At 60.3% G+C, this 56,311-nt stretch carries 55 protein-coding genes (1 of these 55 cut by a window edge); 31 read left to right on the top strand and 24 right to left on the bottom strand.

Annotation, left to right across the window (positions count from 1 at the left end):
• On the top strand, positions 1-564 hold the 3' portion of the coding sequence (trmA, locus tag QMZ29_RS01835; RefSeq protein ID WP_043140961.1) for a tRNA (uridine(54)-C5)-methyltransferase TrmA. 540 nt of this gene lie to the left of the window's left edge; only the last 564 of its 1,104 coding nucleotides appear in the window; its start codon lies beyond the left edge, outside the window; the stop codon is at positions 562-564.
• A 34-nt stretch (positions 565-598) separates the two neighbouring features.
• Here trmA and QMZ29_RS01830 read toward each other — a convergent pair whose 3' ends face one another.
• Both QMZ29_RS01830 and fabR read right to left on the bottom strand, forming a co-directional pair.
• Positions 599-970, bottom strand: a complete 372-nt coding sequence (locus QMZ29_RS01830) for a YijD family membrane protein (RefSeq protein WP_025304650.1) — start codon at positions 968-970, stop codon at positions 599-601.
• A gap of 15 nt (positions 971-985) precedes the next feature.
• Positions 986-1,618, bottom strand: coding sequence for an HTH-type transcriptional repressor FabR (gene fabR, locus QMZ29_RS01825; protein WP_004931044.1), 633 nt, complete (start codon positions 1,616-1,618; stop codon positions 986-988).
• Between the two features lie 218 nt (positions 1,619-1,836).
• On the opposite strand from fabR, the gene sthA reads away from it, so the two are divergent.
• Positions 1,837-3,234, top strand: coding sequence for a Si-specific NAD(P)(+) transhydrogenase (gene sthA / locus QMZ29_RS01820; RefSeq protein WP_004931047.1), 1,398 nt, complete (start codon positions 1,837-1,839; stop codon positions 3,232-3,234).
• Here the strand turns inward: sthA and oxyR are convergent.
• The gene (gene oxyR, locus QMZ29_RS01815; RefSeq protein WP_025304651.1) at positions 3,217-4,134 is read right to left on the bottom strand and encodes a DNA-binding transcriptional regulator OxyR; all 918 of its coding nucleotides are present in this window, start codon (positions 4,132-4,134) and stop codon (positions 3,217-3,219) included. The genes sthA and oxyR overlap by 18 nt on opposite strands.
• Positions 4,135-4,285: 151 nt before the next feature.
• Here oxyR and QMZ29_RS01810 point away from each other — a divergent pair, with 151 nt between their 5' ends.
• The 4 genes from QMZ29_RS01810 to QMZ29_RS01795 all read left to right on the top strand — a co-directional run bounded on the left by QMZ29_RS01810 (position 4,286) and on the right by QMZ29_RS01795 (position 7,275).
• Positions 4,286-5,017, top strand: a complete 732-nt coding sequence (locus QMZ29_RS01810; RefSeq protein ID WP_015379403.1) for a glutathione peroxidase — start codon at positions 4,286-4,288, stop codon at positions 5,015-5,017.
• A 72-nt stretch (positions 5,018-5,089) separates the two neighbouring features.
• A complete protein-coding gene (locus QMZ29_RS01805) occupies positions 5,090-6,538 on the top strand; it encodes a dihydrolipoyl dehydrogenase (RefSeq protein WP_261427560.1) in 1,449 nt (482 codons plus the stop codon).
• A gap of 163 nt (positions 6,539-6,701) precedes the next feature.
• Positions 6,702-6,962 carry a hypothetical protein gene (locus QMZ29_RS01800; protein WP_025304653.1) on the top strand — a complete coding sequence of 87 codons (261 nt, stop codon included), beginning with the start codon at positions 6,702-6,704 and terminating at the stop codon, positions 6,960-6,962.
• Positions 6,949-7,275 carry a type II toxin-antitoxin system HicB family antitoxin gene (locus QMZ29_RS01795; protein WP_019452249.1) on the top strand — a complete coding sequence of 109 codons (327 nt, stop codon included), beginning with the start codon at positions 6,949-6,951 and terminating at the stop codon, positions 7,273-7,275. The genes QMZ29_RS01800 and QMZ29_RS01795 overlap by 14 nt, the downstream gene beginning before the upstream one ends.
• Positions 7,276-7,311: 36 nt before the next feature.
• Here the strand turns inward: QMZ29_RS01795 and argH are convergent, their stop codons facing one another.
• The 4 genes from argH to argC all read right to left on the bottom strand — a co-directional run bounded on the left by argH (position 7,312) and on the right by argC (position 11,799).
• Entirely contained in the window at positions 7,312-8,685 is a 1,374-nt protein-coding gene (argH, locus tag QMZ29_RS01790; RefSeq protein ID WP_261427562.1) for an argininosuccinate lyase, read from the bottom strand.
• A gap of 69 nt (positions 8,686-8,754) precedes the next feature.
• Positions 8,755-9,975: an argininosuccinate synthase gene (locus QMZ29_RS01785; protein ID WP_004931061.1), complete on the bottom strand. Its 1,221-nt coding sequence runs from the start codon at positions 9,973-9,975 to the stop codon at positions 8,755-8,757.
• Positions 9,976-10,000: 25 nt separating this feature from the next.
• The gene (gene argB / locus QMZ29_RS01780; RefSeq protein WP_016929723.1) at positions 10,001-10,774 is read right to left on the bottom strand and encodes an acetylglutamate kinase; all 774 of its coding nucleotides are present in this window, start codon (positions 10,772-10,774) and stop codon (positions 10,001-10,003) included.
• Positions 10,775-10,794: 20 nt separating this feature from the next.
• Positions 10,795-11,799 carry an N-acetyl-gamma-glutamyl-phosphate reductase gene (argC, locus tag QMZ29_RS01775; RefSeq protein WP_025304655.1) on the bottom strand — a complete coding sequence of 335 codons (1,005 nt, stop codon included), beginning with the start codon at positions 11,797-11,799 and terminating at the stop codon, positions 10,795-10,797.
• Between the two features lie 216 nt (positions 11,800-12,015).
• Between argC and argE the strand changes: the two genes are divergently transcribed.
• Together argE and ppc are read left to right on the top strand one after the other, a co-directional pair.
• Complete coding sequence (gene argE, locus QMZ29_RS01770; protein ID WP_015379410.1) at positions 12,016-13,161, top strand: acetylornithine deacetylase; 1,146 nt, start codon at positions 12,016-12,018, stop codon at positions 13,159-13,161.
• Positions 13,162-13,419: 258 nt separating this feature from the next.
• Positions 13,420-16,056 (top strand): phosphoenolpyruvate carboxylase, encoded by a 2,637-nt coding sequence (gene ppc / locus QMZ29_RS01765; RefSeq protein WP_025304657.1) that lies wholly within the window; start codon positions 13,420-13,422, stop codon positions 16,054-16,056.
• A 107-nt stretch (positions 16,057-16,163) separates the two neighbouring features.
• On the opposite strand, the gene metF is transcribed toward ppc, so the two are convergent.
• The 3 genes from metF to metB form a co-directional block, all read right to left on the bottom strand.
• A complete protein-coding gene (gene metF / locus QMZ29_RS01760; RefSeq protein WP_261427565.1) occupies positions 16,164-17,060 on the bottom strand; it encodes a methylenetetrahydrofolate reductase in 897 nt (298 codons plus the stop codon).
• 229 nt (positions 17,061-17,289) lie between these two features.
• Complete coding sequence (locus QMZ29_RS01755) at positions 17,290-19,725, bottom strand: bifunctional aspartate kinase/homoserine dehydrogenase II (RefSeq protein ID WP_043140969.1); 2,436 nt, start codon at positions 19,723-19,725, stop codon at positions 17,290-17,292.
• Positions 19,726-19,727: 2 nt separating this feature from the next.
• On the bottom strand, positions 19,728-20,888 hold the full coding sequence (gene metB, locus QMZ29_RS01750; protein ID WP_025304659.1) for a cystathionine gamma-synthase: 1,161 nt from the start codon (positions 20,886-20,888) through the stop codon (positions 19,728-19,730).
• Positions 20,889-21,192: 304 nt separating this feature from the next.
• Between metB and metJ the strand changes: the two genes are divergently transcribed.
• Positions 21,193-21,510 carry a met regulon transcriptional regulator MetJ gene (metJ, locus tag QMZ29_RS01745; protein WP_006317756.1) on the top strand — a complete coding sequence of 106 codons (318 nt, stop codon included), beginning with the start codon at positions 21,193-21,195 and terminating at the stop codon, positions 21,508-21,510.
• 77 nt (positions 21,511-21,587) lie between these two features.
• Here the strand turns inward: metJ and rpmE are convergent, their stop codons facing one another.
• A complete protein-coding gene (rpmE, locus tag QMZ29_RS01740) occupies positions 21,588-21,803 on the bottom strand; it encodes a 50S ribosomal protein L31 (protein ID WP_004931078.1) in 216 nt (71 codons plus the stop codon).
• A 200-nt stretch (positions 21,804-22,003) separates the two neighbouring features.
• On the opposite strand from rpmE, the gene priA reads away from it, so the two are divergent.
• From priA to rraA, 7 genes are all read left to right on the top strand, one after another.
• Positions 22,004-24,199: a primosomal protein N' gene (gene priA, locus QMZ29_RS01735; protein WP_261427567.1), complete on the top strand. Its 2,196-nt coding sequence runs from the start codon at positions 22,004-22,006 to the stop codon at positions 24,197-24,199.
• A 291-nt stretch (positions 24,200-24,490) separates the two neighbouring features.
• On the top strand, positions 24,491-25,519 hold the full coding sequence (gene cytR / locus QMZ29_RS01730) for a DNA-binding transcriptional regulator CytR (RefSeq protein WP_282980716.1): 1,029 nt from the start codon (positions 24,491-24,493) through the stop codon (positions 25,517-25,519).
• A 65-nt stretch (positions 25,520-25,584) separates the two neighbouring features.
• Positions 25,585-26,502, top strand: coding sequence for a cell division protein FtsN (gene ftsN / locus QMZ29_RS01725; protein ID WP_261427568.1), 918 nt, complete (start codon positions 25,585-25,587; stop codon positions 26,500-26,502).
• A 102-nt stretch (positions 26,503-26,604) separates the two neighbouring features.
• Positions 26,605-27,135 (top strand): ATP-dependent protease subunit HslV, encoded by a 531-nt coding sequence (gene hslV, locus QMZ29_RS01720; protein ID WP_004931085.1) that lies wholly within the window; start codon positions 26,605-26,607, stop codon positions 27,133-27,135.
• A 12-nt stretch (positions 27,136-27,147) separates the two neighbouring features.
• Complete coding sequence (hslU, locus tag QMZ29_RS01715) at positions 27,148-28,482, top strand: ATP-dependent protease ATPase subunit HslU (protein WP_025304663.1); 1,335 nt, start codon at positions 27,148-27,150, stop codon at positions 28,480-28,482.
• 96 nt (positions 28,483-28,578) lie between these two features.
• Positions 28,579-29,496: a 1,4-dihydroxy-2-naphthoate polyprenyltransferase gene (locus QMZ29_RS01710; protein WP_015379416.1), complete on the top strand. Its 918-nt coding sequence runs from the start codon at positions 28,579-28,581 to the stop codon at positions 29,494-29,496.
• Positions 29,497-29,571: 75 nt separating this feature from the next.
• Positions 29,572-30,057, top strand: a complete 486-nt coding sequence (rraA, locus tag QMZ29_RS01705; protein WP_004931090.1) for a ribonuclease E activity regulator RraA — start codon at positions 29,572-29,574, stop codon at positions 30,055-30,057.
• Positions 30,058-30,117: 60 nt separating this feature from the next.
• Here the strand turns inward: rraA and zapB are convergent, their stop codons facing one another.
• A complete protein-coding gene (zapB, locus tag QMZ29_RS01700; RefSeq protein ID WP_004931092.1) occupies positions 30,118-30,357 on the bottom strand; it encodes a septal ring assembly protein ZapB in 240 nt (79 codons plus the stop codon).
• Positions 30,358-30,881: 524 nt separating this feature from the next.
• Between zapB and QMZ29_RS01695 the strand changes: the two genes are divergently transcribed.
• The 3 genes from QMZ29_RS01695 to glpX all read left to right on the top strand — a co-directional run bounded on the left by QMZ29_RS01695 (position 30,882) and on the right by glpX (position 34,419).
• Positions 30,882-31,727 carry an MIP/aquaporin family protein gene (locus tag QMZ29_RS01695; protein WP_004931095.1) on the top strand — a complete coding sequence of 282 codons (846 nt, stop codon included), beginning with the start codon at positions 30,882-30,884 and terminating at the stop codon, positions 31,725-31,727.
• 42 nt (positions 31,728-31,769) lie between these two features.
• Positions 31,770-33,278, top strand: coding sequence for a glycerol kinase GlpK (gene glpK / locus QMZ29_RS01690; protein WP_025304664.1), 1,509 nt, complete (start codon positions 31,770-31,772; stop codon positions 33,276-33,278).
• A 130-nt stretch (positions 33,279-33,408) separates the two neighbouring features.
• A complete protein-coding gene (gene glpX / locus QMZ29_RS01685) occupies positions 33,409-34,419 on the top strand; it encodes a class II fructose-bisphosphatase (RefSeq protein ID WP_025304665.1) in 1,011 nt (336 codons plus the stop codon).
• 40 nt (positions 34,420-34,459) lie between these two features.
• On the opposite strand, the gene tehA is transcribed toward glpX, so the two are convergent.
• Together tehA and emrD are read right to left on the bottom strand one after the other, a co-directional pair.
• On the bottom strand, positions 34,460-35,434 hold the full coding sequence (gene tehA, locus QMZ29_RS01680) for a dicarboxylate transporter/tellurite-resistance protein TehA (protein ID WP_147823559.1): 975 nt from the start codon (positions 35,432-35,434) through the stop codon (positions 34,460-34,462).
• A 135-nt stretch (positions 35,435-35,569) separates the two neighbouring features.
• On the bottom strand, positions 35,570-36,754 hold the full coding sequence (emrD, locus tag QMZ29_RS01675; RefSeq protein WP_261427569.1) for a multidrug efflux MFS transporter EmrD: 1,185 nt from the start codon (positions 36,752-36,754) through the stop codon (positions 35,570-35,572).
• A 297-nt stretch (positions 36,755-37,051) separates the two neighbouring features.
• Here emrD and QMZ29_RS01670 point away from each other — a divergent pair, with 297 nt between their 5' ends.
• Both QMZ29_RS01670 and fpr read left to right on the top strand, forming a co-directional pair.
• Positions 37,052-37,663, top strand: coding sequence for a helix-turn-helix transcriptional regulator (locus tag QMZ29_RS01670; RefSeq protein WP_141971941.1), 612 nt, complete (start codon positions 37,052-37,054; stop codon positions 37,661-37,663).
• Between the two features lie 3 nt (positions 37,664-37,666).
• Positions 37,667-38,413 (top strand): ferredoxin--NADP(+) reductase, encoded by a 747-nt coding sequence (gene fpr / locus QMZ29_RS01665; RefSeq protein ID WP_197781696.1) that lies wholly within the window; start codon positions 37,667-37,669, stop codon positions 38,411-38,413.
• A gap of 11 nt (positions 38,414-38,424) precedes the next feature.
• On the opposite strand, the gene QMZ29_RS01660 is transcribed toward fpr, so the two are convergent.
• Complete coding sequence (locus tag QMZ29_RS01660; protein ID WP_043140990.1) at positions 38,425-38,844, bottom strand: DUF805 domain-containing protein; 420 nt, start codon at positions 38,842-38,844, stop codon at positions 38,425-38,427.
• Positions 38,845-39,043: 199 nt separating this feature from the next.
• Here QMZ29_RS01660 and QMZ29_RS01655 point away from each other — a divergent pair, with 199 nt between their 5' ends.
• Together QMZ29_RS01655 and tpiA are read left to right on the top strand one after the other, a co-directional pair.
• Entirely contained in the window at positions 39,044-39,628 is a 585-nt protein-coding gene (locus QMZ29_RS01655) for a DUF1454 family protein (RefSeq protein ID WP_060435280.1), read from the top strand.
• Positions 39,629-39,755: 127 nt separating this feature from the next.
• Positions 39,756-40,523 (top strand): triose-phosphate isomerase, encoded by a 768-nt coding sequence (tpiA, locus tag QMZ29_RS01650; RefSeq protein ID WP_261427570.1) that lies wholly within the window; start codon positions 39,756-39,758, stop codon positions 40,521-40,523.
• Between the two features lie 65 nt (positions 40,524-40,588).
• On the opposite strand, the gene QMZ29_RS01645 is transcribed toward tpiA, so the two are convergent.
• The 4 genes from QMZ29_RS01645 to cpxP form a co-directional block, all read right to left on the bottom strand.
• Positions 40,589-41,578, bottom strand: coding sequence for a sulfate ABC transporter substrate-binding protein (locus QMZ29_RS01645; protein WP_043140999.1), 990 nt, complete (start codon positions 41,576-41,578; stop codon positions 40,589-40,591).
• A 183-nt stretch (positions 41,579-41,761) separates the two neighbouring features.
• Complete coding sequence (pfkA, locus tag QMZ29_RS01640) at positions 41,762-42,724, bottom strand: 6-phosphofructokinase (protein WP_004931116.1); 963 nt, start codon at positions 42,722-42,724, stop codon at positions 41,762-41,764.
• Between the two features lie 231 nt (positions 42,725-42,955).
• Positions 42,956-43,858 (bottom strand): CDF family cation-efflux transporter FieF, encoded by a 903-nt coding sequence (gene fieF / locus QMZ29_RS01635; RefSeq protein WP_025304670.1) that lies wholly within the window; start codon positions 43,856-43,858, stop codon positions 42,956-42,958.
• A gap of 131 nt (positions 43,859-43,989) precedes the next feature.
• Positions 43,990-44,469, bottom strand: coding sequence for a cell-envelope stress modulator CpxP (gene cpxP, locus QMZ29_RS01630; protein WP_004931122.1), 480 nt, complete (start codon positions 44,467-44,469; stop codon positions 43,990-43,992).
• 148 nt (positions 44,470-44,617) lie between these two features.
• On the opposite strand from cpxP, the gene cpxR reads away from it, so the two are divergent.
• From cpxR to QMZ29_RS01605, 5 genes are all read left to right on the top strand, one after another.
• On the top strand, positions 44,618-45,316 hold the full coding sequence (gene cpxR / locus QMZ29_RS01625; RefSeq protein ID WP_025304671.1) for an envelope stress response regulator transcription factor CpxR: 699 nt from the start codon (positions 44,618-44,620) through the stop codon (positions 45,314-45,316).
• On the top strand, positions 45,313-46,707 hold the full coding sequence (gene cpxA, locus QMZ29_RS01620; RefSeq protein ID WP_015379421.1) for an envelope stress sensor histidine kinase CpxA: 1,395 nt from the start codon (positions 45,313-45,315) through the stop codon (positions 46,705-46,707). Before cpxR ends, cpxA begins: the two co-directional genes overlap by 4 nt.
• Positions 46,708-46,750: 43 nt before the next feature.
• Complete coding sequence (gene trmL / locus QMZ29_RS01615) at positions 46,751-47,224, top strand: tRNA (uridine(34)/cytosine(34)/5-carboxymethylaminomethyluridine(34)-2'-O)-methyltransferase TrmL (RefSeq protein WP_025304673.1); 474 nt, start codon at positions 46,751-46,753, stop codon at positions 47,222-47,224.
• A gap of 50 nt (positions 47,225-47,274) precedes the next feature.
• Complete coding sequence (locus tag QMZ29_RS01610; RefSeq protein WP_261427571.1) at positions 47,275-48,048, top strand: CHAD domain-containing protein; 774 nt, start codon at positions 47,275-47,277, stop codon at positions 48,046-48,048.
• A gap of 103 nt (positions 48,049-48,151) precedes the next feature.
• Positions 48,152-48,823, top strand: a complete 672-nt coding sequence (locus QMZ29_RS01605) for a DUF3313 domain-containing protein (RefSeq protein WP_025304675.1) — start codon at positions 48,152-48,154, stop codon at positions 48,821-48,823.
• A 61-nt stretch (positions 48,824-48,884) separates the two neighbouring features.
• On the opposite strand, the gene cysE is transcribed toward QMZ29_RS01605, so the two are convergent.
• From cysE to QMZ29_RS01580, 5 genes are all read right to left on the bottom strand, one after another.
• Positions 48,885-49,706 (bottom strand): serine O-acetyltransferase, encoded by an 822-nt coding sequence (gene cysE, locus QMZ29_RS01600; RefSeq protein WP_025304676.1) that lies wholly within the window; start codon positions 49,704-49,706, stop codon positions 48,885-48,887.
• 106 nt (positions 49,707-49,812) lie between these two features.
• Positions 49,813-50,832, bottom strand: coding sequence for an NAD(P)H-dependent glycerol-3-phosphate dehydrogenase (gene gpsA, locus QMZ29_RS01595; RefSeq protein ID WP_060448503.1), 1,020 nt, complete (start codon positions 50,830-50,832; stop codon positions 49,813-49,815).
• The gene (secB, locus tag QMZ29_RS01590) at positions 50,832-51,302 is read right to left on the bottom strand and encodes a protein-export chaperone SecB (protein WP_025304678.1); all 471 of its coding nucleotides are present in this window, start codon (positions 51,300-51,302) and stop codon (positions 50,832-50,834) included. Before secB ends, gpsA begins: the two co-directional genes overlap by 1 nt.
• Before the next feature lie 57 nt (positions 51,303-51,359).
• Positions 51,360-51,608 (bottom strand): glutaredoxin 3, encoded by a 249-nt coding sequence (gene grxC, locus QMZ29_RS01585; protein WP_019452217.1) that lies wholly within the window; start codon positions 51,606-51,608, stop codon positions 51,360-51,362.
• 28 nt (positions 51,609-51,636) lie between these two features.
• The gene (locus tag QMZ29_RS01580) at positions 51,637-52,071 is read right to left on the bottom strand and encodes a rhodanese-like domain-containing protein (RefSeq protein ID WP_016929700.1); all 435 of its coding nucleotides are present in this window, start codon (positions 52,069-52,071) and stop codon (positions 51,637-51,639) included.
• A 297-nt stretch (positions 52,072-52,368) separates the two neighbouring features.
• Here QMZ29_RS01580 and gpmM point away from each other — a divergent pair, with 297 nt between their 5' ends.
• The 3 genes from gpmM to QMZ29_RS01565 are packed head-to-tail and all read left to right on the top strand — an operon-like array spanning position 52,369 to position 56,213.
• Positions 52,369-53,913 (top strand): 2,3-bisphosphoglycerate-independent phosphoglycerate mutase, encoded by a 1,545-nt coding sequence (gpmM, locus tag QMZ29_RS01575; protein WP_049295000.1) that lies wholly within the window; start codon positions 52,369-52,371, stop codon positions 53,911-53,913.
• A gap of 9 nt (positions 53,914-53,922) precedes the next feature.
• On the top strand, positions 53,923-55,257 hold the full coding sequence (gene envC, locus QMZ29_RS01570; RefSeq protein WP_025304680.1) for a murein hydrolase activator EnvC: 1,335 nt from the start codon (positions 53,923-53,925) through the stop codon (positions 55,255-55,257).
• A gap of 2 nt (positions 55,258-55,259) precedes the next feature.
• Complete coding sequence (locus QMZ29_RS01565) at positions 55,260-56,213, top strand: divergent polysaccharide deacetylase family protein (RefSeq protein ID WP_049205333.1); 954 nt, start codon at positions 55,260-55,262, stop codon at positions 56,211-56,213.
• Positions 56,214-56,311: the final 98 nt, after the last annotated feature.

Genomic DNA, 56,311 nt, shown 5'->3' with positions numbered 1-56,311 from the left:
TATCGTCAGGTGGAAAACAGCTTCACTCAGCCCAATGCGGCCATGAACGTGCAGATGCTGGAGTGGGCGTTGGCGGTCACCGCCGGTTCCAAAGGCGATTTGCTGGAGCTGTACTGTGGCAATGGCAACTTCTCGCTGGCGCTGGCGCGCAATTTCGAGCGCGTGCTGGCGACCGAGATCGCCAAGCCGTCGGTGGCGGCGGCGCAGTACAACATCGCCGCCAACCATATCGACAATGTGCAAATCATCCGCATGGCGGCAGAAGACTTCACTCAGGCGATGAACGGAGTACGCGAATTCAACCGGTTGAAAGGCATCGATCTGAGTGGTTACAACTGCGAGACGATTTTCGTCGATCCGCCGCGCAGCGGGCTGGACGAGGAAACGGTGAAGATGGTGCAGGCCTACCCGCGCATTCTGTATATTTCATGCAACCCGGAAACGCTGTGCGCCAACCTGGAAACGCTGCAGGCCACCCACCGGGTCAGCCGCCTGGCGCTGTTCGATCAGTTCCCGTATACCCATCACATGGAATGCGGTGTGTTGCTGGAAAAGCATCGCTGATACGACAGGGGCGCCATGATGGCGCCCCGTTTCATTACGATTCTTGAGTCGGCGCATCCGGCGCCTTGCGCGCCTTCAGTTTCATCCCGATCCACAGCACCAGCGCCACGCAGATCACCGACGGCAGGAAGTTGGAGCCGATCTGCGGATATTCGGCGCGCACGATGGCGCTGTACAGCAGCAGCCCCAGCAGGAAACAGGCCGCCGCCAGCTTCGGCATGCCGTCCGGCATGGCGCGGTTCAGGTAACGCTGATGCAGGCAGTACACCGCCAGCACCAACGCGATCAGCGGGAAGATCGAAAACGGCACCACCGAGCTGAACAGCGCAGCAAAGGAACCGTTGATCGAAAGGCCGGCAATTAACGCCAGCAGTAAGGTGCCATTTTCACGGCCTGGTTTTTCCATCATTTTTTACCTTTTTTATACGTGGGACACAGAAGCTTTTTCTTGTTCGCGACGATACCAGTAATACGCCCCTTTGGAGATCATCCGTAGCTGCAGCACCAGCCGTTCTTCCAGCTGCTGCCGCTGCTCGACGTCGATATCCAGCGCTTCCGCGCCGGCGCTGAACACGATGGTGACCATCGCTTCCGCCTGCGCTTCGGTAAAACTGCGCGGCATGTGGTTTTCCAATTCGAGGTAGTCCGCCAGTTCAGCGATGAAATGCTGGATCTCGCGCGCCACTGCCGCACGGAATGCCGCCGACGTGCCGGAGCGCTCACGCAGCAGCAGGCGGAAGGCGTTCGGGTTGTTGCCGATAAATTCCATAAAGGTGGACACCGAGGTGCGGATTACGCTGCCGCCCTTGGCGATGCGTTGGCGCGCCTGGCGCATCAACTGACGCAGCATCAGGCCGCTTTCGTCCACCATGGTCAGCCCCAGCTCGTCCACATCGCGGAAATGGCGATAAAACGACGTGGGCGCAATGCCCGCCTCGCGTGAAACTTCCCGCAGGCTCAGGCTGGCGAAGCTGCGTTCGGCGCTCAGCTGGCTGAAAGCGGCTTCGATCAGGGAACGACGAGTCCGTTCTTTTTGTTGTGCTCTGACGCCCATATGCATATCCGGATAGGTTCCATTTTCTCAGTCTAACGCCCTAGACTCGGCAATATAGCAAATTTTATTGCAACAGCATTTATACTAACGCGCTCTATCACACTTCCGCCCTGAGCCGATTGTGCTTTGACTCAAAAAGCCTAATGGTGATTGGGTGAGCAGCGCTATGATGTTAAGATACCGTTGTAATCTTGTATAAAAAAACAGGTCTCTCCTACATGCAACAGCACTATCAATTTGATGCCATTGTGATTGGCTCGGGCCCTGGTGGTGAAGGTGCCGCCATGGGGCTGGTGAAACAAGGCGCCCGCGTGGCCGTTATCGAACGGTACAATAACGTAGGCGGCGGATGTACCCACTGGGGCACCATCCCTTCCAAAGCCCTCCGCCACGCCGTCAGCCGCATTATCGAATTCAACCAGAACCCGCTTTACAACAACTCGCGCACGCTCAGCGCGACCTTCCCTGACATTTTACGCCACGCCGATAACGTCATCAGCCAGCAGACCCGAATGCGCCAAGGGTTCTATGAGCGGAACCAGTGCAAACTGTTCGCCGGCGACGCGCGCTTCATCGACGCCAACACCGTCAGCGTCAGCTACATGGACGGCACCCAGGACACCATCCGCGCCGATCACATCGTGATCGCCTGCGGCTCGCGTCCTTACCATCCGGCCAGCGTCGATTTCAACCATCCGCGCATCTACGACAGCGATTCCATTCTCGAGCTGAGCCATGAGCCACGCCACGTGATCATTTACGGCGCCGGGGTGATCGGCTGCGAGTATGCGTCCATCTTCCGCGGCCTGAACGTCAAGGTCGATCTGATCAACACCCGCGATCGTCTGCTGGCGTTCCTCGATCAGGAGATGTCGGATTCGCTCTCTTACCACTTCTGGAACAACGGCGTGGTGATCCGCCACAACGAAGAATTCGAGAAGATCGAAGGCACCGAAGACGGCGTGATCGTGCACCTGAAGTCCGGCAAGAAGGTGAAAGCGGACTGCCTGCTGTACGCCAACGGCCGTACCGGTAACACCGATTCGTTAGGGTTGGAGAACGTCGGCCTGGAGTCGGACAGCCGCGGGCTGCTGAAAGTGAACAGCATGTATCAAACCGCGCTGTCGCACATTTATGCGGTCGGTGACGTCATCGGCTATCCGAGTCTGGCTTCCGCCGCCTACGATCAGGGCCGCATCGCCGCGCAGGCGATCGCCTCCGGTGAAGCCAGCGGTCACTTAATCGAAGATATCCCGACCGGCATCTACACCATTCCGGAAATCAGCTCCGTCGGCAAAACCGAGCAGGAACTGACGGCGATGAAGGTGCCGTATGAAGTGGGCCGCGCCCAGTTCAAACATCTGGCGCGTGCGCAGATCGCCGGGATGAACGTCGGCAGCCTGAAGATCCTATTCCATCGCGACACCCTGCAGATCCTCGGGATCCACTGCTTCGGCGAACGTGCGGCGGAGATCATCCACATCGGTCAGGCGATCATGGAACAGAAAGGTGAAGGCAATACTATCGAGTATTTCGTTAATACGACCTTCAATTATCCGACCATGGCCGAAGCCTACCGGGTGGCAGCGCTTAACGGCTTAAACCGCCTGTTTTAACGCGTTGTCGATGTAGCCCTGCATGTGCTCGCGGATCGCTTCGGCCAACTGCTCATAACGGCTGCGCAGTGGGGAACCGGGGCGATACACCAACGCGATGGTGCGCTTCGGCTCCGGCTTGTAGCAATCCAGATAGCAGACGCCATCGCGCTCGCGCTGCGGCGGCACCGCCAGGGACGGCAGCAGGGTAATGCCGCTGCCGGCCGCGACCATATTGCGCAGCGTTTCCAGACTGGTGGCGCGGAAGTGGGTATCCTCGTCCGCGCCCGCCTGGAAGCAGAAGCCCATCGCCTGATCGCGCAGGCAGTGGCCATCTTCCAGCATCAGCAGCTTTTCTCCCGCCAAATCCGGCATCGCCACGCGCTCGCGCTGCGCCCACGGGTGATCGGAATACACCGCCAGCTTCATCGGTTCATCGAACAGAGGCACTTCGATAAACGCCTCGGTTTCCTTCACCAACGCCAGAATGGCGCAGTCCAGCTTGCCGCTGTCGAGTTGCGCCAGCAGTTGGTGGGTTTGCGCTTCGTGCAGGTACATTTCCAGTTTCGGGAAGGTTTTGTGCAGCGTCGGGATGATCTGCGGCAGCAGATAAGGCCCCACGGTCGGGATCAGACCGATGTGCAGCGGCCCGGACATGGCCTCGCCCTGCTGGCTGGCCATCTCCTTCAACACTTTCACTTCGCGCAGCACGGTACGCGCCTGCTCCACCAGCAACAGGCCCGCCTGGGTGAACAGTACCTTGCGGCTGGTGCGTTCGAGCAGCATGACGCCCAACTCGTCTTCCAGCTTGCGGATCTGCCCGCTCAGCGTGGGTTGGCTTACATGGCATGAATCGGCCGCGCGGCGGAAGTGCCGGTGCTCGGCCAAGGCGACCAGATACTCTAAATCACGAATATTCATTGTTTCCCTCCATTCCATGATAGCTCATGGCGATAGATAAGATAGCAATGAGCGATTAGATCTATCAAGCCCCAGCGACAATAATGTGTCCCAACGAAGCGATATCGCGCTAAATGCTAAAAATTACTTTTCCTAATTAAGGGGTTAATCAATGTTTACCAGTCAAGAAGGCAAGAAAGTTCCTCAGGTTACTTTCCACACCCGTCAGGGCGACCAATGGATTGATGTGACCACTGATGACCTATTCAAAAACAAAACCGTCATTGTTTTCTCGCTGCCGGGCGCGTTCACGCCGACCTGTTCTTCGAGCCACCTGCCGCGCTACAACGAACTGTCCAGCGTATTCAAGCAGCACGGCGTCGACAGCATTCTTTGCGTCTCCGTGAACGACACCTTCGTGATGAACGCCTGGAAAGCCGACCAACATGCGGAAAACATCACCTTCGTGCCGGACGGCAACGGTGAATTCACCAAAGGCATGAACATGCTGGTCGAGAAAGCGGACCTGGGCTTTGGCCCTCGTTCATGGCGCTACTCGATGCTGGTGCGCAACGGCGTGGTCGAGAAAATGTTCGTCGAGCCGAACAAGCCGGGCGACCCGTTTGAAGTGTCCGACGCCGACACCATGCTGAAATACCTGGCGCCGGAATTCAAAGTGCAGGAATCGGTCTCCCTGTTCACCAAACCGGGTTGCCCATTCTGCGCCAAAGCCAAACAGATGCTGCAAGAGCGCGGCATTCAGTATGAAGAGATCGTCCTGGGCAAAGACGCCACCACCGTTAGCCTGCGCGCCGTCAGCGGCCGCGCCACGGTGCCGCAGGTGTTCATCGGCGGCCGTCACATTGGCGGCAGCGACGATCTGGAAACTTTCCTGTCAGCTTAATAAGTAATAACAAAGCCAACGTGAACTTTGGCGGGCTACGGCCCGCCCTTTTTTTACCTTTCAGGAGCGGATATGAAACTGTTGAACGTTGATGTTGCGGTCATCGGCGGCGGCACCGCAGGGCTCGGCGCCTATCGCGCGGCCAAACTGTCTACCCCCAGCGTGGTGATGATTGAAGGCGGGCCTTACGGCACCACCTGTGCGCGCGTTGGCTGCATGCCATCCAAATTATTGATCGCCGCCGCCGAAGCGGTGCATCAAATCGAACGCGCGCCGGGCTTTGGCGTGCACCCAGCCGGTAAAACCCGCATCGACGGACGCGAGGTGATGGCGCGCGTCAAACGCGAACGCGATCGTTTCGTCGGCTTCGTGCTGGAAGGCGTGGACGAGATCCCGGCCGCCGACAAAATTCAGGGCTATGCCCGCTTTATCGACGACAACACGCTGCAGGTCGATGACCATACGCGCATCGTGGCGCAACGCATCGTGATCGCCACCGGCTCTCGCCCCAGCTGGCCAGCGCTGTGGAACGAACTGGGCGATCGCCTGATCGTCAACGACGATCTGTTCAACTGGGATGACTTGCCGCAGTCCGTGGCGGTATTCGGCCCCGGCGTCATTGGGCTGGAGCTGGGGCAAGCGCTGCACCGCCTCGGCGTCGACACCAAGGTCTTCGGCATCGGCGGCGCCGTCGGGCCGCTGACCGACAGCGCCGTGCGCGATTACGCCGCCAAAACGCTGGGGGAAGAGTTCTACCTCGACGCCGACGTGAAAGTGGAGATGATGCAGCGCGAAGGCGACCGCGTATTTATCCGCTATCAGGATCTGCAAGGCCAGTCGCAGGAGATCCTGGTGGACTACGTGCTGGCCGCCACCGGCCGCCGCCCCAACGTCGATCGGCTGGGTCTCGAAAACACCGACCTGCAGCTCGACGCTCGAGGCGTGCCGCTGGCCGACCGCCTGACGATGCAAACCAGCGTGCCGCATATCTTTATCGCCGGCGACGCCAGCAACCAGCTGCCGCTGTTGCACGAGGCCAGCGATCAGGCGCGCATCGCCGGCGCCAACGCCGGCAGCTTCCCGGAGATCAATCCAGGTCTGCGCCGCAGCGCGATTTCGGTGGTGTTCTCCGATCCGCAGATCGCCATGGTCGGCTCAACTTTCCGCGAGCTGAGCGAGAAGTTCAGCGCCTGCGGCTGCTTTGAAGTGGGCAAAGTCTCGTTTGAGAATCAGGGCCGCTCGCGGGTGATGCTGCGCAATAAGGGCATTTTGCACGTCTACGGCGAGCAAGGCACCGGCCGTTTCCTCGGCGCGGAAATGATCGGCCCCGACGCCGAACACATTGCGCACCTGTTAGCCTGGGCGCACCAACAGCAGATGACCGTCGATCAGATGCTGGACATGCCGTTCTATCATCCGGTGATCGAAGAAGGCTTGCGCACTGCGCTGCGCGACCTGCAGGCGAAGCTCAAACTCGGCACGGCCGAAATCGAGCGCTGCCAGCGCTGTCCGGGTGAGTAACCTCTTATTCTCCGTTTATATCCACCGGGCCTTCAGGCTCGGTTTTTTTGCGCAGCACTTTCCACAATTTCCTCCCTCCGCTTGCCTCACGGCCCGCCCGCGCTCATTTTTTTATGCTTTGGCATTGAAGTGATACCAATAACGATACTAAAATGGAGGCAGCATGAACGAGATCAGGGATGACATCGCTGATTTGCAACAGCGGCAGAACAGCATCAAATTCGCCGAGTTAGCGAAAGTCTGCGTGCGATGGTTTGGGCCGCCGCGCATAAACGGTAGCAGCCATCACGTTTATCGCATGCCCTGGCCAGGCGATCCGCGCATCAATATCCAACGCGGCAACAACGGCGCGGCCAAGGCATATCAGGTTAAGCAGGTCATCGCCGCACTGGCCAGAATGGAGGAAGAACATGGAAAAGCATGAACACTATACCTATCGCATCACCTGGTCAGCGGAAGATCGTGAATATGTCGGGCTGTGCGCCGAATTCCCCTCGCTGTCCTGGCTGGCCGCCACGCGTACCGGCGCACTGGAGGGTATCGAAAAAGTCGTGAGCGAAACGATCGCCGACATGCTGGCGCAAGGTGAAACGCCGCCGCAGGCGCTGGCGGAAAAGAACTTCAGCGGAAAACTGGTGTTACGCATGACGCCGGAACAGCATCGCCGGCTGGCGATCGGCGCGATGGAGGAAGGCGTGAGCCTGAACCGTTATCTGTGCGCACGCCTGGCGGGGTAGAGGTGCAAGGGCGGCACCAGGCCGCCCTTATCGTCCTCAAGCTAAACGCTGTTTCGCTGCGGCGATTGCCGCGGCCACCTGCTGCGGCGCGACGCCGCCTTTGGCCGCACGTTTGTCCAGGCAAGATTGCAACGCCAGGATCGGATAGACGTCGTCGCCAATCGTCGCGCTAAACTGCTGCAAATCCGCCAGCGGCAGCGCTTCCAGCGGTTTGCCCTGGCGAATCGCCTCTACCACCGCCTCACCGACGATATGGTGCGCTTCGCGGAACGGCACGCCCTTGGCGACCAGGTAATCCGCCAGTTCGGTGGCGTTGGCATAGCCCTGCTCCGCCGCTTCCTGACAGCGCGGGCGCTTCACCTGAATGCCGTCCAGCACCAGCGCCGCCATCTGCAGGCAGTCCATCCAGGTGTCGAGCGCGTCGAACAGCCCTTCTTTGTCTTCCTGCATGTCTTTGTTGTACGCCAGCGGCAGGCCTTTCAGCGTCATCATCATGCCGGTCAGCGCGCCCTGTACGCGGCCGCACTTGCCGCGGATCAGCTCCAGCGCGTCCGGGTTTTTCTTCTGCGGCATCAGCGAAGAGCCGGAGGTCACGCGGTCAGACAGCTCGACAAACGCCGCTTCGCCGCTGTTGAAGAAGATCAGATCTTCGGCGAAGCGCGACAGGTGCACCATGCTGATGGCGGCGTTGGACAGCAACTCCAGCACGTGATCGCGATCGGATACGCTGTCCAGGCTGTTGCGGGTCGCCGAGGCGAAGCCCAGCCAGCCGGCCAGTTGCTCGCGATCGATAGGATACGCAGTGCCGGCCAGCGCGCCGCTGCCCAGCGGGCTGACGTCCAGCCGTTTCAGGGTATCCTGCAGTCGGCTCTCATCGCGCTCCAGCATCTCGACATAGGCCAGGCACCAGTGCGCGAAAGTCACCGGCTGCGCGCGTTGCAGGTGGGTATACCCCGGCATCACCGCATCCTGATTGGCTTCGGCGGTCTCCACCAGCGCCTGCTGCAGCTGGACGATCGCCTGATGCAGATCGCCGATCTGCTGTTTGCACCACAGCTTCAGATCGGTCGCGACCTGATCGTTGCGGCTGCGGCCAGTGTGCAGCTTCTTGCCCAAATCGCCGACCTTCTCGATCAGCTTCTGCTCCACCCAGCTGTGGATGTCTTCGGCATCGCTTTGGACTATCGCCAAAGGATCGGCCTGGACTTCCGTCAGTAGTGCATTCAGCGCCTGCTCCAGCAGCTGTTGCTCCGTTGCCGTCAACACGTTAACGGTCACCAGCGCCTTCGACCAGGCCACCGAGCCCACGATATCCTGCTCCGCCAGGCGATAATCGAACCGCAGCGAATCATTGAGTTGCTTGAACCGCTGATCCGCCGCCTGAGTGAACCGTCCGCCCCAAAGTGCCATACCTTTACTCCTGAATTTTTATGCGAAAGGGCGCAGCATGCTGCGCCCTTGCAGAGTCACGCCAATCGGTTATTTATTCTTTTTCTCGTTCAACGCGCGGATGCGTGAAGACAGAGAGAACAGGCGGATAAAGCCGCCCGCGTGGCTGTGATCGTAAACTTCGTCTTCGCCGAAGGTGGCGAACTCTTCGGAGTACAGGCTGTTGGCGGATTTCTTCTGAGTCGCCGTCACCTGACCTTTGTACAGCTGCAGCACGACTTCGCCGTTCACCTCTTCAGCCAATGCTTCGGCAGAGGCCTGCAGCGAGCGGCGCAGCGGCGCGAACCAACGGCCGTCGTACACCACATAGGACATCTCCAGGCCCAGCTGCTCGCGCCATTTGAAGCTGTCGCGATCCAGCACCAGCTGCTCGATGGCGCGCAGCGCCGCCACCATGATGGTGCCCCCTGGGGTCTCATAGCAGCCGCGGGATTTGATGCCCACCAGACGGTTTTCCACGATGTCGATCCGGCCGACGCCGTGCTTGGCGCCCAGCGCGTTCAGGGTTTCCAGGCACTGGTACGGCGACAGCGCTTTCCCGTTAACCGCCACGACGCGGCCTTTCTCAACGGTGACGGTCACCTGCTCAGGCTGATCCGGCGCTTCCTGCGGATCGACGGTCCATACCCAACAATCTTTGTTCGGCGCATTCCACGGGCTTTCCAGCACGCCGCCTTCGGTGGAGATGTGCCAGGCGTTCTCATCGCGGCTATAGATTTTTTCCAGCGACGCGGTGGTCGGGATGTTGCGCTCTTTCAGGTAATCCAGCAGCGCTTCACGGGAACGCAGGTTCCACTCGCGCCACGGCGCCACCACTTTCAGCTGCGGCGCCAGCGCGGTGTAGGTGGTCTCGAAACGCACCTGGTCGTTGCCTTTGCCGGTCGCGCCGTGGCACAGCGCATCGGCGCCCACTTTCAACGCCAGCTCGACCTGCGCCTTGGCGATGATCGGCCGCGCCATCGAGGTACCCAGCAGGTAGCTGCCCTCGTACAGGGCGCCGGTCTGCAGCACCGGATAAACGTAATCGCGGATAAATTCTTCACGCAGATCGACCACGTGACATTCAGAGGCACCGGACTGCAGGGCTTTTTGCTCCACGCCTTCCAGATCGCTGCGCTCCTGGCCGATGTCCGCCACGAACGCCACCACTTCACAGCCGCCGTAGTTCTCTTTCAGCCATGGAATGATGGCCGAGGTATCCAGGCCGCCGGAGTACGCCAGAACGATTTTTTTGATGCCTTGGTTTTGCATGATCTATTCCTTTCTAATTCTAAAATTAAGCGAGGATCCGGGTGCCAATCGACACGCCGTTAAACAAAGCAGGAAGCTGATCGGCATGGCGCCAGCTGGCGATATCCACCGGGCGGCCGAGGGTGCGGGCGGCGTCGAGCGCCGCATTCACCTTCACCACCATACCATCGGTGATGATGCCTTGCGCGATCAGTTGTTCCGCTTTTTGCGCCGTCATTTCCGCAATGCGTTGCCCCTTGCCGTCGAGGATGCCGCTGACGTCCGACAGCAGGATCAGGTCCGCCCCCAGCGTCGCCGCCAGCGCCGTCGCCGCCTGATCGGCGTTCACGTTCATTAACTGCCCTTCGGCGGTGATGCCGATGGAGCTGATAACCGGCAGGTAGCCGGCGCCCAGCAGGGTATTGAGCAGCGCGGGCGAACCGGGCTGCGCGTTGCCGACGTGGCCCAATGCCGGATCGAGCGGGGTCACGACCGCGCTGCCGCCGTCCGCCAGGCTCAGGCCGACGGCGTTGATTTGATGTTTAATCGCCCACGCCAGCAGCGTTTTGTTGGCGGTGCCGGCCAGCGCGCCGGTGATGATGTCGATCTGATCGGCCGGCGTGACCCGCAGGCCGTTCTTTTTCACCACCGGCAAAGCGAGCTGCTTCATCAGTTCGTCCACCACGCAGCCGCCGCCGTGCACGATCACCAGCGGACGCTGATGCTGCTGGCGGTAGCTGTCCAGCGCGGTAAACAGACGCTCCAGCGCTTCTTCACTGTCTAATAACACGCCACCTAACTTGATAATTAACGGGTTCATTGCTGTTTACTCACGCTGGTTTAAAGGAGTGACTGGGTTTCCGGGAAGCCGAAACGGATATTCAGGCATTGCACCGCCTGCGCCGCCGCGCCTTTCAGCAGGTTGTCTTCCACCGCGACGGCGATCAGATGCTCGCCCTGCACCGCAAAACCGATATCGCAGAACGGCAACCCCACCACCGCTTTCAGCGCCGGCACGCCCTGGTCGTACAACCGCACCAGCGGCTTGTCGTCATAGGCGGCATGATAGGCGGCCGCGACGTCCTGCGCGGTCACGCCGGCCTTCAGGCGGCAGGTGATGGTTTCAAGGATGCCGCGCGGGAAGTTGCCCAGGTGCGGCGTAAAGATAACCGGCACGCCCAGGTGCGCGGCGATCTCCGGCTGGTGCCGGTGAGTGAAAATACCGTACGGCTGCAGGCTCACTTCGCAGAAGCTGGTGGTCATGCTGGCCTTGCGCCCGGCGCCGCTAACGCCGCTGGTGGCGTTGATCACCGGCCACTGGTCGAGGTTCAGCAGCTGTTTTTCGATTAACGGTTTCAGCGCCAGCTGCGCCGCCGTCGGGTAACAGCCCGGCACGGCAATCAGCTGCGCCTGTTTGATCTTGTCGCTCTGCCACTCCGCCAGGCCGTACACCGCCTGCTCCAGCAGGGCGCCATGCTGATGCTCGAAACCGTAGTACTGGCTATAAAAACCGGCGTCCTGCACGCGAAAGGCGCCGGACAGATCGAACACCACGCAGCCCGCCGCCAGGAAGGCCGGTGCGATATCGTGGCTGACTTCATGGGCGGTGGCGAGGAACACCACGTCGATGCCCTGCGCCGCCTTGGCAACGTCGGTCAACGGTTGCAGCGGCAGATCGACGATGCCTTTCAACTGGGGATGGAGATCGGAAAGCAACTTTCCTGCATCTGCACTTTGCGCTGAAACCGCTAAAGCGGTTATGTTCATGTGTGGGTGGCGATTCAGGTAAGCCGTGAGCTCCGCTCCGGCGTAACCGCTGGCACCAACGATCAGCGTATTCAACATGTGGCCTTTCACCTTCTAAACTGACGTGCGGTCGCTTGCGACCCAGGTAACAGGGCTAGCCAGCGTTGTTGCGCCGTTCACCCACGGAGCCAGGCGTTGATGCTTTTATAAACATCCGGGTATCGGGTTCCCTTACGCGTCGGCTTACTGTATTTTTATTCAAAATAAATGCATGAATATTGATACTATCCTAACCAAAGGCTGTCAACAGTGAAGATGAAATTACCTCCATTTATTGAGCTGTACCGGGCGTTGATCGCCACTCCGTCAATCAGCGCCACCGATGCCGGCCTCGATCAGAGCAATGAGGCGTTAATCAACTTGCTGGCCGGATGGTTTGCCGACCTGGGCTTTCGCGTCGACGTACAGCCGGTGCCGGAGTCGCGCCACAAATTCAACCTGCTGGCCAGCATCGGCGAAGGCAGCGGCGGCCTGCTGCTGGCCGGCCACACCGATACGGTGCCTTACGACGAAGGCCGCTGGACGCGCGATCCCTTCACCCTGACCGAGCACGACAACAAGCTCTACGGGCTAGGCACCGCCGACATGAAAGGCTTCTTCGCCTTTATTCTGGATGCGGTGCGCGATATCGACGCGAGCAAATTGACCAAGCCGCTGTACATTTTAGCCACCGCAGATGAAGAAACGACGATGGCCGGCGCGCGTTACTTCGCCGCCTCTACCGCCATTCGTCCAGATTTCGCCATCATCGGTGAGCCGACCTCGCTGCAGCCGGTGCGCGCGCACAAGGGCCACATGGCCAACGCCATTCGCATCGTCGGCCAGTCCGGCCACTCCAGCGATCCGGCACGCGGCGTCAACGCCATCGATCTGATGCACGAATCCATCGGCCGCCTGATGGAGCTGCGCAAAACCCTGCAGGAGCGCTACAACAACCCGGCGTTCGCCGTGCCTTATCCCACCATGAACTTCGGCCATATCAGCGGCGGCGACGCGGCCAACCGCATCTGCGCCTGCTGCGAGCTGCACCTGGATATCCGCCCGCTGCCCGGCATGACGCTCGACAACATCAACGAACTGATGCATCAGGCATTGGAGCCGGTGAGCCAACGCTGGCCGGGCCGCCTGACCATCGAAGAGCTGCACGCGTCGGTGCCGGGCTACGAATGCCCGACCGACCACCGCATGGTGGCGGTGATCGAGGAACTGCTGGGCACCCGCACGCAGGTGGTCAACTACTGCACCGAAGCGCCGTTCGTGCAGCAGGTTTGCCCGACGTTGGTGCTCGGCCCCGGTTCCATCGATCAGGCCCACCAGCCGGACGAATACATCGACACCGCGTTTATCGAACCGACGCGCAAACTGCTGGGCCAGCTGGTCAATCACTTTTGCCGGCAATAAACCCGACATTTAACAGGGGAAATGTTTTATGCTTTCCCCCAACTCAAAATAAGTAGAAAACGGCGAAATAAGCCGTGCTGATAACCGACGCGCCGTAATTAAATTTCAGAAAATGCGCCGATTTTGATGTTTTTTTGCTAAAAATAGTGTCAATTGACGATTGGACAGGAACGCGATGTGATCAGGCAGGCGGTCTGCGCCTGACGCGTGAAATTTATTTACAAGATAAAAATCATACAGAACTGGGTCAGGGGTTATATGAACGAACAATATTCGGCAATGCGCAGTAATGTCAGTATGCTCGGCAAATTGCTCGGCGATACCATCAAAGAAGCGCTGGGCGAGCATATTCTCGATCGCGTTGAGACCATCCGTAAGCTTTCCAAATCCTCACGCGCCGGCAACGAAGCGCATCGCCAGGAGCTGCTCTCCACCCTGCAGAACCTGTCCAACGACGAGCTGCTGCCGGTGGCGCGCGCCTTCAGCCAGTTCCTCAACCTGACCAACGTCGCCGAGCAGTACCACAGCATTTCGCCCAACGGCGAGGCCGCCAGCAACCCGGAAGCGCTGGCGCAGCTGTTCAGTCGCCTCAAAGACAAAAAGCTCAGCGACAAAGAGCTGCAGCACGCGGTGTCGCAACTCTCCATCGAGCTGGTGCTGACGGCGCACCCGACGGAGATCACCCGCCGCACCCTGATCCACAAACTGGTAGAGGTCAATACCTGCCTCAGCCAGCTCGATCACAACGATCTGGCCGACTACGAGCGCAACAAGATCATGCGCCGCCTGCGTCAGCTGGTAGCCCAGTCGTGGCACACCGATGAAATTCGCAAACACCGCCCTTCTCCGATCGACGAAGCCAAATGGGGTTTTGCCGTCGTGGAAAACAGCCTGTGGGAAGGCGTGCCGGCGTTCCTGCGCGAATTCAACGAACAGCTGGAAAACTCCATCGATTACAGCCTGCCGGTAGAAGCGGTGCCGGTGCGCTTCACTTCCTGGATGGGCGGCGACCGCGACGGCAACCCGAACGTGACCGCCGAAATTACCCGCCATGTGCTGCTGCTCAGCCGCTGGAAAGCCTGCGACCTGTTTACCCGCGATATTCAGGTACTGGTCTCCGAGCTGTCGATGACCGAGTGCACCCCGGAGCTGCGCGCCCGCGCCGGCGGTGACGAAGTGCAGGAACCGTACCGCGAAATCATGAAGCAGCTGCGCAGCCAGCTGATGAGCTCCCAGGCCTATCTGGAAGGTCGCCTGAAGGGCGAGCGCGTGCTGAAACCGCACGACCTGCTGGTGAACAACGAGCAGCTGTGGGAGCCGCTGTATGCCTGCTACCAGTCGCTGCAGGCCTGCGGCATGGGCATCATCGCCAATGGTCAACTGCTGGATACCCTGCGCCGCGTGCGCTGCTTCGGCGTGCCGCTGGTGCGTATCGACGTGCGCCAGGAAAGCACCCGCCATACCGAAGCCATCGCCGAGCTGACCCGCTATCTGGGGCTGGGCGATTATGAAAGCTGGTCGGAAGCCGATAAGCAGGCGTTCCTGATCCGCGAACTGAACTCCAAACGCCCGCTGGTGCCGCTGAAATGGCAACCGAGCGCCGATACGCAGGAAGTGCTGGAAACCTGCCGGGTGATCGCCGAAGCGCCGCAGGGTTCGATCGCCGCCTACGTGATTTCGATGGCGCGCACGCCTTCCGACGTGTTGGCGGTGCACCTGCTGCTGAAGGAGGCCGGCTGCCCGTTCGCGCTGCCGGTCGCCCCGCTGTTCGAAACCCTCGACGACCTGAACAACGCCGACGACGTGATGACCCAGTTGCTGAACATCGACTGGTATCGCGGCTTCATCCAGGGCAAACAGATGGTGATGATCGGCTATTCCGACTCGGCGAAAGACGCCGGCGTGATGGCCGCTTCCTGGGCGCAGTACCGCGCGCAGGACGCGCTGATCAAAACCTGTGAAAAGGCCGGCGTAGCGCTGACGCTGTTCCACGGCCGCGGCGGCTCCATCGGCCGCGGCGGCGCACCGGCGCATGCGGCGCTGCTGTCTCAGCCGCCGGGCAGCTTGAAGGGCGGCCTGCGCGTCACCGAACAGGGCGAGATGATCCGCTTCAAGTTCGGCCTGCCGGAAGTCACCATCAGCAGCCTGGCGCTGTATGCAGGCGCGATCCTCGAGGCCAACCTGCTGCCGCCGCCGGAGCCGAAGAAAGAATGGCGTGCATTGATGGACGACTTGTCCGAGACCTCCTGCCGGATGTATCGCGGCTACGTGCGTGAAAACCCGGACTTCGTGCCTTACTTCCGCGCGGCCACGCCGGAGCTGGAGCTGGGTAAACTGCCGCTGGGCTCACGCCCGGCCAAGCGCAAGCCGAACGGCGGCGTAGAGAGCCTGCGCGCCATTCCGTGGATCTTCGCCTGGACGCAGAACCGCCTGATGCTGCCGGCCTGGCTCGGCGCCGGCGCCGGATTGCAGGAAGCGGTGAAAGCCGGCAAACAGGCGGAGCTGGAAGCGATGTGTCGCGACTGGCCGTTCTTCTCCACCCGTATCGCCATGCTGGAAATGGTGTTCGCCAAAGCCGACCTGTGGCTGGCGGAATACTACGATCAGCGCCTGGTGGATAAAGCACTGTGGCCGCTGGGTCAACAGCTGCGCGATCAGCTGGAAAGCGACATCAAGGTGGTGCTGACCATCGCCAACGATGCGCACCTGATGGAAGACCTGCCGTGGATCGCTGAATCCATCGCGCTGCGCAACGTTTACACCGACCCGCTGAACGTCTTGCAGGCTGAACTGCTGCACCGTTCTCGTCAGCAGGAGCAACCGGACGCCCGCGTCGAGCAGGCGCTGATGGTCACCATCGCCGGCGTCGCCGCCGGGATGCGCAACACCGGCTAGTGAGCCTCATCGCGGCCCCGTTTATCGGGGCCGTTTTTTTATGCCTTTCCCCCACAAAAAAAGGGCGCCGCGGTAAAGCGACGCCCTTTTTCAATGGAACAAGCCTGTCAGGCGGCGACCACCGGGCGCACGCCCAGCGTGTGGCAGATCGCGTAGCTCATCTCTGCACGGTTCAGCGTATAGAAGTGGAAATCTTTCACCCCTTCGCGGCTCAGGATCTTCACCATGTCCATGGCGATGTTGGCGCCGACCATTTTGCGGGTCTCCGCATCGTCGTCCAGCCCTTCGAACATGCTGGTCATCCAGCTTGGCACCCGCACGTTGGTCATGGTGGCAAAGCGCTGTAGCTGCTTGAAGTTGGACACCGGCAGAATGCCCGGCACGATTTCCACATCGATACCGGCGGCAACGCAGCGGTCGCGAAAGCGCAGATAGCTCTCAACGTCGAAGAAGAACTGGGTAATTGCGCGACTGGCGCCGGCATCGATCTTGCGTTTCAGGTTAATCAAATCGGCCTGGGCGCTTTTCGCCTCCGGGTGCACTTCCGGGTAGGCGGCGACGGAAATGTCGAAGTCACCCACGTCTTTCAGCAACGCCACCAGATCGGTCGCGTACATGTCCGGCTTGCCGCCGCCCGGCGGCAGATCGCCGCGCAGCGCCACGATGTGACGAATGCCGCTGTTCCAGTAATCGGTCGCGATGTCGCGCAGCTGCGCCAGGCTGGCGTCGATGCAGGTCAGGTGCGGCGCCGCCTCCAGGCCGGTGCGCTCCTTGATCCCCTTGATGATGCTGTGGGTGCGATCGCGCTCGCCGGAATTGGCGCCGTAGGTGACGGAAACGAATTTAGGTTTGAGGATGCTCAGACGATCGATCGACTGCCACAGGGTCTCTTCCATCTCGCTGGTGCGTGGCGGGAAGAACTCGAATGATACGTTAATCTGGCCGTTCAACTCCGCCAGACTCTGATTCAGCGCTTCCCGCTGGTTTGCGTGGAAAAAACTCATACCCTGCTCACCTCTTTATCGATCACTGTTTTTATTTCATCTTGATGAGCGTCTATACGTTTAGACGTCTAGATAGAAAATGCCGCATGTTGGCTAAAGAGTCAACAGGAAAATGAGGGGAATAAGATGATTAATCCTCACCCGCTCAACGAGGGAATTTCATGACAGCGGCAAAGATAAGTATGGCAGGAAAAGCAAAGGGGCGCGGTGAGCCCGCGCCCGCAGAGGATTAAAGCAGCTGCGCCAAACGGTTAAGGTCTGACTGGATAGCGCCGGCGGTCACATCGCGGCCGGCGCCCGGCCCGCGGATCACCAGCGGATTATCGCGATACCAGCGGCTTTCGATGGCGAACACGTTGTCGCACGGCAGCAGCGAGGCCAGCGGGTGCTCAGGGCGCACCGCCTCCACACCGACCCGCGCCTTGCCGTTGGCGTCGAAACGCGCCACGTGGCGCAGCACCAGGCCCATTTCGCTGGCGGCCTCAAAGCGCTGCTGCATCTGCTGATTCAGCGCCTCACCGTTCTCGAAGAACTGATCGACGGAGCCCAGCTCGCAGCCCGCCGGCACCAGCGACTCGACCCGCACCTGGTTCGGTTCGATGTCGTAGCCCGCCTCACGCGCCAGGATCACCAGCTTGCGCATCACGTCCTGGCCGGAGAGATCGACCCGCGGATCCGGTTCGGTCAGCCCCTGCTGCCAAGCCTGATCCACCAGCTCGGTGAACGGCACCGTGCCGTCATACTGCAAGAACAGCCAGGAAAGCGTGCCGGAGAAGATGCCGCTGATCGCCAAAATGCTGTCGCCGCTGTCGCGCAGATCGCGCACCGTATGGTTGACCGGCAGCCCGGCGCCGACGGTGGCGTTATACAGCCAGTGGCGGCCGGTTTTGGCGAAGGCGTCGCGTATTTGGCGATAGCTGTCGCTGCACGAGGCGCCCGCCAACTTGTTGGCGCTGATCACGTGAAAACCGTAGCTGGCGAAATCCAGATACTGCCCAGCCAGCTCTTCGCTGGCGGTCACGTCGAGCACCACCAGATCGTCGAACGGGTGCGCGCGCATCCACAGGAACAGCGATTCTTCATCCAGCTCCTGCGCTTCGTCCTCAAAGAATGCCAGCGCGCGGCTGGCGTCCAGCCCGTCATAGTTCAGCAGGCTGCGGCGGCTGTCCACCACCCCCGCCAGGATAAATTCGAAGCCGCTGCGCGCGGAGATATTGGTCTGTTCACGGGCGAACAGCTCCAGCCAGCGCGACCCGATGTTGCCCTTGCCGAACAGCACCAGACCGATGCGCTTCTCGGCGCGGAACAGGCTTTGGTGCAGCCCCTGAATCAGCAGCGCGGTCGGCCCCTGGCGCAATACCGCCACCAGGCTGATGCCATCTTCCGCCTGCCAGATAAATTCGACCGGCTGATCTTTCAGTTGCTGATAGAAACGGTGGCTGTGCAGCGGGTTCTTGCATACCCCGGCGCCGACCATCGCCACCAGCGCCAACCCTTCACGCAGATGCAGTTCACCCGGCAGCGCCGAGGCCTGCAGGATCGCCAGTGCGCTGTTGACCACCTCGGAGGTGTAGCACAGCTGCACCCGATTGCGGTCAGGATGGATGCCCACCGCCAGCGGTTTGATCTGCGCGCGTTTGAGCACCAGATCCAACTCTTTCTGCGCCAGTTTGAAGTCATGCTGAGCGGCGACGTGCAGCTCAATCAGGCACACGTCATCATGGCTGGTGACAATCTTGGCGCCGGTGCCGGACGCCAATACGCGCTCGATGCGCGTCGAGCCCTGCTCCGGCTGGTAGCTGCAGCGCAGCTGAAGATCGATATCGCTGCCGGAGACCGGCTGCAGGGTGCGGGTATGCAACACCGGTGCCGCCAGGCGTGCCAGCTCGCTGGCTTCGTCCAGACGCAGCAGCGGCAGCAGGCAGGCGTCTTTCACCTTGCGCGGATCGGCGCTGTAAACCCCGGCCACGTCGCTCCAGATGGTGACGCGCGCAGCGCCGGCCAACGCGCCGACCTGAGTGGCAGAGTAATCACTGCCATTGCGCCCCAACAGCACGGTTTCCCCGGCGTCGTTGCGCGAAATGAAGCCGGTCACCACCAGGCGCTTGCCCGGATGTTGAGCCAACAATTGCTGCAGCAGCGGATAAGAACGGCCTTCATCCACCTGCGGCTGCGCGGCGCGTTCGGCGCGCAGGAAATCACGCGCATCCAGCCAGGCCGCCTGCATATCCAGGTGGTTGAGCACCGCCGCCATCAGGCGCGCCGACCAGATCTCGCCGTGCCCGACCACTTCGGCATAGCACACCTCGTCAGCTTTACCGTCCAGCAGCACCGCCAGACGTTCCAGATCCTGAATGAACTCGGCGATCAGCGGCTCGGCGCTTTCCGGCGGCAACAGGCCGCTGATAAGATCGCTGTGATAACGACGCAACGTCTGCTGCACCTGGTGCGCAGACAGGCGATCGCTCTGGCTGAGCTTCAGCCAGTTGATCAACTGGTTGGTGGTACTGCCGGCGGCCGATACCACCATCATGTCGCCCGGCTGGCTGTATTCCGCCATAATCCCGGCCACACGCAGATAACACTTCACATCCGCCAGACTGCTGCCGCCAAACTTGTGCAGTTGACGCCCGCTCACCGGCCCTGCTACAGCAATTGCATTCATGCTTACCTCGTTGCCGCCGCCTGGAAAGCGCGTTCCAGATCGGCAATCAAATCTTCACTGTCTTCAATACCCACGGAAATGCGCAGCAGGCTCTCGGAGATGCCGGCCGCTGCCCGCGCCTCCGCCGCCATGCCGGCGTGGGTCATGGTCGCTGCATGCGAGATCAGGCTTTCTACGCCGCCCAGCGATTCTGCCAGAGTAAACAGCTCAAGGGCAGAGAGAAAACGGCGCAGCACCGCTTCATCGCCGTCCAGTTCAAAACTCAGCATCGCGCCGAAACCACGCTGCTGCCGGCGGGCGATCTCATGCCCCGGATTTTCCGGCAGGGAGGGATGATACAGCTTTTTCACCAGCGGTTGCTGCTGTAAATAACCGACAATCGCTTCGGCGTTTTGCTGCGCCGCCTTGATGCGCGGCGACAGCGTGCGCATGCCGCGCAGCAGCAGATAGCTGTCGAACGCACCGCCGGTTACACCGATATTGTTCGCCCACCAAGCCAATTCGACCGCCAGCTCGGGATCTTTGGCAATCACCGCGCCGGCCACCACGTCCGAATGCCCATTCAGGTATTTGGTGCAAGAATGGACCACCAGATCGGCACCGAGTTCGATCGGCTGTTGCAGGGCCGGGCTGAGGAAGGTGTTGTCCACCACCGTCAACGCGCCCGCCGCGTGCGCGGCGGCGCAGATCGCCGCGATATCCACCACCCGCAGCAGCGGATTGCTGGGGCTTTCAATCAGCACCAGCTTCGGCTTTTGCGCCAGCGCCTGCTGCAGGGCGGCTTCATTACCCTGATCGACGAACAGCACGCGATAGGCGCCGCGCTTGCTCAGGCTGTCGAACAACCGATAGCTGCCGCCGTAGCAGTCGTGCGGCGCCACCAGCAGATCGCCGGGCTTCAGCAGCACAGTGGTCACCAGATGGATCGCCGACATCCCGCTGCCGGTCATCACCGCGCCGGCACCGCCTTCCAGCTCCGCCAACGCACGTTGCACCACGTCGCGCGTCGGGTTGCCGCGGCGCGAGTAGTCATGGGCTCGGGGTTGGTTGAAGTCGGTAAAGTTATAGGTGCTGGACAGATGAATCGGCGGGACGACGCAGCCGTACTGTTCGTCATCGTTCAGGCCGCTGCGTACGGCAATCGTGGCTGGTTTACGCGTCATGGTCTCGCTCGGCTCTCGGTTCGGTGAATGAGGCCTAAAGAGTAATCGCAGGATTGATAGACGTCAATACATCTGGACATCTAAACTTCTTTGCGTATAGATTGAGCAATGACACAATACCCGCTAAAATTATGCCGATATGACATGACGATAAGATGTTAAGCGGCAATGCCTGACCGAAGCGGGGCATTCAGTGACCCTGGTCGCGTAAAATTGACATTTATTTAGTGAGAACAGTGAAGATCGGGCATAATTGGCCGGTTTTTAGAATTTTGTAATTTTTCTGACAAAGTTAAGGTGTCCCATGGCTGAGTGGAACGGCGAGTATGTCAGCCCTTACGCTGAACACGGTAAAAAAAGCGAGCAAGTCAAAAAGATCACGGTATCCATTCCGCTGAAGGTCCTGAAAATCCTCACCGACGAACGGACCCGTCGCCAGGTGAACAACCTGCGCCACGCCACCAACAGCGAACTGCTGTGCGAAGCGTTTCTGCATGCCTTTACCGGCCAGCCGCTGCCGAACGATGAAGACCTGCGCAAAGAGCGCAGCGATGAAATCCCGGAAGCCGCAAAAGTGTTGATGCGCGAACTGGGTGTCGATCCCGATACCTGGGAATATTGAGAACCGCCCGGCGAACGCCGGCGGCAGAAACGAAAAAAGGCGCCCAAGGCGCCTTTTTCATCGGACGATAAGAAATCTTATTTCTTAGCGCCTGGTACGCTGAAACGCTTGTTGAAGCGGTCAACGCGGCCACCGGTAGCAACGTCACGCTGCTTGCCAGTGTAGAACGGGTGGCATGCGCCACAAACGTCCAGGTTCAGATCGTGGCCCACGGTGGAGCGGATCTTCATCACGTTACCGCAAGAGCAGTTAGCAGTAACTTCTTCGTATTTTGGGTGGATACCTTGTTTCATGGGAAACCTCAGTTAAGGCCGTGTCGCTATCCAGCCCTGTTTCGCCAGACACCACACGTGGTTGATAATAGAATTTTGGTATCGAATTATACCAAAGGCGGCAAATTATACAGCATTAGCCGAGGCGCGCAATCGGAACCGTACATTTGCCGATGCGCCGTGTAAACTGATGCCCACTTTTTTTCAATTTGGATGAGATCATGCCCGTCGTACACGTTGCCTTGCCGGTCCCCCTCGCCCGCACCTTCGACTATCTGCTGCCGCCCGGCATGCAGCCGGTGGCCGGCGCGCGCGTGGGCGTGCCCTGGGGCAGGCAGCATGCGATCGGCATCGTCACCGGCTGCAGCGACACCAGCGAACTGCCGCTGGACAAGCTCAAACCGATCGACAGCGTGATAGACGCCGAGTCGCTGTTCTCCCCCAGCCTGTGGCGCATCCTGCGCTGGGCCAGCGATTACTATCACTACCCCATCGGCGAAGTGCTGTTTCACGCGCTGCCGATCCTGCTGCGGCAAGGCAAACCGGCCGAAGCCGCGCCGCTGTGGCAGTGGTTCGCCACCGAAGAGGGGCGCGCCACCCCGCCCGAAAGCCTGAAACGCGCGCCGAAACAGCAGCAGGCGCTGGCGGCGCTGCTGCAACGCCCGGTCTATCGCCATCAGGTAAGCCAGCTGGAGCTGACGGAAAGCGCCCTGCAGGCGCTGCGCGCCAAAGGACTGATCGATCTGCGCGCTCAGGTCGCGGATACGCACGACTGGCGCCCCAACTTCGCGGTGCTCGGCGAGCGGCTGCGGCTGAACACCGAACAGGCTACCGCCGTCGGGGCGATCAGAAGCGAGGATGAGCAGTTCGCCGCCTGGCTGCTGGCCGGGGTGACCGGCTCCGGCAAGACCGAGGTGTACCTCAGCGTGCTGGAAAACGTGCTGGCCAAAGGCCGACAGGCGCTGGTGCTGGTGCCGGAAATCGGCCTGACGCCGCAAACCATCGCCCGCTTTCGCGAGCGCTTCAACGCGCCGGTGGACGTGCTGCACTCCGGACTGAACGACAGCGAGCGGCTGGCGGTTTGGCTGCGCGCGCGCAGCGGCGAAGCCGCCATCGTCATCGGTACCCGTTCGGCGCTGTTCACGCCATTCCGGCAGCTGGGCGTGATCATCATCGACGAAGAGCACGACAGCTCTTATAAACAGCAGGAAGGCTGGCGCTACCACGCCCGCGATCTGGCGGTGCTCCGCGCCCGGGAAGAAGACATCCCGATGGTGATGGGCTCCGCCACGCCGGCACTGGAAACGCTGCACAACGTGCAACTGGGCAAATATCGCCAGTTGAAGCTCACCCAGCGCGCGGGCAACGCCAAACCGGCGGCGCAGCACCTGATCGATCTGAAAGGGCTGCCGCTGAAGGTCGGCCTGTCGCAACCGCTTTTGAAAAGCATGCAGCACCATTTAAAAGCCGGCAACCAGGTGATGCTGTTCCTCAACCGCCGCGGTTACGCCCCGGCGCTGCTGTGCCACGAGTGCGGTTGGATCGCCGAGTGCCAGCGCTGCGATCACTACTACACCTTCCACCAGCATCAGCGTCAGCTGCGCTGCCACCACTGCGACAGCCAGCGACCGGTGCCGCACCAGTGCCCACAGTGCGGCTCCACCCATCTGGTGTCGGTCGGCGTCGGCACCGAACAGCTGGAGCATGAGCTGGCGCCGCTGTTCCCCGACACGCCGATCACCCGCATCGATCGTGACACCACCAGCCGCAAAGGATCGCTGGAGCAACACCTGGCGGATATTCATCGCGGCGAAGCGCGCATTCTGATCGGCACACAGATGCTCGCCAAAGGCCACCATTTTCCCGACGTCACGCTGGTGGCGTTGCTGGACGTGGACGGCGCGCTGTTCTCCGCCGACTTCCGCTCCGCCGAGCGTTTCGCTCAGCTGTATACCCAGGTCTCCGGGCGTGCCGGCCGCGCGGGCAAACAGGGTGAAGTGCTGCTGCAAACCCACCATCCGGAGCACCCGCTGCTGCAGGTGCTGCTGCAACAGGGTTACGACGCCTTCGCCAAACAGACGCTGGCGGAGCGCAACAGCGTGTTTCTGCCGCCTTACACCAGCCACATCATCGTGCGCGCCGAAGATCACGACAACCAGCAGGCCCCGTTGTTCTTGCAGCAGCTGCGCAATCTGTTGGAAGCCAGCCCGCTGAAGGACGACTCGCTGTGGGTGATGGGCCCGGTGCCGGCGCTGCAGTCGAAACGCGGCGGCCGTTTCCGCTGGCAGCTGTTGCTGCAACATCCGACGCGGCGCGTCCTGCAACAGCTGATGAAAAGCTCGCTGCCGCTGATCGGCACTCTGCCGCAAACGCGCAAGGTGAAATGGACGCTGGATGTCGATCCGATCGACAGCTGATCCCGGAAAAGTCCGATTTAGCTGCGGCAGTGCAAACGTTTACCCTTGAAATTGCGAGCGAACGCTAAAAAACCTTCTCAGGTCACATTTTTTATGCAAATTAGGTAACAAAGGCGGGGCGTATTCTGTTTAGAATGTCTGCGAGGGCAAATTTTGTCGCCACATCGCAGCGCGACGGAGTGCCCGAACGCGAGTGGCGCTCAATGACAACAATCCCGCCACCGCATGCCGGACATTGTGAGCAAACAGCAGTAGTGGCGTCGGCATGGGGCTGACGCAAGGAGAAAGGCGTTGGAACACAAGAAAGAGTTATCCATGGCGACCATGAAAGACGTCGCCGAAATGGCGGGCGTTTCAACGGCTACCGTATCGCGTGCGCTGATGAACCCGGAAAAGGTGTCGACGCCAACGCGCCAGAAAGTAGAACAGGCCGTGCTGGCCGTGGGTTATTCTCCTCATGCTCTGTCACGCAATATCAAACGCAACGAATCTCGCACTATCCTGGTGATCGTGCCCGACATCTGCGATCCGTTTTTCGCCGATGTGATCCAGGGGATCGAACAGACCGCCGCCCAACAAGGCTATCTGGTGCTGATCGGCGACTGCGCGCAGCAAAACCAGCAAGAACGCACCTTCGTCAATCTGATCATCACCAAACAGATCGACGGCATGCTGCTGCTGGGCTCTAACCTGCCGTTCGACGCCAGCAAGGAAGAGCAGCGCAACCTGCCGCCGATGGTGATGGCCAACGAGTTCGCGCCCGAGCTGGAACTGCCGACGGTGCATATCGACAACCTGACCGCCGCCTTTGAAGCCGTGCATTATTTGCATCAACTGGGCCACCGGCAGATCGCCTGCGTCGCCGGGCCGGAACAGATGCCGCTGAGCCATTATCGGCTACAGGGTTACGTTCAAGCGCTACGTCGTAATGGCATTACCGTCGAAAGCAGCTATATTACCCGGGGTGATTTTACCTACGAAGCCGGCGCGCAAGCGCTGACCCAGCTGGTGGCTCAGCCGAAACCGCCGACGGCGGTGTTCTGCCACAGCGATGTCATGGCAATCGGCGTGCTGTCCCAGGCGAAGAAAATGGGGCTGCGGGTACCGCAGGATCTGTCGATCGTCGGCTTTGACGACCTCAAGCTGGCGCAGTATTGCGATCCGCCGCTGACCACGGTGGCGCAGCCGCGTTTCCAGATAGGCCAACAGGCGATGTTATTGCTGTTGGAGCAGTTGAACGGCCAGACGGTGGCCAGCGGCTCCCGGCTGTTGGACAGTGAATTGATTATCAGAGGCAGCACCGCTGCCCCGAAACGCTAGTCAAATATTTTAGGGTTCAGTAACATGACGGACTTATCCTCTCATCAGGACACAGCGGAATAATAGTGGCACAAAAAGACTATGTAAGCCGTGGGCGCGCAGCAGGAGCTAAGCGTAAAACCCCCAGCCGTAAAAAACGCAGTTCTCCGAAGGTTTCCAAAACCGTGCTGGCGTTAGCCGCCGCGTTGCTGGTTATCTTTGTCGGTGGCCTCTATTTCATTACCCACAACAAGCCGGAAGACGCGCCGTTGTTGCCTGCGCACACCACGCGCCCCGGCAACGGCCTGCCGCCGAAGCCGGAAGAGCGCTGGCGCTACATCAAAGAGCTGGAAAACCGGCAGATCGGCGTGCAAACACCGACCGAACCGACGGCCGGCGGCGAGCTCAATTCCAAAACTCAGCTGACCGCCGAACAGCGGCAGTTGCTGGAGCAGATGCAGGCCGACATGCAGCAGCGCCCGACGCAGCTGAACGAAGTGCCGTATAACGATCCGGGCCAGGTCAACGCGCGCAGTAACCGCCAGCAGCAGATGCAACAGCAGCCGGTACAGCAACAGCAGCAGGTTACCCAGGCGCCGCGCAACCCGTTCAACAACGGAGCCACCACCGCGCCGGTGCAGCAGCACCAGCAACCGAAGCCGGTCACCCCACCGCCGGTGCAGGCGAAACAGCCTGAGCCGAAGCCGCAACCGAAGCCGGAGCCGAAACCGGAAGTGAAACAGGAAACGGCCAAGCAGGAAACCAAGCCGGAATCGAAACAGAAGTGGATGGTGCAATGCGGTTCGTTCCGCGCCACCGATCAGGCTGAATCCGTGCGTGCACGCCTGGCGTTCGAAGGCATCGAGAGCCGCATCACCGCCGGCGGCGGCTGGAATCGCGTGGTGCTCGGCCCCTACAGCAGCCGCGCAGCAGCGGATAAAACCCTTTCACGCCTGAAGGGCGTCGGCATGTCGAGTTGCATTCCCCTCTCCGTTGGGGGTTGAAAAGCGTCAATCCCCCCCCATCTATACTCTCAATATGCCTCGTAGCGTCTGCGAAAGCAGGCGCTGCGGGGACTTCTTTCCGTCTTTAACGAGGGTCTGCTCGTGACAACAATTGTAAGCGTACGCCGCAACGGCCAGGTCGTCATCGGTGGTGATGGCCAGGCAACCCTGGGTAATACGGTGATGAAGGGTAACGTCAAGAAAGTGCGTCGCCTGTATAACGACAAAGTGATCGCCGGTTTCGCCGGTGGCACCGCTGACGCCTTCACGCTGTTTGAACTGTTTGAACGCAAACTGGAAATGCATCAGGGCCACCTGGTGAAAGCCGCCGTGGAGCTGGCGAAAGATTGGCGCACCGACCGCATGTTGCGCAAGCTCGAAGCGCTGCTGGCAGTCGCTGATGAAACCGCTTCGCTGATCATCACCGGCAACGGCGATGTGGTGCAGCCGGAAAACGATCTGATCGCCATCGGTTCCGGCGGCCCGTACGCTCAGGCCGCCGCCCGCGCCATGTTGGAAAATACCGAGCTGAGCGCCCGCGATATCGTTGAGAAATCCCTCAACATCGCCGGTGACATCTGTATTTACACCAACCATTTCCACACCATTGAAGAATTGCCTTCCAAAGCGTAAGGATCGAATACCATGTCTGAAATGACCCCGCGCGAGATCGTCAGCGAACTGGACAGCTATATCATTGGCCAAAACAAGGCCAAACGCGCTGTCGCCATTGCCCTGCGCAACCGCTGGCGCCGGATGCAGCTCAACGAGATGCTGCGCCACGAAGTGACCCCGAAAAACATTCTGATGATCGGCCCGACCGGCGTCGGTAAAACCGAAATCGCCCGTCGTCTGGCGAAGCTGGCCAACGCGCCGTTCATCAAGGTTGAAGCCACCAAGTTCACCGAAGTGGGCTATGTGGGCAAAGAAGTGGACTCCATCATCCGCGATCTGACCGATGCCGCCATCAAAATGGTGCGTATGCAGTCGATCGAGAAAAACCGCACCCGTGCCGAAGAGTTGGCCGAAGAGCGCATTCTCGACGTGCTGATCCCGCCGGCCAAGAACAACTGGGGCCAGCCGGAAGAGCATCAGGAGCCGTCCGCCGCCCGCCAGGCATTCCGCAAGAAGCTGCGCGAAGGCCAGCTGGATGACAAAGAGATCGAAATCGATCTGGCCGCGGCGCCGATGGGCGTGGAAATCATGGCGCCTCCGGGCATGGAAGAGATGACCAACCAGCTGCAGTCGATGTTCCAGAACCTCGGCGGCCAGAAGCAAAAACCGCGCAAGGTGAAGATCAAAGAAGCCTTCAAGCTGCTGGTGGAAGAAGAAGCCGCCAAGCTGGTGAACCCGGAAGAGCTGAAAGAGCAGGCGATCGAAGCGGTTGAACAGCACGGCATCGTGTTTATCGATGAGATCGACAAAATCTGTAAGCGCGGCGGCCAGAGCTCCGGCCCGGACGTCTCGCGCGAAGGCGTGCAACGCGATCTGCTGCCGCTGGTGGAAGGCTGCACCGTGTCGACCAAACACGGTATGGTGAAGACCGACCACATCCTGTTCATCGCTTCCGGCGCGTTCCAGACCGCCAACCCGTCGGATCTGATCCCGGAACTGCAGGGCCGTCTGCCGATCCGCGTTGAGCTGCAGGCGCTGACTACCGAAGACTTCGAACGCATCCTGACCGAGCCGAGCGCGTCGCTGACCGAGCAGTACAAAGCGCTGATGGGCACCGAAGGTGTCAATATCGAGTTCACCGCCGACGGCATCCGCCGCATCGCCGAAGCCGCGTGGCAGGTCAACGAAAGCACCGAGAACATCGGCGCGCGTCGTCTGCACACCGTGCTGGAACGTCTGATGGAAGATATTTCCTACGATGCGAGTGAAATTAATGGCCAATCCATTACAATTGATGCGGATTACGTGCGCAGTCATCTGGATGAACTGGTGGCGGATGAAGATTTGAGTCGTTTTATCCTATAATCGCTCAATCATTGTCTTGTCAGTCATCTGTGTGGGAGGCATTGCCTCCCACAATTATTTCTAACGGAAACCGCAACTTACTGACAGAAGCGAAACATGAGCTCATCAACCTCCACCACCCCGATTTCCGCCTGGCTGGAAAGTCTACGCCCCCGCACCCTGCCGTTGGCCTTTGCCTCCATCGTGGTCGGCTCGGCGATCGCCGCCTGGCACGGCAGCCTGAAACCTGAAGTGGCGCTGCTGGCGCTGTTGACCGCCGGTCTGCTGCAGATCCTCTCCAACCTGGCGAACGACTACGGCGATGCGGTCAAAGGCAGCGACAAAGAAGATCGCATCGGGCCATTGCGCGGCATGCAAAAAGGCATGATCACCCAGGCGCAGATGAAGCGGGCGCTGGTGGTGACGGTGGTGCTGATCGCCCTCGCCGGCTGTTCGCTGATCGCCGTCGCCTGCGAGCAACCCAGCGACGTGGTGGGCTTCCTGGTGCTGGGCGGGCTGTCTATCGTGGCGGCGATCACTTACACCGTCGGCAACAAACCCTACGGGTATTTGGGGCTGGGCGACATCTCGGTGCTGGTGTTCTTCGGCTGGCTGAGCGTGGCCGGCACCTACTATTTGCAAACGCACACCTTCGACAGCGTCGTGATGCTGCCGGCCACCGCCTGCGGCCTGCTGGCGACGGCGGTGCTTAACATCAACAATCTGCGCGATATCGAGAGCGATCGCGAAAACGGCAAGAATACGCTGGCGGTGCGTCTCGGCCCGCACAAGGCGCGCATTTACCATGCCCTGCTGCTCGGCGGCGCGGTGCTGTGTTTCGCGCTGTTTACGCTGTTCAACCTCCACAGTCCGTGGGGTTGGCTGTTCGTGCTGGCGATCCCGCTGCTGGTGCGCCACGGCCTGCGCGTGCTGCGCGATCCGACGCCGGTCGGCATGCGGCCGATGCTGGAGCACATGGTCAAGGCGGCGTTGCTGGCCAACCTGCTGTTCGCCATCGGCGTGGCGCTCAGTTAAAAACTGATGATTTTGCCAACAGGGCGAATAAAGGGATATACTGAACATTCCTGCGGCAAACAGACGTAAAATCCTATGAAATACGATACTTCCGAACTTTGCGACATCTATCATGAAGAGGTGAACGTTGTTGAACCTCTGTTCTCCAATTTTGGCGGGCGTACTTCATTTGGCGGGCAGATCACCACGGTGAAATGCTTTGAGGATAACGGCCTGTTATTCGATCTGCTTGAAGAAAACGGCCGCGGCCGCGTGCTGTTGGTCGACGGCGGCGGTTCGGTTCGCCGGGCGCTGATCAACGCCGAACTGGCGCGCCTGGCCGCCCAGAACGAATGGGAAGGCATCGTGGTGTACGGCGCGGTGCGCCAGGTGGACGATCTGGAAGAGCTCGACATCGGCATTCAGGCGATGGCGGCGATCCCGGCGGGTGCCGTAAGCGAAGGCGTGGGCGAAAGCGATATCCGCGTCAACTTCGGTGGCGTCACCTTCTTCTCCGGCGATCACCTGTATGCCGACAACACCGGCATCATCCTCTCCGAAGACCCGCTCGACATCGAGTGATTTTCGGACATGAAAAAGGGCGCCTGAGGCGCCCTTTTCGTTGCTGCATGGCGTGAGGAATCAGACCTCTTCCATTTTGCCCAGCAGCGCGCGCAGGCGATCTTGCCATACGTGCTGTTCTTCTTTCAGCTGTTGGTTTTCGCGCACCAGCGCTTCGTGGTTGCCGGAGGCAGCCTGAACTTCCTGCGACAGAGAGTTGTTTTTGTCTTTCAGCTCTTCAATTTCCATCTGCAACAAGGTGATGGTATCAATCGCCTGCTGTACTTTTGCTTCCAGTTTCTCAAATACTTCAAATGACATGCTTCAGTCCCCTCATGATAGCAAGGCGTACATCTATAAGTAGCGGCCGCAACGTCGGCTGCAGCTACTGCGAATATTGCATCGCGCTCAGTGACGCGCGCCGTTACGGAAGGCGCGCCAGTCTCGATTCGTTAAAAACGATTGTAAGTAGCCAGTCTCCGCCTGTCTAGCAACATACCGGATCATCGCGCAGTCTGTTGCAATTTTCCTGCCCTCACCATCAGTAAAAACTGAAAATCCCCACCATCATCGCCGCGAGTTGTTAACAGCCCTCACCAAACCACTGGTCAGATCACACTTTTATGGCTCAGAAAGAACACTAAACGACGCGAAATCGCTCAATTTTATGACGCGCCACACACATTTTGATTTCGCTATTTCTCGTTTATGTTCGTTAACGATAAATTTACATCACGTCCTCATTCAATAATTGGACGAGATGAAAAAAACTGTGCCCATAGGCCGGATCTCTACCCAACTGAGCCTATAAACCAACAACCGCCGTTTTGCAGGACACCAACATTATGAGCCAAACCACCAGTCCGACATTAAAAGGCCAGTGCATCGCCGAGTTCCTCGGCACGGCGCTGCTGATCTTCTTTGGCGTAGGCTGCGTTGCCGCACTGAAACTGGCGGGCGCCAGCTTCGGCCAGTGGGAAATCAGCATCATTTGGGGCCTCGGCGTCGCCATGGCCATCTATCTGACCGCCGCCATTTCCGGCGCGCATCTCAACCCGGCGGTCACCCTCGCCCTGTGGCTGTTCGCCTGCTTCGACGGGCGCAAAGTGGTGCCTTACATCATTGCGCAGATCGCCGGCGCCTTCTGCGCCGCCGCCCTGGTTTACGGGCTGTACTACAACCTGTTCTTCGACTTCGAAGCGGCGCACCACATGGTGCGCGGCAGCAACGAAAGCCTCGAACTGGCCGGCATCTTCTCGACTTACCCTAACGCGCACATCTCCGTCGGCCAGGCCTTCCTGGTAGAAATGGTGATCGCGGCAATCCTGATGTGCCTGATCCTGGCGCTGACCGACGACGGCAACGGCATTCCGCGCGGCCCGCTGGCACCGCTGCTGATCGGTATTCTGATTGCCGTGATCGGCGCCTCCATGGGACCATTGACCGGCTTTGCGTTGAACCCGGCGCGTGACTTCGGCCCGAAACTGTTCGCCTACCTGGCCGGCTGGGGCAAAGTCGCCTTCACCGGCGCACGCGACATCCCATACTTCCTGGTGCCGATCTTCGCTCCTATCGTCGGCTGTGGCCTGGGCGCTTTCGGTTACCGCGCGCTGATTGGCCGCCACCTGCCGTGCGACGTCTGCGTGACGGAAGAAGAGCCCGACGCCAAGACCCAGCAGCGCAAAGCATGATGGGTGCAGTTTTACACGGTTAACAACAGCAGGATAATTACCATGACTGTAGAAAAAAAATACATTGTCGCACTCGACCAAGGGACCACCAGCTCACGCGCCGTCGTGCTCGATCACGACGCCAACATCGTTGCGGTATCGCAACGCGAATTCCCGCAGATCTATCCAAAGGCCGGCTGGGTTGAGCACGACCCGATGGAGATCTGGGCGTCGCAAAGCTCGACGTTGGTAGAAGTGCTGGCGAAAGCCGACATCAATTCCGATCAGATCGCCGGCATCGGCATCACCAACCAGCGCGAAACCACCATCGTCTGGGAAAAAGAGACCGGTAAGCCGGTCTACAACGCCATCGTCTGGCAGTGCCGCCGCACCGCCGACATCTGTGAGAAGCTCAAACGCGACGGCCTGGAAGAGTATATCCGTCACAACACCGGCCTGGTGGTTGACCCGTACTTCTCCGGCACCAAGGTGAAGTGGATCCTGGACAACGTCGAAGGCGCCCGCGAGCGCGCCAAACGCGGCGAACTGCTGTTCGGCACCGTCGATACCTGGCTGGTGTGGAAGATGACCCAGGGGCGCGTACACGTCACCGATTACACCAACGCCTCACGTACCATGATGTTCAACATCCACGAGCTGGACTGGGACGAGCGCATGCTGGAAGTGCTGGATATCCCGCGCGCCATGCTGCCGAAAGTCCGTCCTTCCTCCGAGGTGTACGGCCAGACCAACATCGGCGGTAAGGGCGGCACGCGTATTCCTATCGCCGGTATCGCCGGTGACCAGCAAGCGGCATTGTACGGCCAGCTGTGCGTTCAACCGGGCATGGCGAAGAACACCTACGGCACCGGCTGCTTCCTGCTGATGAACACCGGCAAAGAAGCGGTGCGTTCGAAAAACGGCCTGCTGACCACCATCGCCTGCGGCCCACGCGGCGAAGTGAACTATGCGCTGGAAGGCGCGGTGTTCATCGGCGGTGCGTCTATCCAGTGGCTGCGCGACGAGCTGAAACTGATCAGCGACGCCGCCGACTCCGAATATTTCGCCACCAAAGTGAAAGACAGCAACGGCGTCTACGTGGTGCCGGCCTTCACCGGCCTGGGCGCGCCCTACTGGGATCCGTATGCCCGCGGCGCCATCTTTGGCCTGACCCGCGGCGCCAACAGCAACCACATCATCCGCGCCACGCTGGAATCCATCGCCTTCCAGACTCGCGACGTGCTGGACGCCATGCAGGCCGACGCCAACACCCGCCTGCAATCGCTGCGCGTGGACGGCGGCGCGGTCGCCAACAACTTCCTGATGCAGTTCCAGTCCGATATCCTCGGCACCCGCGTAGAGCGCCCTGAAGTGCGTGAATCGACGGCGTTGGGCGCCGCGTTCCTGGCGGGCCTGGCCATCGGCTACTGGAACGATCTGGATGAGGTGAAGAGCAAAGCGGTGATTGAGCGTGAATTCCGCCCAAGCATCGAAACCACCGAACGCAACTACCGCTACAGCGGCTGGAAAAAAGCGGTGGCACGCGCGCAGGCGTGGGAAGATCACGACTAAACCCAGCCTTGCCGTTACCCCCCAAATTGCGCTGCCTGCGGGCGGCGCTTTTTTTTGCCCCGCCCCGCCGGCGCCGCGCTGTGATAGACTTTGCCGATATTTTCTTCCCTTTCTCACAGACAGGTTTGCCATGAAACGTGAATTAGCCATCGAATTTTCCCGCGTTACCGAAGCCGCTGCGCTGGCGGGCTACAAATGGCTGGGACGCGGCGACAAGAACGCCGCCGACGGTGCGGCGGTCCACGCCATGCGCATCATGCTCAACAAAGTGGACATCGATGGGCGCATCGTGATCGGCGAAGGCGAGATCGACGAAGCGCCGATGCTGTATATCGGCGAACAGGTCGGCAGCGGCCAGGGCGACGCGGTCGACATCGCTGTTGATCCGATCGAAGGCACCCGCATGACCGCCATGGGCCAATCCAACGCGCTGGCGGTCTTGGCGGTGGGCGATCGCGGCACCTTCCTGCACGCGCCGGACATGTACATGGAGAAGCTGGTGGTCGGCCCGGCGGCGCGCGGCGCCATCGATCTCAATCTGCCGCTGGCGGAGAACCTGCGGAACGTCGCCGCGCGGCTGAGCAAACCGCTGTCACAGCTGACGGTCATCGTGTTGGCCAAACCGCGCCACGACGGCGTCATCGCGCAGATGCAGCAGTTGGGCGTGCGGGTATTCGCCATTCCTGACGGCGACGTGGCGGCCTCCATTCTCACCTGCATGCCGGAAAGCGAGGTCGATGTGATGTACGGCATCGGCGGCGCGCCGGAAGGGGTGATCTCAGCCGCAGTGATCCGCGCGCTGGACGGCGACATGCAGGCGCGTTTGCTGCCGCGCCATAAGGTGAAAGGCGACAGCGCCGAAAACCGCCGCATCGGCGAACAGGAGCTGGCGCGCTGCCGGGAAATGGGTATCGAAGCCGGTCAGGCGCTGCGTCTGGATCAGATGGCGCGCAACGACAACGTGATCTTCTCCGCCACCGGCATCACCAAGGGCGATCTGCTGGAGGGCATCAGCCGCCAGGGCAACATGGCTACAACCGAAACCCTGCTGATCCGCGGCAAGTCGCGCACCATCCGCCGCATCCGTTCAACCCACTATCTGGATCGCAAAGACCCGGCGCTGCACGAGTTTTTGCTGTAAGCCGGTAAGAGACCGCCCCCAGCCGCCGCTGAGGGCGGGTTCATCCCGCCACCGGCGTTTTGGCGGGCAGCAGTTTTCCGCGCAACAACAGCCACAGCGTCTTCGCCATCAGGCCGATGAGCAGCAGGTTGGCCAACGCGAACAGCCCCCAGGCCAGCACTTGCATCTCCTCCCCGCGCTGGCTCTGCAGCAACCGCAGCGACGCGTTTGCCATCGCCGATAAGCCGAACGAGAAAGCCCACATGCCCGGGCTGAAGCCACCGGCAAAAAACCAACGCACCAACCGGGACATAAAAAACAGCTGCAGCAGGCCGTAGCCCAACAGGATTAAGGCGAACGTATCGAAGTCGTTGCCATTGACGCATAACCACGCGTAGCAGGCGACAAAGGCCGGAGCCAGCTGGATGCCGATAACGCCGCGGCCGGCGGCCGGCAGCGCGGCCTTTGTGCGTAGACGGTGGATGATGGCGGGTTCGAGGGTCAGCCATGAAATCAAACCGGCGCCAAGAAACATCATGCCGATATCAGGGTGGCCGGAGGTGCCAAACGCCATCGCGCAGATAAAGTTAGCGGCCACCGTCGGCAAGTAAAATCCCGGCGTCGTGGCCTCCGACGCGAACTCGCCGCGCCACAATGGCGCACAGCGCCAAGCCGAGAAGATGAGCTGGCCGACGGAGCCCGCGACCATCAGCCCATTCGCCAGCGGCAGGCTGTAGGGATGCAGGCCGATGGACACCAGCACGCCGCCCGCCGGAAGCAGGCTGATAAAGCTGAACTGAGTATTGCTGCGAAACTCGTCACGCACCGCGCGTGAGTCTATCAGGCAACGGCAGAGATAGATCAGCGCCAGCGTCAGCCAGATGGCGCTGCCGAGAAAGATGAGCGACTCGCCCAGCCAGCCGGGGCCATAGCCGAGCGTGGCGGCGTATCGCCAGGCGCTGCCGAGGCCGAAAACCCCCAGAACCATCCCAAAGAAGCCGACGGGAACACGTTGAATGAACTGCAGTGATGACATAGCGAATAACCCGGAAAAACACTGTCGGTAAAGTGTATACCGATCGCCACAGCGCAGTAATAACCTGGGTCAAAACCGGCGGCATGACCTCAGCCGTCTTGCAAGACTAAGGCCTGCGCCGGTTCGGGGAGGGTGTTATGCGGTATGCCCCTGATGTTGCATCCGGTTGGACAGCGGCCACCAGCACAGCAGGATCAACAGCGCCATCGCGAACATCAGCAATCCGAGGCTGAACTGCCCGGTTTGCGGCAGCATGGCGGAAAGCCAGGTCGCGAGCCCCGATCCCATATTCTGCATGCCGCCCACCAGCGCGCCCGCTGCGCCGGCCAGGTAAGGGAACGGCTCCATCGCCCCGGTGGTCGCCAGCGGGAACAGCATACCGGCGCCGAAGAAGAACAGCGCGGCCGGCACGATCAGCGTCCAGATGTTCATCACGCCGAACCAGCCCGGGATCCACATCATCGCTCCCGCCAATAGACAGCTCAGCACCGAATGCCACATCAGGGTGTGGAAGGTTTTGCCGTCGCGCCCGGCGTACCAGGCACCGAAAAACGCCGCCGGGATCGGCAGAATGAACAGGATGCTGACGGTCAGGCCGCTCAGCCCCAACACGCCACCCATCAACACGCCGCAGCTGGCTTCAAATACCGCAATCCCCGCCAGCGCGCCGATCAGCATCACCAGATAGCAACTGAAGGTGCTGTCGCTCAGCAGCTGGCGGAAACTGGCCAGCATGCGGCGTTTTTCAGTTTGCACCGGGCGGGTCTCCGGCAACCAGCGGAACATGGCGAAGGCAACGCAGGCGCACAGCGCCAGCAGGAAGACGTAACAGGCGCGCCAGCCGAACACCATCGCCAATGCGCCGCCGATCACCGGCGCCAGCAGCGGGCTAACCAAAATCCCCATGTTCAACAGGCTGTTGGCATAGCGCAGCGCGGTGCCGGCATACAGATCGCGCGGCATGGTGCGCGCCATCACGCCCGCCACGCCGGTGCCCATGCCCTGAATCGCGCTGGCGGCGACCAGCATCGTCAGGTTGGTGGACAGCAACGCGCCCAGCGCACCGAGCAGGAAGATCATCATGCCGGTCAGGATCACCGGACGACGCCCGATGCGATCCGATATCGGCCCGTAAATCAGCTGGGAGAAACCGTAGGTCAGCAGATACGCCGCCATCACCCGTTGCACGGCGCCGGTGCGAACCGACAGATCGTGGGCGATATCAGCAATAACGGGAACATAAATGGTTTGCGCCATCTGGCCGACGGCGACCAACAGGATAAGCATCACCAGCAGGTGAAAGTTCTCTAGTTTTCTCATTATCTTCGTTAACGTTTCAACTCGTCACAGCGTCCCGGTATGGCCGTTGCAGCAGCCAGAACGGCGAGCAGCCCTCTATGGCGGCATAAACTAATCAAATCTGATTTTTTTAGCGAGTTTCAGGCAGATATTGATCCAGGTCACACTGGCAGCAAACCCGACCAGGCTCGTAAATTAAACTGTACGTATAACGCTTTGGAGTTAAAAATAGCGCCCTTGCAGTAGCCGGGCTTTAGCATTTAATCGATAATTATTTTCATCAACTTGAAATAAAATAACACCATAGGGATTTGGTTCATGAAAACACCTGAGCTGATTTTATTGCAGTTAAAGGCTCTCGGCCCGCACTCGGCCAAAATGCTGGCGGAGCGTCTGGACATCACGCCGATGGGCATCCGACAACATCTGCAATCCCTGGAAAAACGTGAGTTGGTTTGTTACGAAGAAGCGCGCAGCAAGGTCGGCCGCCCGACGCGCTACTGGTCGCTGACCGAACGGGGGCATGCCTATGCCGCCGACGATCAGGCGCGACTGCGGGAATCCGCGCTGCAGCTGTTTGGCGGCGCCGGGGTGGAACCGTTGCTCAGCGCGCGCGAAGATCAGCTTTATCTGCGTTATGCCGAAGAGCTGTCCGCCGAGCGCAGCCATCAGGACCGGTTAGCCCGCCTGGTGCGCCTGCGGCAACACGACGGTTACATGGCCGAATTGCTCGATCATCCACACGGTACGCTGCTGGTGGAAAACCACTGTCCGGTCGGTGTGGCCGGCTCCAGCTGCAGCAGCCTGTGCAATTCCGAGCTGCAGCTGTTTCACCGCCTGTTCGGCAACGACTACCGGGTAGAGCGCACCGCGCACGCCATTTCCGGCTCACGACATTGTGCTTATTTGATTCGACCACGGGAGCTTTAGAGTATGGCTGAATGGGTAAACGGCAAGGTTACGCAGGTAAAACAATGGACCGACGGGCTGTTCAGCCTGGTGGTCAATGCCCCTATCGATCCTTTCACCGCCGGGCAATTCGCCAAACTGGCGCTGGAGATCGACGGCGAACGGGTGCAGCGCGCCTACTCCTACGTCAATGCTCCCGATGACGCCAACCTGGAGTTCTATCTGGTCACCGTGCCGGAAGGCAAACTGAGCCCGCGCCTCAATCAGCTGCGGCCAGGCTCGGACGTGATGGTGACCAAAGAAGCGGCCGGCTTCTTCGTGCTGGACGAGGTGCCCGACTGCGACACGCTGTGGATGCTGGCGACCGGCACCGCCATCGGCCCCTATTTATCGATTCTGCAGCAGGGCATCGGACTGGAGCGCTTTAACAACCTGGTGCTGGTGCACGCCGCGCGTTTCGCGCGCGACCTGAGCTACCTGCCGCTGATGCAGCAACTGCAACAACGCTACAACGGCAAGCTGCGCATCCAGACCGTCGTCAGCCGCGAAGAAACGCCCGGCTCACTGACCGGCCGCGTGCCGGCGCTGATCGAGGACGGCCGGCTGGAAGCGGCGACCGGCTTGACCATCGACGCCGAAACCAGCCACGTGATGCTGTGCGGCAACCCGCAAATGGTGCGGGACACCCAGCAAACGCTGAAAGACCACCGCAAAATGCGCAAACACCTGCGCCGCAAACCGGGCCACATCACCAGCGAGCACTACTGGTAACCCGGCGAGGGTCAGCGGAACTTCACCGGTTCGGCTTCCGGGCCGAACCGATTGCTCCCCGGCGTGCCGACGAAGGCACCCAGATCGATCATCATCATCACGATAATCAGCGTCGGAATGAAACGTCCGACGCCCCATTGCCAGATCGGCGCCAGCATCTGCCAGTTCCCTGCCGCCAGCATCCACGCCAGGATCAGCAGCAGCGCCCACCAGCCGGCCTTGTTGCGATCGTGCAGGCGTTTGACCAGCACCGCCGCCGTCGGCCACAGCAGCGCCACGATAAAGAAGGCGATGGATTGGATGGCGATCAGCTGATAATTGGCCAGCGTAAACGCCGCCGCCATCAGCACCAACCACAGCCCCATCCAGATCCAGAAGTCGCGCCGCCCAATGCGACCCTTAAAAGAAAAACACCACTGTTGTAACGTCATCGATTCCTGCGCTCTAAGCCTGCCCATATTCTGCGCCGCAGTGTAACATAGGCGCTGCCGGGCCGAGTTTTCCGCCTCGCATAACGCGGTGCGCCGCACAGCTTTCTCGTCAGCGAACCGATAATGGCGTGGGATCTTTGACAAGGCCCGCGAGTTATCGCTTTAATCGGAGCCATCTTTGTCCTTGATGCCATACGCCATGCTGAGAAAAACCCTCGTCATTGCCTGCCTGTTGCAGGCCGCCGCCAGCGCCTGGGCCGATCCGCCGCCCGCCGATGCAGCACCCGCCGCACCTTACCTGCTGGCCGGGGCGCCGACGTTCGATCTGACGGTGGTCAAATTCCGCGAAAAATACAATCGCGACAACCCGAAGCTGCCGATTGGCGAATTCCGCGCCATTCCCGCCACCGAAGACGATTCGCCGCTGCTGACGCGCGCCGCCAGCAAACTCAACGAAAACCTGTATGCCTCCACCGCGCTGGAGAAAGGCACCGGTAAAATCAAAACGTTGCAGATCACGCATCTGCCGCTGCAGCAGGCCAATGAAGAAAAAGCCGCGCGCGCCATCGCCATCAGCTACATGGCGGCGCTGATGCGCCAGTTCGAACCGGCGTTGACGGTGGAGCAGAGCCAGAACAAGGTGAACAGCCTGCTGGAAAAAGGCAAAGGATCGCGCTTTTACCAACAGCAGGTCGGCGCCATTCGTTATGTCGTCTCGGACAACGGCGATAAAGGCGTAACCTTCGCGGTTGAACCGATTAAGCTAGCGCTTTCCGAGCCGTAACGGCGCGGCATTTAATGACGAAAAGCAAAGCCTTCGCGCTTAATGATCTCTATACTGTTGGGCAGGTAAACTGCCGGTCCGGCAGTTGTCATTTCGACTCTCGCGTTCCCTAGTTGGAGGAAAAAACATGCGTCATCCATTAGTTATGGGTAACTGGAAGCTTAACGGCAGCACTCACATGGTCAACGAACTGATCGCCGGTCTGCGCAATGAGCTGAGCAGCGTTGACGGCTGTGGCGTCGCCATCGCCCCGCCGGTGATGTATCTGGATCAGGCCAAGCACGCGCTGGCCGGCAGCCGCATCGCGCTGGGCGCGCAGAACGTGGACATTAACCTGTCCGGCGCCTTCACCGGTGAAGTTTCCGCCAACATGCTGAAAGACGTCGGCGCCCAGTACATCATCATCGGCCACTCCGAGCGTCGTACCTACCACAAAGAAAGCGACGAAGTGATCGCCGAGAAATTCGCCGTGCTGAAAGAAGCCGGCCTGATCCCGGTACTGTGCATCGGTGAAACCGAAGCGGAAAACGCGGCGGGCAAAACTGAAGAAGTGTGCGCGCGCCAGATCGACGCCGTGCTGAAAACGCTGGGCGCACCGGCGATGAAAGGCACCGTGATCGCCTATGAGCCGGTCTGGGCCATCGGTACCGGCAAATCCGCGACCCCTGCACAGGCACAGGCCGTGCACAAATTTATCCGCGATCACATCGCCAAACACGATGCCGCGGTTGCCGCTGAAATCATCATCCAGTACGGCGGTTCGGTGAACGACAAGAACGCCGCAGAGCTGTTCTCCCAGCCGGACATCGACGGCGCGCTGGTTGGCGGCGCCTCGCTGAAAGCCGACGCTTTCGCCGTGATCGTCAAAGCCGCTGCCGCAGCAAAAAAAGCCTGATTGCCCTAGGCTTGCCATAAAAAAACCCCGGCTTGCCGGGGTTTTTTATTGCCTCTCAAACGGCATCAGCGTTTGCTTATTTCGTCGAACACGCCGCCGGTAGCGAAGTGCACCTTCTGCGCTTCGGTCCAGCCGCCGAAAGTGTCATCCACGGTGAACAACTTCAGCTGCGGGAACTGCCCGGCGAACTTGGCCGCCACCGCCGCATCGCGCGGGCGATAATAGTTCTGCGCCGCAATAGTCTGCCCTTCCGGTGAATACAGATACTTCAGGTAGGCGGTCGCCACGTCGCGGGTACCACGTTTATCGACGACCTTATCCACCACCGACACCGTCGGTTCGGCCAGGATCGATTCGCTCGGCGTAATAATCTCGAACTTGTCTTTGCCCAGCTCTTTCTCCGCCAGCAACGCTTCGTTTTCCCAAGCGATCAGCACGTCGCCGATGCCGCGCTCAACGAAGGTGTTGGTCGAGCCGCGCGCGCCGGAATCCAGCACTTCGACGTTCTTGTACAGGTTTTTGACGAAGTCCTGCGCCTTGGCCTTATCGTTGTTGTTGTGGTGCAACGCGTAGCCCCAGGCGGCCAGGTAGTTCCAGCGGGCGCCACCGGAGGTTTTCGGATTCGGGGTGATCACCGACACGCCCGGCTTAATCAAGTCAGGCCAGTCATGAATTTGCTTCGGGTTGCCTTTGCGCACCAGGAAGACGATGGTCGACGTGTAAGGCGCCGAGTTGTCCGGCAAGCGTTTGATCCAGTCTTTCTCAATGCGCCCGCGTTCGGCGATGGCGTCAACGTCATAGGCCAGCGCCAGCGTCACCACGTCGGCCTCGATGCCGTTGATCACCGAGGTCGCCTGTTTGCCGGAACCGCCGTGCGACTGTCGCACCGTCACCTTGTCGCCGGTTTCCGCCTGATAGTGCTTGCTGAATGCCGTGTTGTAAGCCTGATAGAACTCACGCGTCGGATCGTATGACACGTTCAGCAACTGAATATCCTTCGCCATGGCGCCGGACGCCAACAGCACCAATGTCAGACCAACACCCCATTTACGCATCGACAAGCTCTCCCAGAAAATTAACGCAACCTCAATCGGTTGATTTAGCATCAGAGCCTGCCAGAAACTTTCCCGGCAATTAAAGAATAAAAAATTTTGGGATAGATGATTCTGGAATATGTCGCCGACGGGCATAAAAAAGCCCCCGCAAGCGGAGGCTTTCGGCGCGCGGTGAGCGGCGAATCAGTACAGCTTTTTCGCCGTTTCCAGCCAGTCGCCCTTGAACGGACGCTTCATGTTTTCGATCGCGTCGATGATGTCGTGATGCACCATTTTTTCGTTCTGGATACCGACGCAGCGGCCGCCGTAACCCTGCAGCAGCAGTTCGATGGCGTAGGCGCCCATGCGCGAGGCCAGGATGCGGTCGTAGGCGACCGGTGAACCACCGCGTTGAATGTGGCCCAGCACGGTGGCGCGGGTTTCACGCTTGGTTTCCTGCTCGATGTGGCGCGCCAGCTCATCGATGTCGCAGATGTGCTCGGTGATCGCCACGATGGCGTGTTTTTTACCCTTGGCGATACCGGCCTTGATTTCGCACACCAGATCTTCGCGGTTGAATTCGATTTCAGGCAGCACGATGAATTCGCAACCGCCGGCAATCGCCGCCGCCAGCGTCAGATCGCCGCAGTAACGGCCCATCACTTCCACGATGGAGATACGCTGGTGCGACGAGGAGGTATCGCGCAGGCGGTCGATCGCTTCCACCACGGTTTCCAGCGCGGTGAAGTAACCGATGGTGTAGTCGGTACCGGCGACATCGTTATCGATGGTGCCCGGCAGACCGATGCACGGGAAGCCTTCTTCCGTCAGGCGTTTGGCGCCCATGTAAGAACCGTCGCCGCCGATCACCACCAGCGCGTCGATGCCGCGATTCTTCAGGTTTTCAATCGCCTTGGCGCGCACGTTTTCATCCCTGAACTCCGGGAAGCGGGCCGAGCCGAGGAAGGTGCCGCCGCGGTTGATCATGTCGGACACGCTATAGCGGTCCAGCTGCTCCATGCGATCTTCGTACAAGCCAAGGTAGCCATCGTAAATACCAAAAACTTCCAGACCTTCTGAAAGCGCAGAACGCACAACGCCGCGGATTGCAGCGTTCATACCCGGCGAATCACCGCCGCTCGTCAGTACACCGATTTTCTTGATCATGACTACCTCTGAACTGTGTAGATGCAATTTCTTAAGAATTCTGTCTCCGCCGATCGTCTTGAAACCTCTCCGGCTGCAGAAAACCAGCTTTACGGCTTATTGCTGGATATTATATCAAAAACACCCAGCTGAATTGATTCAAGTCACGCAATATAACGGTAAAAACACCGCATGGCACGCTGAGCTAACTCAGATATTCATGATAATACTTCGCGCTATGCCTCTATCTGATTATAGCTCCCAATGCCCCTGCCTACCCGGCGGCACCACGGAGCACGGATCCAGGTGAATGATGACGTCCGCCCCCGCAAAACGGTGTCGCAACGCCTGTTCCACCTGATCGGCCAACCGATGCGCCTCACGCAGCGGCAGCGTGTCTTCCATCTCCAGATGCAGCTGGATGAAACGCGTCGGCCCCGACTGACGCGTGCGCAGATCGTGCGCGCCTTTCACCCCGGGCCAGGAGGAAACCACCTCGATAATCGCCTGGCGTTCGTCATCCGGCAACGCCCGATCCAGCAGCGACTGCACCGCTTCGTAGCCCATGCGCAGCGCGCTATAGAGGATGTATACGCCGATTCCCAGCGCGAACAGCGCATCTGCCCGGTGGAAGCCGTACCAGCTTAGCCCAAGAGCGATAAGAATAGCACCATTCATCATGACATCTGACTGATAATGCAGCATATCTGCGCGCACCGCCTGGCTACGGGTTTTTCTGACCACCCAACGTTGATAGGTGACCAGAATCAGGGTGCTGATTAACGCGATCACCGTCACGACGACCCCAACGCCAGGATCGCGCAGCGTTTGCGGCGCATACAGATGCTGGAAGCCGGTGAGAAACAGAAACAGGGCGGAGCCGGAAATAAACATGCTTTGCGCCAGCGCCGCCAGCGACTCCGCTTTGCCGTGGCCGAAGGTGTGCTCGGCATCGGCCGGCTGCAGCGAATAGCGCACCACCAGAAGGTTGGTCAGCGAGGCGGCGATATCGACCAGCGAATCCACCAGCGCCGCCAGCAGGCTGACCGAACCGGTGTGGTACCAGGCGACGATTTTGATCAACAGCAGCGACGATGCCAGCGCGGTAGCGGCCAACGCAGCGGACTTCACCAGGCGTGCATAGCGCTGTTCCATAAGAGCCCCCGGTCAAAAGGTGTGGCGCTCAATATAGCGAAATGTCGGATAAAAAAAACCCCGCCATCATGGCGGGGAAGACAGGGATGGTGTCTATGGCAAGGAAAAACAGGGGACTACTCAGTCGTACTTCACTTCTGGGCAGAAGCTTGCTGCAAACCAGAAATTTGTTGCTCCATCTGCTGCATACGCTGCTGATGTTTCTGGTCTAAAACACTTTTTTGCTCTGGCGTCAGCAGGTTATACATTTGGTTGCGTACCCGGGCCATTTCGACCTGGCGCTTGACCTGCTGCTGGGCCATCTTTTCCGCCTGTGCATACACGGCGGCTTCGTCAAATTTCTCTGCGGTCACCAGTTTATGCATGGCTTCCATTTCAGCTACATTGACACCAGGCAGATCGTGCCGGGCCTGGCGCATCAAATCGCGCATTTGCTGGCGCTGCTGTTCGCTGAGGCTGACACCGTCGAACATATGGTGCTGGCCGGGTATTCGGGTCATCGCGTCGTTGCCGGGAGGTTGGGCTGTGTCCGGTATAGTGTCGGCAGCGAAGGCAGCGGTCGAACCAATTGCCAGCAGTGATGCCATAACTAATGCGGTCACCTTACGCATTTCAACTCCTCAAGCTTTCTCACTTTGCGAATCAACGAGGAGCAGTGTACCGCTACACCTGAAAACCTGCGTCAGTGCATGTAAAACTACGTAAAGTCATGGAATGGCAACAGTTGATGACGTATTTTGCGTCTGGAGGTAAATCATAATGAACAAGATTCTGTTAGTTGACGACGACCGCGAGTTGACCTCGCTGTTAAAAGAACTGCTTGAAATGGAAGGTTTTAATATCGTCGTCGCGCACGATGGCGAGCAGGCGTTGTCGCTGCTGGACAGCTCCATCGATCTGCTGCTGCTCGACATCATGATGCCGAAGAAAAACGGCATCGATACGCTGAAAGAACTGCGCCAACATCACCAGACACCGGTCATCATGCTGACCGCGCGCGGCAGCGAACTGGACCGCGTGCTGGGCCTGGAGCTGGGCGCCGATGATTACCTGCCGAAACCCTTCAACGATCGCGAGCTAGTCGCGCGCATTCGCGCCATTCTGCGCCGTTCCAACTGGAGCGAACAGCAGCAGCAGGTCGACAGCGGCGCCCCGACGCTGGATGTCGATGGCCTGCAGCTGAATCCCGGCCGCCAGGAGGCCAGCTTCGACGGCCAGGTGCTGGATCTGACCGGCACCGAGTTCACCCTGCTTTACCTGCTGGCGCAGCACCTCGGGCAGGTGGTATCGCGCGAACTGCTGAGCCAGGAAGTGCTGGGCAAACGCCTGACTCCGTTCGATCGCGCTATCGACATGCACATCTCCAACCTGCGGCGTAAGCTGCCGGATCGCAAAGACGGGCATCCGTGGTTCAAAACCCTGCGCGGGCGTGGTTATTTGATGGTATCTGCAACATGATCAACAGTTTGACGGCACGCATCTTCGCCATTTTCTGGTTTACGTTAGCCCTGGTGCTAATGCTGGTGCTGATGGTGCCCAAGCTCGACTCCCGCCAAATGACCTCGCTGCTCGACAGCGAGCAGCGGCAGGGGTTGATGCTGGAACAGCACGTCGAGGCCGAGTTGCAAAACGATCCGGCCAACGATCTGATGTGGTGGCGCCGCCTGTTCCGCGCCATCGACAAATGGGCGCCGCCGGGCCAACGCCTGTTGCTGGTCACCAGCGAAGGCCGGGTGATCGGCGCGCAGCGCAACGAAATGCAGATCGTCCGCAACTTCATCGGCCAATCCGATAATTCGGATCATCCCAAGAAGAAAAAGTACGGCCGCGTCGAGCTGGTCGGGCCGTTCGCGGTGCGCGACGGCGAAGACAACTACCAGCTGTACCTGATCCGTCCCGCCAACAGCCCGCAATCCGATTTCATCAACCTGATGTTCGACCGGCCGCTGCTGCTGCTGATCGTCACCATGCTGATCAGCGCCCCGCTGCTGCTGTGGCTGGCCTGGAGCCTGGCGAAACCAGCACGCAAGCTGAAGAACGCCGCCGATGACGTGGCGCGCGGCAACCTGAAGCAGCATCCGGAGCTGGAGGCCGGTCCGCAGGAGTTCCTGGCCACCGGCGCCAGCTTCAACCAGATGGTCAGCGCGCTGGAACGCATGATGAACGCCCAGCAACGGCTGATCTCGGACATCTCGCACGAGCTGCGCACGCCGCTGACGCGCCTGCAGCTGGCCACCGCGCTGATGCGCCGCCGCCACGGCGAAGGGCACGAACTGGCGCGCATCGAAACCGAAGCGCAGCGGCTGGATTCGATGATCAACGATCTGCTGGCGCTGTCGCGCGGGCAGCAAAAGGGCGAGCTGGCGCGCGAGCAGTTGAAGGCCAACGAACTGTGGGCCGACGTGCTGGACAACGCCCGTTTCGAAGCGGAACAGATGGGCAAGCAGCTGGAGATCGCTGCGCCGCCAGGTCCGTGGACGCTGTTCGGCAACGCGAGCGCGCTGGACAGCGCGTTGGAAAACATCGTGCGCAACGCCCTGCGGTATTCTCACACCCGCATTGCCGTGGCGTTCAGCGCCGACAATCAGGGCGTGACCATCCAGGTTGACGACGACGGCCCCGGCGTCAGCGCCGAAGACCGCGAGCAGATCTTCCGTCCGTTCTACCGCACCGATGAAGCGCGCGACCGTGAGTCCGGCGGCACCGGCCTCGGCCTGGCGATCGTCGAGGCGGCGGTCAACCAGCATCGCGGCTGGGTGAAGGCCGAAGACAGCCCGCTTGGCGGCCTGCGGCTGGTGCTGTGGCTGCCGCTGCATCATCAACGCCTATCGTCTAAGACAGAACAGTAAGAGTTTGCTATCCTGCGCCCCTCGTTCACGAGGGGCCTGCAACATGCTGAACATCGTTTTATTTGAACCCGAAATTCCACCCAATACCGGCAATATCATCCGCCTGTGCGCCAATACCGGCTTTAATCTGCATCTGATCGAACCGCTGGGTTTTCCGTGGGACGACAAACGCCTGCGCCGCGCCGGGCTGGATTACCATGAGTTCACCCGCGTCCACCGTCATGCCGACTACGCCGCTTTTCTCGCCGCCGAAAACCCGCAGCGGCTGTTTGCCCTCACCACCAAGGGCACGCCGGCGCACAGCGCCGTCAGCTACCAGGCCGGCGACTACCTGCTGTTCGGTCCGGAAACGCGTGGATTGCCTGCCGACATCCTCGATGCGCTGCCCGCGCAGCAAAAAATCCGCATCCCAATGCAGGCGCAAAGCCGCAGCATGAACCTGTCGAATGCCGTATCGGTGGTGGTGTATGAAGCCTGGCGGCAGTTGGACTATGCCGGCGCGCTGATCAAAGCGTAATCCGCGACGACGCGCCATACTGGAAGGGTTAACCTCTCCAGATACGGCACATGGCTTTCATCGCAGATATTGTTACCCAGCTTCGCCGGCTCGAATCGGCGCTGAACGAGGCGCTGTTGCGGCTGCAACAGGCGCAAGACACCGAGGCGCTACACGACTTGCGCGTCTGCCTGCGCCGCATTCGCAGCCTGCTGCGTCCGTTGCGCGGCTGCCCCGGCGCAACGCGGCTCGATCGGGCCGCCGCCGAGTTGGGCAAGCTCACGACGCCGCTGCGCGATCTCGAGGTGCTGATCGTCGAATTGGCGCACCATCGCCTCGATTGGCAGGCCAACGTGCGCCAAAGCGATTTTCAGGCCCGCTGCCGCCAACTGCTCGCCAACCCGCTGCTCATCAGCTTCCCTTCGCTATTGCACGCCTGGCCGCACCGCTTTCTCCGCATCGCGCAGCGCCCCGCCAAACACCGTGTGAACCGACGCCTGCAGCGCCAGCAGCGGCAATTGCGCAGGGCGTTGGCTGATACCGGCTACGATCGCCACCGTCTGCGGCTGCTGGTCAAACGCCTGCGCTACGCGGCCGAAGCCTACCCGCAACGCCTCCCCCTCTCTCCCGCCGCAATGGCGGGCCTGAAAGCGGTGCAAAACGCCCTCGGCGATTGGCACGACCGGGAGGTCTGGTGCCTGCAGGCAGAACATCAGGCGGATCTCTGGCCCTTGTTGCCCCGATGGCAAGCAGAGCAACACCAGGCGCTGGCCAGAGCGGACATCTTGCTCGTTGCCTTATCACCCGCACTGGTGGTGAAAACCGGCGGCGCATCACGATCCTGAAAAAGGCCGCAGCAGGGCACGCCCGGCCCCGAAAATGCCCGATGAGGCGCAGATAATGCGCTATGTTTTGTAAGGGTAATCACCACTCATCATAGGAAACCACATGAAAAAACAACGCTTGAGCGTTGCCATGGCCGTTCTGGCAGCGGGCCTGTTGCTGGCGGGCTGTTCGTCCAAAGTCACCCAAACGTCGCAATATTCGGGCTTTTTGTCCGATTACAGCAAACTGCAGGAAACCACCTCGCCAAGCGGTCATAAAACGCTGCGCTGGGTAGATCCGAGCTACAAGGAATCCAACTATCGCGGTATCTATTTCCAACCGGTGGTCTATTTCCCGGCGGAGAAACCCACGGCGCGCGTCAGCCAGGACACGCTGAACAAGATTAAGGCCTACGCGACCCAGCGAATCAAAACCGCGCTGCAGAACCGCTTTACCATTCTGCCAAGCCCGACGGGCTCGCGCGTTCTGGTGGCCAAACTCGCCATCACCGCCGTTTCGGCCGAAAACGAAGACATGAAGTTCTATGAAGTGGTGCCGGTCGCTGCAGTGGTTGCCAGCACCATGGCGGCTACCGGGCACCGGACGCAAAATACCGCGCTGTATATTGAAGGCGAGTTGATCGACCAGGATACCGGTAAAACGGTGATGGAAGTGGTACGCAAGGCCTACGGTAAAACCGTCAACAACGACAGCACGCCGGTCACGGCGGATGACGTCAAGGCGGCGATCGACGACATCGTTACCGATATCACCCAGTTCCCGAAACAGGGCTGACCGCCGCCTGAAAAACACAGGGGGAGCCAAAGCTCCCCCTGAATGGATACGCAAACGGCGTTCAAATGCCGTCGCCGTACTCGAAACCGTGGTTGGTACCGTTGAAGTATTGGTCCATATCCATCGACGGCGTATCGCTCTCCGGCCGCCCGACGATGCGCGCCGGCACCCCGGCGGCGGTGGTATGCGGCGGCACCGCCTGCAAAACCACCGAACCCGCGCCGATCTTCGCGCCCTTGCCCACTTCGATATTGCCGAGAATTTTGGCGCCGGCGCCAATCATCACCCCTTCGCGGATTTTCGGGTGACGGTCGCCGCTGGTTTTACCGGTACCGCCGAGCGTGACCGACTGCAGGATAGAAACGTTGTTCTCCACCACCGCCGTTTCACCGATCACGATGCCGGTAGCGTGGTCAAGCATGATGCCGCAGCCGATGGTCGCCGCCGGGTGGATGTCCACGCCGAAGGCGACGGAAATTTGATTTTGCAGGTAGATAGCCAGCGCTTGCCGCCCTTGCTGCCACAGCCAATGGCCGATGCGGTAAGCCTGCAGCGCATGGAACCCTTTGAGGTAAAGCAGCGGCGTGGAGTATTTATCGACCGCCGGGTCGCGCAGCCGCACCGCGAGGATATCGCGCGCCGCCGAAACGATCATCTGATTGTCGGACTTGTAGGCCTCTTCCACCACCTCGCGCACCGCGATGGCGGGCATGATCGGCGTCGCCAGCTTGTTGGCCAGCATATAGCTGAGCGCGCTGCCCAGATTCTCGTGCTTGAGCAACGTCGCATGGAAAAAGCTGGCCAGCATCGGTTCACAATCAGCCAGTGCTCGCGCTTCTGATTTAATGCTGTTCCAGACCTGTTCCAACTCTTCTGACGACATCACATACCCCTTTGCCTTGCCAAACGGGCCGCTTCACACGGTAGCGCGGAGCGGCCCAGGTCATTTGCGGGGTCAGCATTCCGCTGCCCCGACATATCGTTTTATGTCACGCGCTGGGTTTTTCGTCCTTTCGGGCTCGCCCCAGCAGGCTCAGCGCCGCTTCGCGGGCGTCTTTATGGCAGTAAAGCACCTGATAAATCTGTTCGGTGATCGGCATTTCCACGCCGTGCCGCTGCGCCAGCGCCAACACCTCTTTGGTATTGCGATAGCCCTCGACCACCTGACCGATGCTGTCCTGCGCTTCCTGCACGCCTTTACCTTGCCCCAGCATAATGCCGAAGCGGCGGTTGCGCGATTGGTTGTCCGTGCAGGTTAGCACCAGATCCCCCAGCCCCGCCATGCCCATGAACGTCGAAGGATCGGCGCCCAGCGCAGAACCCAGACGGCTCATTTCCGCCAGCCCGCGCGTAATCAACGCGGTGCGGGCGTTGGCGCCGAAACCGATGCCGTCGGACATGCCAGCGCCGATGGCGATCACATTCTTCACCGCGCCGCCAAGCTGTACGCCGATAAAGTCGGGATTGCTGTAGACGCGGAAGCTCTTGCCGCAGTGCAGCAGCTGTTGCAGATCGTCGGCGAACTGCGCATCGGTCGCCGCCAGCGCGATCGCCGTCGGCAGACCGGCGGCCAGCTCTTTGGCGAACGTCGGCCCGGAGAGCACCGCCAGCGGGATCGCCTCGCCCAACGCCTCACGCGCCACGTCCTGCAGCAATCGCCCGGTTTCCGCTTCCAACCCCTTGGTGGCCCACACGATGCGGGCGTCCGGGCGCAGATGCGGCTTCAGCTGACGCAGCACGTCGCCAAACACGTGGCTTGGCACCACCACCAGCACGTCGCGGCTGGCCGCCAGCGCACGCGCCAAATCGGCCTCAAGCAGCAGGGTATCGGGGAAAGGAACGTCGGGCAGAAACGCCTGATTGCAGCGATCTTGCTGCAACGTTTGAATTTGCGCGGGGTTATGCCCCCACAGCACCACGGCATGGCCGTTACGCGCCAGCGTAATGGCCAATGCGGTGCCGTACGAGCCGGCACCGATAACAGTCATTGAAGCATTGACGGTGTTCATCAGGCATCCTGATGTGGTGCGGCACCTTCGCCTTCCGCCTGCTGCTGCAGATAGTTCATGAACAGCGCGTCAAAGTTGACCGGTGCCAGGTTCAGCTGCGGGAATGTACCGCGGGAAACCAGGCTGGTGATGCACTCGCGCGCATACGGGAACAGGATGTTCGGGCAGTATGCACCCAGGCAATGCGCCAGCTGCGTGCCTTCGATACCTGCTACCGAGAAGATGCCCGCCTGTTGCACTTCGCACAGGAACGCGGTCTCTTCGCCCAGGCTCGCCGTCACGGTTACGCGCAGTACCACTTCATACACTTCGTCAGCCAGCTGGCTGGACGCGGTATCCAGATCAAGTTTAACTTCCGGCTGCCATTCCTGCTGGAAAACCTGCGGCGCGTTCGGCGCTTCGAAGGAGATATCCTTGGTATAGATACGTTGGATCTGGAAAGCCATTTCGGTGCTGTTTTGTTCTGACATGTGAGTAATACCCTTGGTTAAACGTCCTTATTGACACTCGGTGAGCCGGCAAGCTGCTTAAAGCAGCGGATCCAGGCCGCCGCGAGCATCGAGTTCATATAAATCATCACAGCCGCCGATATGCCGGCCATCGATGAAAATCTGCGGCACGGTGGTGCGCCCACTGCGCTCGATCATCACTTCGCGCTTGGCGCTATCGCCGTCGATGGCGATCTCGTTAAACGCCGCGCCCTTGCTGTTCAACAGCGCCTTGGCGCGATGGCAGAACGGACAGGTCGCTTTGGTGTAGATATCAATGTTAGCCATGGATTGCCACCTCAAATAGGTTAAACGGTTACTTACCGCGCACCAGCGGCAGGTTTTCTCCGCTCCAGCCGGCGATGCCGTCTTTCAGCATCGTCACCTTTTCAAAACCGGCCTTGCTCAGGTTCTCCGCCGGCTCGCGGGAGGCGGTGCCGTTGGCGCACACGACGATGATCGGCTGCGCTTTGTGTTTTTCCAGCTCGCCCAGGCTGCCGCTTTTGATTTCGCTGGCGGTCAGGTTGATGGCGCTGGCCAGGTGGCCACGGCGGAAATCGTCGCGGCTGCGGGTGTCGACCACCACGGCTTCTTCTTTGTTGATCAGGCGGATAGCTTCACCGCGAGCGATCTCTTTGACCTTGGAGAAACGGCTTTTGAAGGTCATGACGATCACGGCGACCAGCAGAGCGATCCAAGCCAGGCTCAGAATCGGGTGTCTGCTTACGAATGGCATAATTTCTTGCAGCATGGGGTGTAACAACTCCCGTCAGTTAAGGGATAAATAAGTCAAGGTTCCAGAGTATACCTGCCGAGTGCGGCAAATACAGCCAATAAGCAAGCGCGATTGTAGAAACTGCGGGCTGCGCTGAGAAATTCCCGAGGTCAGAGCATAAAAGCCCGCGCGATTCGCCGCAACCTTGATCTCTTTGGGCTATTTCTCGCCGGCGGCGATGTAAAATCAGCCGGTTTTTCGAGGGCGAACAGCCATGCTTGCGGCGGGCGCATGGCTATTCGCAGCTTAAAAAGTTCATAAGAGGTCAATGCAATGTCGAGCAACAAAAAACCGATGGTACTGGTGATCCTGGACGGTTACGGCCACCGTGAGGAGCGGCAGGACAACGCGATCCTGAACGCCGGCACCCCGGTGATGGACCGTCTGTGGCGGGAGCAGCCGCATACGCTGATCGCCGCCTCCGGGCTAGATGTCGGCCTGCCCGACGGCCAAATGGGCAACTCCGAAGTCGGCCACGTCAACCTGGGCGCCGGGCGCATCGTCTACCAGGATCTGACCCGGCTGGACAAAGCGATCGCCGACGGCGACTTCTTCGCCAACCCGGTGCTGACCGCCGCGGTCGATAAAGCCGTAGCGGCCGGCAAGGCGGTGCATATCATGGGCCTGCTGTCGCCGGGCGGCGTGCACAGCCACGACGAGCACATTCTGGCCATGATCAAGCTGGCCGCCCAACGCGGCGCCAAAGCCGTTTATCTGCATGCCTTCCTCGACGGGCGCGACACGCCGCCGCGCAGCGCCGAAGCCCCGCTGCAACGCTGCCGCGACGCCTTCGCCGCGCTGGGCGTCGGGCGCATCGCCTCGCTGATCGGCCGCTACTACGCGATGGACCGCGACAACCGCTGGGATCGCGTGCAGCTGGCCTATGACCTGCTGACCGCGGCCAAGGGCGACTACGTGGCCGACGATGCGATCGCCGGCCTGCAGGCCGCCTACCAGCGCGGTGAAAACGACGAGTTCGTCAAACCGACCGTCATTCGCGCCGCCGGTGAGGCCGATGCCGCGATGCAGGACGGCGATGCGTTGATCTTCATGAACTTCCGCGCTGACCGCGCGCGCCAGATCACCCGCGCTTTCGTGAACGCGGATTTCGACGGTTTCCCGCGCGCCAAGCGGGTGCAGTTCGGCGATTTCGTGATGCTGACCGAGTACGCCGCCGACATCGCGACCGCCTGCGCCTATCCGCCGGCGTCGCTGGCCAACACCTTCGGCGAATGGCTGATGAAGCACGACAAAACCCAGCTGCGCATCTCGGAAACCGAAAAATACGCCCACGTCACCTTCTTCTATAACGGCGGCGTGGAAGCGCCGTTCAAAGGGGAAGACCGCGTGCTGGTCAATTCGCCGAAGGTCGCCACCTACGATCTGCAGCCGGAGATGAGCGCCGCCGAGCTGACCGACAAACTGCTGAGCGCCATCCGCAGCGGCAAATACGACGCCATTATCTGCAACTACCCGAACGGCGACATGGTGGGGCATACCGGCGTGTATGAAGCAGCGGTCAAAGCGGTGGAGACGCTGGATGCCTGCATCGCCCAGGTGGTTGACGCGGTGCGCGACGTCGACGGCCAACTGCTGATCACCGCCGATCACGGCAACGCCGAGCAGATGCGCGATCCGGCCACCGGCCAGGCGCATACCGCCCACACCAGCCTGCCGGTACCGCTGATTTACGTCGGCAAACCGGCACGGGCGGTCGAAGGCGGCAAGCTTTCGGACATCGCGCCAACCCTGTTAACGCTGATGGGAATGGAAATCCCGCAAGAGATGACTGGTAAGCCGCTGTTCATCGTGGAATAATCCTTCTCCATGAGGGAGAAGGCGTTTTTTGCACTATCAAGGGTAACCCGAAGCGCAAACGCAGGCAGCCGGCCGCTGCCTGAACGCACCGCGCCAAGGACGTTCACCGCCATGTGCGCCAGCGTATTTTGCGCTGGCGTCTTGCTGTTGCCGCTCGCCGGCCAGGCGGCGGAAGACAATAAATCCCAGCTGAAAGACATCCAGCAGAGCATCGCCGAGAAAGAAAAAGCGGTGAAGCAGCAGCAGCAGCAGCGCAGCTCGCTGCAGGATCAGCTGCGTCAGCAGGAAAAAACCATCGCCCAGGCCAGCCGCCAGTTGCGCGACACCCAGGGCACGCTCACCCAGTTGAGCAAGGATATTTCCGGCCTGAACGCCTCGATAGCCAAACTGCAAAAGCAGCAATCGACCCAACAAAACCTCCTCGCCAAACAGCTCGACGCCGCCTTCCGGCAAGGGCAGCACAGCGCCGTGCAGCTGATCCTCAGCGGTGAAGAAAGCCAGCGCAGCGAACGTATTCTGGCCTATTTCGGCTATCTGAACGAAGCGCGCCAGAAAACCATCGAAGAGCTGAAACAGACCCGCGCCGAGCTGGCGAAGCAAAAAACCACGCTGGTGGCCAAACAGGGCCAGCAAAAATCCTTACTGAGCGAACAACAAACACAGCAGCAGAAGCTGGAGCAGGCGCGCGGCGCCCGCAAGAAAACGCTGACCGCGCTGGAAGCCTCGCTGGAAAAAGACCAACAACGCCTGGTGGAACTGCGCCAAAACGAAGCCCGCATGCGCGACAAGATCGCCCGGGCGGAGCGCGAAGCCCGTGCGCGCGCCGAACGCGAAGCGCGTGAAGCGGCCAAAGTGCGCGAACAGGTGCGCATCAAGGAACAGCAGGCGAAGAAAACCGGCACCACCTACAAACCTAGCGAAGCCGATCGCTCGCTGATGGCGCGCACCGGCGGTCTCGGTCGTCCGGCCGGCCAGCTGATGTGGCCGGTACGCGGCCGCACGCTGCACGGCTTTGGCGAACAGCAGCAGGGCGAACTACGCTGGAAAGGCATGGTGATTGAGGCCCGCGAAGGTAGCGAAGTGAAAGCCGTCGCCGATGGCCGCGTGCTGCTGGCCGACTGGCTGCAAGGCTATGGCCTGATGGTGGTGGTCGAACACGGTAAAGGCGACATGAGCGTGTACGGCTACAACCAAAGCGCGTTGGTCAACGTCGGGGCGCAGGTGCGCGCCGGCCAGCCGATCGCGCTGGTCGGCACCAGCGGCGGCCAGGGAACGCCGTCGCTCTATTTCGAAATCCGTCGTCAGGGACAGGCGGTTAACCCACTGCCGTGGTTGGGAAGATAGATTTGCACTATGTCAAAACCCGTACAGCTCTGTTAATAGGCTGTCTGCTGCAGGTTTACGCTGCGCAGGCAGGAAAACTCTCCATCGTCATCGATGACGTGGGCTACCGCCCTCACGAAGAAAACGCAGTGCTGCAAATGCCAACGGCGATCTCGGTTGCGGTATTGCCCAACGCGCCGCATGCCCGCCTGATGGCCACTCGCGCCCACAGCCAGGGCCGCGAAGTCTTGATCCACATGCCAATGGCGCCGCTCAGCAAGCAGCCGCTGGAGCGCGATACCCTGCAGCCTGCCATGAGCAGCGACGAGATCCAGCGCATCATCCGTAACGCGGTGAACAATGTGCCTTACGCGGTCGGCATGAACAACCACATGGGCAGCGCCATGACCTCCAGCCTGCCGGGCATGCAGAAAGTGATGCAGGCGCTCGAAAGCTACCGCCTGTACTTCCTCGACAGCATGACCATCGGCAACAGCCAGGCGACCCGCGCCGCGGCCGGCACCGGCGTGAAAGTGATCAAACGCAAGGTGTTCCTCGACGATACCGCGAACGAAGCCGACATCCGCCGCCAGTTCAATCGCGCAGTTGAATTGGCGCGGCGCAACGGTTCCGCCATCGCCATCGGGCATCCACGTCCGGCGACGGTGAAAGTGCTGCAGCAGATGCTGCCGTCGCTGCCCGCCGATATCGTGCTGGTCAAACCGAGCGCGCTGCTGAACGAACCGCAGGGCAACGGCGGCGGCAGCTACGTTCCACCGCCGGTCAAGCCGCAAAAACCGCAGCCGAAAAATCCGTTCAGCGGTGGCATCAAACAGTGCAAGGTCAAACCGCCGAAGGAAAAAGCCAACGCCGGCACCGCGCTGGGCGTCATCGCCGACAGCATAGCCACCTCGCCGCCGGTGACCTTCATCAAGCGTCATTGGCAACACTGGACGCAAGCCAAACCGCAAGCATAAAAAAAGGCCGGAATTCCGGCCTTTTTCACGTCTGTGACCCGTCCTGAATAGCGTTGACACATTTTACTCACGCACAGAGGAAAATGTGATGAACCAGT

The organism is Serratia sp. PF-27, from assembly GCF_030053255.1.
GTDB lineage: Bacteria > Pseudomonadota > Gammaproteobacteria > Enterobacterales > Enterobacteriaceae > Serratia > Serratia bockelmannii.
The sequence above is the reverse complement of the archived record's forward strand: the minus strand, read 5'-3'. Positions and strand labels throughout refer to the sequence as shown.

Excerpts from the sequence above, each read along its gene's own strand:
- zapB (WP_004931092.1), bottom strand. The coding sequence starts at position 30,357 with ATGTCATTTGAAGTATTTGAGAAACTGGAAGCAAAAGTACAGCAGGCG.
- gpmM (WP_049295000.1), top strand. The coding sequence starts at position 52,369 with ATGTCGAGCAACAAAAAACCGATGGTACTGGTGATCCTGGACGGTTAC.
- cysE (WP_025304676.1), bottom strand. The coding sequence starts at position 49,706 with ATGTCGTCAGAAGAGTTGGAACAGGTCTGGAACAGCATTAAATCAGAA.
- argH (WP_261427562.1), bottom strand. The coding sequence starts at position 8,685 with ATGGCACTTTGGGGCGGACGGTTCACTCAGGCGGCGGATCAGCGGTTC.
- pfkA (WP_004931116.1), bottom strand. The coding sequence starts at position 42,724 with ATGATCAAGAAAATCGGTGTACTGACGAGCGGCGGTGATTCGCCGGGT.
- tpiA (WP_261427570.1), top strand. The coding sequence starts at position 39,756 with ATGCGTCATCCATTAGTTATGGGTAACTGGAAGCTTAACGGCAGCACT.
- fieF (WP_025304670.1), bottom strand. The coding sequence starts at position 43,858 with ATGGAACAGCGCTATGCACGCCTGGTGAAGTCCGCTGCGTTGGCCGCT.
- argB (WP_016929723.1), bottom strand. The coding sequence starts at position 10,774 with ATGAACCCGTTAATTATCAAGTTAGGTGGCGTGTTATTAGACAGTGAA.
- glpX (WP_025304665.1), top strand. The coding sequence starts at position 33,409 with ATGAAACGTGAATTAGCCATCGAATTTTCCCGCGTTACCGAAGCCGCT.
- grxC (WP_019452217.1), bottom strand. The coding sequence starts at position 51,608 with ATGGCTAACATTGATATCTACACCAAAGCGACCTGTCCGTTCTGCCAT.
- cpxR (WP_025304671.1), top strand. The coding sequence starts at position 44,618 with ATGAACAAGATTCTGTTAGTTGACGACGACCGCGAGTTGACCTCGCTG.
- QMZ29_RS01755 (WP_043140969.1), bottom strand. The coding sequence starts at position 19,725 with ATGAATGCAATTGCTGTAGCAGGGCCGGTGAGCGGGCGTCAACTGCAC.
- glpK (WP_025304664.1), top strand. The coding sequence starts at position 31,770 with ATGACTGTAGAAAAAAAATACATTGTCGCACTCGACCAAGGGACCACC.
- QMZ29_RS01645 (WP_043140999.1), bottom strand. The coding sequence starts at position 41,578 with ATGCGTAAATGGGGTGTTGGTCTGACATTGGTGCTGTTGGCGTCCGGC.
- QMZ29_RS01695 (WP_004931095.1), top strand. The coding sequence starts at position 30,882 with ATGAGCCAAACCACCAGTCCGACATTAAAAGGCCAGTGCATCGCCGAG.
- tehA (WP_147823559.1), bottom strand. The coding sequence starts at position 35,434 with ATGTCATCACTGCAGTTCATTCAACGTGTTCCCGTCGGCTTCTTTGGG.
- secB (WP_025304678.1), bottom strand. The coding sequence starts at position 51,302 with ATGTCAGAACAAAACAGCACCGAAATGGCTTTCCAGATCCAACGTATC.
- oxyR (WP_025304651.1), bottom strand. The coding sequence starts at position 4,134 with ATGAATATTCGTGATTTAGAGTATCTGGTCGCCTTGGCCGAGCACCGG.
- emrD (WP_261427569.1), bottom strand. The coding sequence starts at position 36,754 with ATGAGAAAACTAGAGAACTTTCACCTGCTGGTGATGCTTATCCTGTTG.
- QMZ29_RS01785 (WP_004931061.1), bottom strand. The coding sequence starts at position 9,975 with ATGCAAAACCAAGGCATCAAAAAAATCGTTCTGGCGTACTCCGGCGGC.
- QMZ29_RS01610 (WP_261427571.1), top strand. The coding sequence starts at position 47,275 with ATGGCTTTCATCGCAGATATTGTTACCCAGCTTCGCCGGCTCGAATCG.
- trmL (WP_025304673.1), top strand. The coding sequence starts at position 46,751 with ATGCTGAACATCGTTTTATTTGAACCCGAAATTCCACCCAATACCGGC.
- argC (WP_025304655.1), bottom strand. The coding sequence starts at position 11,799 with ATGTTGAATACGCTGATCGTTGGTGCCAGCGGTTACGCCGGAGCGGAG.
- gpsA (WP_060448503.1), bottom strand. The coding sequence starts at position 50,832 with ATGAACACCGTCAATGCTTCAATGACTGTTATCGGTGCCGGCTCGTAC.
- hslU (WP_025304663.1), top strand. The coding sequence starts at position 27,148 with ATGTCTGAAATGACCCCGCGCGAGATCGTCAGCGAACTGGACAGCTAT.
- argE (WP_015379410.1), top strand. The coding sequence starts at position 12,016 with ATGAAATTACCTCCATTTATTGAGCTGTACCGGGCGTTGATCGCCACT.
- metF (WP_261427565.1), bottom strand. The coding sequence starts at position 17,060 with ATGAGTTTTTTCCACGCAAACCAGCGGGAAGCGCTGAATCAGAGTCTG.
- envC (WP_025304680.1), top strand. The coding sequence starts at position 53,923 with ATGAGGGAGAAGGCGTTTTTTGCACTATCAAGGGTAACCCGAAGCGCA.
- fpr (WP_197781696.1), top strand. The coding sequence starts at position 37,667 with ATGGCTGAATGGGTAAACGGCAAGGTTACGCAGGTAAAACAATGGACC.
- QMZ29_RS01660 (WP_043140990.1), bottom strand. The coding sequence starts at position 38,844 with ATGACGTTACAACAGTGGTGTTTTTCTTTTAAGGGTCGCATTGGGCGG.
- QMZ29_RS01795 (WP_019452249.1), top strand. The coding sequence starts at position 6,949 with ATGGAAAAGCATGAACACTATACCTATCGCATCACCTGGTCAGCGGAA.
- metJ (WP_006317756.1), top strand. The coding sequence starts at position 21,193 with ATGGCTGAGTGGAACGGCGAGTATGTCAGCCCTTACGCTGAACACGGT.
- QMZ29_RS01830 (WP_025304650.1), bottom strand. The coding sequence starts at position 970 with ATGGAAAAACCAGGCCGTGAAAATGGCACCTTACTGCTGGCGTTAATT.
- cpxA (WP_015379421.1), top strand. The coding sequence starts at position 45,313 with ATGATCAACAGTTTGACGGCACGCATCTTCGCCATTTTCTGGTTTACG.
- QMZ29_RS01810 (WP_015379403.1), top strand. The coding sequence starts at position 4,286 with ATGTTTACCAGTCAAGAAGGCAAGAAAGTTCCTCAGGTTACTTTCCAC.
- metB (WP_025304659.1), bottom strand. The coding sequence starts at position 20,888 with ATGACGCGTAAACCAGCCACGATTGCCGTACGCAGCGGCCTGAACGAT.
- QMZ29_RS01580 (WP_016929700.1), bottom strand. The coding sequence starts at position 52,071 with ATGCTGCAAGAAATTATGCCATTCGTAAGCAGACACCCGATTCTGAGC.
- QMZ29_RS01655 (WP_060435280.1), top strand. The coding sequence starts at position 39,044 with ATGCTGAGAAAAACCCTCGTCATTGCCTGCCTGTTGCAGGCCGCCGCC.
- QMZ29_RS01800 (WP_025304653.1), top strand. The coding sequence starts at position 6,702 with ATGAACGAGATCAGGGATGACATCGCTGATTTGCAACAGCGGCAGAAC.
- priA (WP_261427567.1), top strand. The coding sequence starts at position 22,004 with ATGCCCGTCGTACACGTTGCCTTGCCGGTCCCCCTCGCCCGCACCTTC.
- rpmE (WP_004931078.1), bottom strand. The coding sequence starts at position 21,803 with ATGAAACAAGGTATCCACCCAAAATACGAAGAAGTTACTGCTAACTGC.
- cpxP (WP_004931122.1), bottom strand. The coding sequence starts at position 44,469 with ATGCGTAAGGTGACCGCATTAGTTATGGCATCACTGCTGGCAATTGGT.
- QMZ29_RS01805 (WP_261427560.1), top strand. The coding sequence starts at position 5,090 with ATGAAACTGTTGAACGTTGATGTTGCGGTCATCGGCGGCGGCACCGCA.
- ppc (WP_025304657.1), top strand. The coding sequence starts at position 13,420 with ATGAACGAACAATATTCGGCAATGCGCAGTAATGTCAGTATGCTCGGC.
- fabR (WP_004931044.1), bottom strand. The coding sequence starts at position 1,618 with ATGGGCGTCAGAGCACAACAAAAAGAACGGACTCGTCGTTCCCTGATC.
- QMZ29_RS01670 (WP_141971941.1), top strand. The coding sequence starts at position 37,052 with ATGAAAACACCTGAGCTGATTTTATTGCAGTTAAAGGCTCTCGGCCCG.
- sthA (WP_004931047.1), top strand. The coding sequence starts at position 1,837 with ATGCAACAGCACTATCAATTTGATGCCATTGTGATTGGCTCGGGCCCT.
- QMZ29_RS01710 (WP_015379416.1), top strand. The coding sequence starts at position 28,579 with ATGAGCTCATCAACCTCCACCACCCCGATTTCCGCCTGGCTGGAAAGT.
- rraA (WP_004931090.1), top strand. The coding sequence starts at position 29,572 with ATGAAATACGATACTTCCGAACTTTGCGACATCTATCATGAAGAGGTG.
- QMZ29_RS01605 (WP_025304675.1), top strand. The coding sequence starts at position 48,152 with ATGAAAAAACAACGCTTGAGCGTTGCCATGGCCGTTCTGGCAGCGGGC.